This is a genomic window from Bacteroidales bacterium, from assembly GCA_023229505.1.
Lineage (GTDB): Bacteria > Bacteroidota > Bacteroidia > Bacteroidales > JAGOPY01 > JAGOPY01.
Genome location: JALNZD010000008.1, coordinates 1 through 57671 on the forward strand (window position 1 = coordinate 1; position 57671 = coordinate 57671).

Consider the following 57671-nt stretch of genomic DNA (forward strand, 5'->3'; position numbering starts at 1 on the left):
CAGAAGTAAATCGTTGAAGATTTTCATGGATTCATTATCTTTACTTCGAAGATACTGGGAACTTTCTTGATATATTCTAGCAAACCCCTGTATTTATTAACATTTTGAGGTTAAAGACAGACACTAAATAGTTCATTCCAGAGAATACTGACTTGTTCACCCTGGGTGATAGAATTAGTAGAAACAAATGCACATCTGGTCCTGAACGGGGCTTTAATATTATCGAAGTTAATTTGTAAATCATTCTCACATAGGTATTTTGCAGCCTTAATATACCAGGCTGAAACATAATCAAGCACTCCGGCTCCTTTAACATCTCTGAAAACCAAATTCATATCCGACTTCTGATCAACGTCCTGAAGATGTTTGCCTGAAAACGGCGGATTGCCAAAGATATAGTCGAACCGTTGCTCTTTTTTCTCCCATGGAATCGGGTCGATGAGGCTTTGCCAATCCAGCCGGAGGGCATTACCCTGGACAATATTGGGTCGTTTGACCAAAGGCAGGCGGATATAGTACTCGCCGAATTCTTCACTCACCCGCAGGTTCATCTGGTGGTCGGTCAGCCACATGCCTACCTGGGCAATCTGCGAAGGGAATTCTTCCAGTTCGATGCCGTAAAACCGGTCGACATTCAGCTTGAGACGCTCGGCAATGTCTGTCATCTGCTGGCCTTTCTGGAGCGTCTTGACGATTTCAAGCTCAAGCAGCCGAAGCTCACGGTAGGAGATCACCAGGAAATTGCCACAACCGCATGCCGGATCGAGAAACCGGAAAAGGGAAATCTTTTCGTGAAACTGCAGCAGTTTGTTGCGGCTGTCTTTCACCGTTTCAAATTCTTTCCACAGATCATCCAGGAACAGCGGCTTAATGACTTTGAGGATATTTTTTTCAGAAGTGTAGTGAGCGCCAAGATTACGGCGGGCTTTGGGATCCATCACGCTTTGAAACAAGGAACCGAAGATGGCCGGCGAGATTTTTCCCCAGTTCAGCGCGCAACATTCCAGTAAAATATTCCGCATATTGCTGTCGAATGCTGCCGGCGGAAGCGGTTCTTCAAAAAGTTTTCCGTTTACATAAGGAAATAAGGCAAGATCATCGTCCAGGTTTTTTAACCTGTGATCTTTCGGCTGGTTCAGAATATAAAACAATTCTCCGAGCCTTGCGCCGAGATCGCTTCCGTCCTCATTTGTCCTGTTTTTAATGAAAGTATTGAAATGATCCCGCTCGAAAATACTGGTATCATCCGCAAAAAGACAAAATAACATTCGGACCAGGTAGAGTTCCAGCGGGTGTCCTTCGTAACCGACTTCTTTCAGTTTGTCGTGCAATTTGCCCATCAGCTCGGCTGCCCGGATATTCACAGGATCTTCCTCTTTAAAAACCTGTTTCTGGTAACCCGCTATAAAACCGAATTCTTTGATGTGTTTATAAAAATCTTTCAGTTCAAAATCGACCTGGTGGTCTTCCTCCAGGTCATACAACCGGAAACGGGCAAAATCGGAAACCAGGACATATTTCGGCAGTTCATAATCTTTTAAACCCGGAAAATAATCAAGAGCCTGCCTGTAGGCTTTATCGAGGTTTTTTCCTCTCGATTTGTGTTCGACAAGAATATTTCCCTTCCAGAGCAAATCAATATAACCGGTTGATTCATCCAGTTTTCTGACCGGTTTTTCGAAAGAGGCAATTAACCTTCGCGACACGCCAAATACATTAAAGAATGCATCCCAGAAAGATTTTGCTTCAGCATCTTCACTGGCTTCATTTTCCCATTCTTTTGAAAAGGTCACTGCTCTCGATCTGATTTCATTCCATGAAAGGGCCATAGGTTGGATTATCTGGTCAAATTTATAAAAGATATGAATACAGTTGACAGTTGGCAGTCAGCAGTCAGCGGTCAGCGGTCGGCAGTTGGCGGTCAGCATCATTTATCCACTAACCACTAACCGCTGACCGCTGACTGCTGACTACCGACTGACAACTTTTTCTTATATTTGCCACTTATCATTTAAAACCACCTTTATGAGAACCAAGATCGTCGCCGGTAACTGGAAGATGAACAAGACCTTCGAAGAGGCGGATACACTGATTTATGATATCCTGGATCTGCTGGAAGAAAGGGGAAAACCTGATGAAGTGGATGTTATTATTTGTCCGCCGTTTATTTACCTTGAGCTGGCCGGGGACATTACGGAAGATTCGCCGGTCTTTGTCGGGGCGCAGAATGTCAGCGAGTATGAATCAGGCGCTTATACGGGCGAGATTTCCGCATCCATGCTCCGTTCGATGCATATCGATTTTGCTATTATCGGACATTCCGAAAGAAGAAAGTATTTCAGTGAGACTGATGATGAGCTTCTTGCTAAAGCCAAAACTGCCCTCAAACATGATATTGCCCCTATTTTCTGTTGCGGGGAACTGCTTGAAGAACGTGAGGCGGGTAAGCACTTCAAAATCGTAAAACAACAACTGGAACAAACCATATTCAAGCTTGATGCGGAAGATTTTGCCCGGGTGATCATTGCCTACGAACCAGTCTGGGCTATTGGCACCGGTGTCAACGCCACTTCTGAGCAGGCGCAGGAAATGCACTTCTACATACGGGAGTTGGTCTGGCAGAAATATGGTGCAGAAGCTGCGGCAGAGATTACCATCCTTTATGGAGGAAGCTGTAATACGAAAAATGCAAAGGAACTATTCTCCATGCCCGATGTCGATGGCGGCCTGATCGGCGGAGCTTCCCTGAAAGCAGAAGAATTTGTCCAGATCGTACTGGCGGCTGGGGAATGAGTCATTCTGAACAGTGGAACAGTGGAACAGTGAAACGGTGAAACGGTGGAACGGTGAAACGGTGGAATTTTTAATTTTCAATTTTTAATTAATGGTTTACCTCGAAATCTCTTTTTTCCCACTTAACACTGGAGAAGATAAATCCTTGCTGATGGCTGAACTTTTGGAAAAAGGATTCGAGAGCTTCCTGGAAGAGGAACATTCTCTCCTGGCTTATATTCCTTCGGAAATATATGAGGAAGATATGGTGAAAGATCTGGCTACCCTTCGTGATCATCCGGAAGTGAAAGTCGAGGTTCAGCTTTTGGAGGATAAGAATTGGAACCAGGAATGGGAATCAAACTACCATCCGGTTATCATAGCCGGGAAATGCCACGTCCGGGCGCCTTTTCATCCTCCTCTTACAAATATCGCCTATGAAATAATCATTGAACCTAAAATGGCATTCGGAACTGCCCATCACGAAACTACCCGGCTAATGGCAACCTGGCTGCTGGAACTGGATGTTGAAGGAAAAGAAGTCCTTGATATGGGTTGTGGCACAGGAATCCTGGCCATACTGGCCAATAAAATGGGAGCCCGGTACGTTATCGGCATAGATAATGACGAATGCGCATGGCGCAATGGCCTGGATAATTTCAGGATCAATGAAGTAACAGAAGGGAATGTGTACCAGGGAGATGCAGCTTTGATCGGGATGGACCGCTTTGACCTCATCCTGGCGAACATCAACCGGAATGTGCTCTTACAAGACATGAAAGCATACTGTGAAGGCCTGGTTGAAAATGGTATGTTGCTGTTAAGCGGATTTTATCAGAAAGACATGGAAACTATTGCCGTATCTGCTTCCGGATCAGGATTGCATTTAACTGGGGCACGAAACCTTAATGATTGGGCTGTAATGCTTTTTCATAAATAAAACGGATGAACATGCCTTCGGGAAAAATCGTTTTACTTATACTCGCCATCTTTTCTTCCCTGACATTAAGGTCACAGTTGGTGAAGTCCTTTACCGAAGATCCGGTACAATTTTCCGGAGAAGTTCAATTGCTCTTTTCCAATATTTCCAACCCCACAACCGGTATGAAAGTGAGGGAATTGCTGAATCCTTTCCTTGAAACATGGCTCCTGAATTTATATAATGATACGGAAAGGGCATTGATTATGAGCAATGCAAATACATTGCTTCAAAGGAAATTGTCCAACTACCCGGATATTTATAACTATTTTTCTGTAATCCATAACTTAAAGAAAAAGGGAAACAGGGAAGCGGTCCTGATTTGGTCGGAGGATCTTAAAAACCGCATCCCCGGGCTGAACCAAAGACAAATACAGGCCTTTCTGGAGCAATATGAATTAATGTTCCATGAAGGAATCCTGTTTCAGTCATCATCATTTTCCTGGTTTATTTCCGATACCAGCTTAAACCTGGAATATGACACCGCAATCAGGGTAATCTATAAAAAAGCAAACCTCACCTGCGCTTCAAAGAAAGATACTTCTATAATCCTTAAAACTGTGGGTGTTTTTTATCCTCAAACCCAGCAATGGGAAGCACAAAAGGGAAGAGTCACCTGGGAAAGGGTAGGCCTTGATCCCGATTCAGTGTACGCTGACCTGTCTTATTACCGGATTGATCTGAAATTCTCAGAGTACTATGCAGATACTGTCAAACTAGTCAATAAAAAATATTTCAAAGAACCTCTTTTCGGCGAATTGATCGAAAAAGTGCTTTCAAGTCCTCCCGGACCTGGTTCTTCCTATCCGCAGTTCAATTCATACCTTAAGAACTATGAGATCCGGAATTTATACAAGGATATTGATTACCAGGGAGGTTTCAGTGTTGAAGGTGCGCGGGTTATCGGTTCAGGAGAAATTGACAAAAATGCTTCCCTCTTTATTTTAAAGGATGGAAAAATCCAGGCACACATCAGATCCAACGCTTTTCGCATTCAGGGCGACCAGATCACGGCAAATCCTGCATCGCTGAGTATTCTGACGGATGGCGATTCTATTTATCACCCCGGATTGCAACTCAAATACTTCAATGATAAACGCCAGCTTGTGATGTTCCGCCCTGAATCTGGGATATCTCAAAGCCCGTTTTTTAACGGCTTTCATGAAATAGATATGGATTGCGGTGCCATGTACTGGAACCTCGATAGCAACTTTGTCGATTTTGAATCGGTTCCGAGCGTCAACCGGTTAAGTGTTAATGAATTTATCTCAAATAACTTCTTTTCAAAATTTGATTTTTATAAGATCCAGGGGATAGATGATAAAAACCCGCTTTATATCATCAGGGATTTCTCCAGGAGTTTTAGCACCAATGAATTGACCCCTGCCACATTAGCCCAGTTTATGAATAAATCCCCCGACCAGGTGAAGGCCATGATGCTCAAGCTCAGCATCCAGGGATTCCTTTATTATGACCTGGTCAACGACAGGGCAACAATCCAGGACAGGCTGAACCAGTATATTGAAGCCAGTGCAGGCCAGAAAGATTATGATGTTATCAGGATAAATTCGGAAACCATCAATATCAGCAACGCCTCATTGAACCTTGAGAATTATGATTTGATTATTCGCGGGGTGAAAGAAGTTTTCCTCAGCGATTCCCAGCAGGTTTATATTTACCCTGAAAAAAATGAGATCATCATCAAAAAAGGATTGGATTTTGTCTTTTCCGGGCTGGTCAAAGCCGGGCTTTTTGATTTCTATGCCCATAACTGCTCCTTTGAATACGACTCTTTCCGGCTGAATCTTCCCTTGATTGATTCACTCAGCTTCCAGGTAAAATCATTCCAGAAGGACGATAAGGGCAATCAACCACTGAAAAGAGTTGGCAGCGTGATCGAAAACCTCAGCGGGCAGCTCATGATCGATCATCCATCGAATAAATCAAGTTTGCAATCATTTCCTGAATTCCCGGTATTCATCAGCAAGCAGGAATCTTTCGTTTATTATGATCATGACACCCTTTATAACCGCAACCGGTTCGCCTATCATATTTATCCATTCGTACTTGATAGCCTTGACAATTTCTCAACAGATAACCTGCAATTCGACGGTTACCTGGTTTCTTCAGGAATCTTCCCGGATATAAAGCAACCTTTAAAAGTCCAGCCCGACTATTCCCTTGGTTTTATCAACCAGTCGCCTGATGAAGGATATGATGCATATCTTGACAAAGGAAAGTACTTTGAAGAAGTAAACCTGAGCAACCGGGGGCTCAGAGGGAAAGGGCAATTGAAATATTTAACCTCTAACACCATTTCTGACAACTTCCTTTTTTACCCTGATTCCATGATCACAGTCCTGGCAAAACATTTTACAATCGATGCGCAAATCGCCAAAGTCGAATACCCGGAAGTCACGGCCGACAGTATTTACCAGGTTTGGTATCCTTACATTGACACCATGCATTTGCAGACACTCAGCTTTCCTTTTAAAATGTACAATGAAAAAGCCTTGCTGACCGGCGACCTCTATTATTCCTCCAAAGGGTTATCAGGCAGAGGTAAGATCGGTTTCGAAAGTGTTGAACTCGCTTCTGAAAAATACAAATTCGGCCACCATACGATAGATGCCGATACCCTCGACTTCAGGCTGTTCACCAAAGGGACGGATGACCTGGCCGTTTCTGCTGAGAAATACCGAACCCATGTTGATTTTGATACCCGCGTTGTTGAGTTTAAAACCAATGAAAAAGGCTCCACTGTTTCATTTCCTTACAACAACTTTGTCTGTTTCATGGATAACATTGACTGGTATATGGACCAGCATAAAATGAAGCTTTATAATGATCTTGGGGGAAAATACGCAGGTATCGACCAGATGACCCGTGAAGAATTACTGAAACTGGACCTTTCCGGATCGGGATTAATGGCGACAAATCTTCAGGCGGATTCTTTATCATTCTTCTCGGTGACTGCCCAATATGACCTGAATAAATATATCATCGATGCGGAAGATGTCAAACTGATCAGGGTAGCCGATGCATCAGTTTTTCCAGACAGCGGCTTTGTTAAAATCCTGCAGGGAGGAAAGATCCAAAAGCTGATAAATGCAGGAATCATCACTGATACCGCTACCCGCTTCCATACGATTGAAAGGGCAGAGGTAGATATATTGTCACGGAAGAATTACCAGGCAAAGGGATATTATCAATATCTTGGAACTGACAAAGTCTTACAACAGTTTCCGTTGAGCACAATTGCCGTTGATTCTTCCGGGAGAACCTATGCCCGGGGAGATATCGCCGAAGATGTCAAATTCTCACTTAATCCTCACTTTGGATTTAAAGGCAAAGTGGATTTGGTTTCCTCCAGGAAGGAACTTTTTTTTGAAGGAGGCTTCCAGACGCGGGACGATTGTTTTAAGCCCGGTGAAAAGTACTGGGTGTATTTCAAATCCTGGATCGATCCAGCGGATGTGAGGATTCCGGTGCAACAACCTTTGGTTGATATTGATGGAAAACCACTGGACCTGGCAATACAGATTTCCGATTATGAAGAGGAAATTTATACTTCCTGGTTCAAGCCACGGGTACTTTCATGGGATACTGCTCTTGTATCGGCTTCCGGAGAAGTTTATTATGATGATGCAACCAATGGCTACCGGGTTTCTCCGCCTTCAGAAGTAACCGGGTTGAAAAATCAGGCAGGACTTTTTTTTAATACCAGGAATTGTATAATCGAAGCATCAGGCCCCTTGAGCCTGGGACTGTTTTTTAATTATGTTGATCTGAAAAGTTTTGGCGATATCAAATACCTGGTCATCCCTGATTCCAGTAACTTTAACCTGACACTTACATTTGATTTCCTCTTTTATGAATCCGCTTTGAATGCCATGGCAGATAGCCTGATCTTATCAGATTTAAAAGGGCTTGATGTCACCCGGCAGGAGTACCAGGATTTCCTCCAATACGCGATGGGTGTGCAAGAATCGAAAGATCTTAATGCTGATATCAGCATATACGGAAATATCAGGAGGCTGCCGGAAAAGCTTGTCCATACCTTTGTCCTGACCGATGTGAACCTCTATTGGAATTCATTTACTAAATCATATATTTCAAGGGGCCCGATTGGGATCATGAGTATTGGGAAAAATGCCGTAAACCGTTATGTCAGAGGCAACCTTGAACTGATCCGCCGCCGGAGCGGTGATGTGATCAGCCTTTATTTGGAAGTCAATCCTTTGCAATATTATTTCTTTGATTACCGGAACGGGGTCATGCAGACTATTTCCTCCGATATGATTTACAATAACAGATTAGAGGATTTAAAACCGGAAAAAAGGATGACGAGCAAGCCCGGTCTGGAGGAAACTTACGAATTTGTAATTTCTAGCCGCAGGAAACTAATCGATTTCCTCCGGAGGATGGAACCATTCATGAATTAAAACCGGCAGGATGATAATTCAGTTTATTCTATTAATAATGGTTGCCTACTTAATCGGGTCTATACCAACTTCGGTATGGGTGGGCAAGATTTTTTTCAAGTTGGATGTCCGTGATTACGGCAGCGGAAATGCCGGAGCAACCAATACCATACGGGTGCTCGGTTGGAAAGTAGGTTTGCCTGTATTTATTTTTGATGTTTTTAAAGGCTGGATTGCCGTTATGCTGGCCGGTTTTTTTATTTCTGACGAGGTCGGAAATGATCAATTGGTATATCTGAAAATTGCTTTGGCCACGGCAGTCGTCCTGGGCCATGTTTTTCCTTTATTGGCCGGCTTCCGGGGCGGAAAGGGTGTGGCGACATTACTGGGCGTCGGCATTGCTTTATACCCGGTAACAGTGTGGATCGTCCTGGCTATATTCATCGTAGTATTGCTGACCACAGGTTATGTCTCACTGGGTTCTATCACCGGATCAATAGTATTCCCATTTCTTGAGATATTTCTTTTCAAACAGGAAAATGCGTGGTTGATCGGTTTATCAGTTCTGATTGCCATTTTCATTCCTCTGACCCACCGGAAAAATATCAAGCGATTACTAAAAGGAGAAGAATCGAAATTCAGGCCTGATCGTCATGGTAATAAGCCCGATCAGCCGGTGTGAAAAAAATGTTAAGAAAGAAAATTATCCTTGCTGACCCTTAGTTAATTTTTACCTATTTTTACAATATTAACCCAGATGTTAAATCCTAATCAAACTGCTATATGAAATTCATTGTATCAAGTTCGGTTTTACTGAGGAACCTGTCGGCCCTGAGCGGGGTGATCAGCTCTTCCAATACATTGCCAATCCTGGATGATTTCCTGTTTGAGCTTAGGGAGGAGCAGCTTTTTGTAACAGCATCAGACCTGGAAACAACCATGACTGTTTCCATTCCGCTGACCAAGGCTGAAGAATCAGGTGCAGTGACCATACCGGCAAAAATATTGCTTGATACACTTAAAACATTTTACGATATCCCGGTAATCTTTACGATCAACCCCGAATCCCTGCTGGTTGAAATTTCTGCAGGTGAAGGTAAGTACAAGATGAGCGGTCACAGCAGCGACGAATTCCCGCAATCCCCGGCTCTTGATGGCACTTCCAAACTGACTGTAAGCGCGGGAGTGCTTGTCGATGCCATTAATAAGACAATTTTTGCCACCGGCAGCGATGAATTGCGACCTGTCATGTCCGGCGTATATTGTGAACTCTCTCCTGATTATCTCACTTTTGTGGCTACCGATGCGCATAAACTTGTGAGGTACAGGAGAAAAGACGCACACTCAGACCAGGTGACGTCCTTTATCCTGCCAAAAAAACCTTTGAACCAGCTTAAAGGTATCCTTGCGAATAAGGAATTTGATGTGAATATCGAATATTCCCAGACTAATTCTTTGTTTACATTCGAAAATTTCAGGCTGATCTGCCGCCTGATCGACGGGAAGTACCCGAATTATGATGCAGTCATTCCGACGAACAACCCAAATGTCCTTACTGTTGATCGTGGCCAGCTGCTGAATTCAATCAAGCGCGTGGCTTTGTTTGCCAATCAATCAACCCACCAGATCCGCTTCCGCCTCTCCGGCAAAGAACTGGTCCTGTCAGCAGAAGATATCGACTTCGCCAATGAAGCCAAGGAACGGCTGACTTGCAGCTATGAGGGTGATGATATGGAAATTGGCTTTAATTCCCGCTTCCTGCAGGATATGATCCTCAATGTCACTACCGAACAGGTAAAGTTTGAAATGTCAGCCCCGAACCGGGCAGGTCTGATTTTACCCATCGACAATGAGAATAAAGATGAGGAGATCCTCATGCTCGTCATGCCGGTTATGTTGAATTGAGGAAGTCAGAAGACAGAAAACAGAAGAAATGACAATGAAAAACTGTTGTAGAGCCGTTGCATGAAACGGCCCTACAAAGACGAGAGCGCGAAGTGCTGACTTTGCGCCCTTTGTGTTTTTCTTTATACCCTTTGCGTGAAAAAAATATATCATGATTCAACATTATTGAAAGTTGATTGTTAAGAATAAAAAAAACTAAAACTATGATCCAAAATAACTTCATTCCTGAATTGTACCGTGCAATAGATGCAAAGGATGCAAATAAACTGGTCAGCAATATAACCGAAGATTCAATATTCAGATTTGCCAATATTCCGGCAGTTGAAGGAAAAGAGAATATCACCGCATTTCTCACCGGATTCTTTCAATCAATAAAAGCCATCCGTCATTCAGACCTTGAATACTGGAATGCGGTGGATGTGTGGTTTGTTACAGGCTATGTCAATTACACCCGTTTCGATGATTCCGTCCTTAAAGTGCCTTTTGCTGTTTTATTAAAGATGAAAGCCGATCTTATCAGGGAATTCCTGATTTTCGTGGATAATTCGGAGTTGTATAAGTGAGAAGACAGAAGACAGAAGACAGAAGATTGTTAAATTGCTAAAGCATTGACTGTTGACCGCCAACCGCCAACCGCTCTACTATTCGTTTTCTTCTGTCTCCTGTCTTCTGTCTTCTGACTTCTTAGGCATTAATGCAATAATTTCAGATGCAATCTCCTCAATAGCTTTGCTGGTAACATTGATCCTTTGCCATTTGGGCTGGCTGGAAAAGATTTGTGAAGCATACAGGCATTCCCTCTTGACGTAATCCAGGTTGGCATACTCACTGGTTGTTCCGCCCAGTCTTTCCTGGCGGGCTTTCCGCAACTGGGTTAACCGATTCGGGTAAGTGCTCAGGCAAAAAACCTTATCGGGCGGAATCTGGTAAATGATTTCCGGCATTGGGATGCCCAGCACAATAGGCACATTGGCGACAAACCACTGCTTAAACGCAAGGAATATACTTAACGGGGTTTTAAAGGTACGGCTGACACCCAGCAGGACGATTTCCGCTTTTTTAAGTTCTTCGACCCGTTTGCCATCATCATGGTTGAAGGCAAACTGCATGGTCTCTATCCGCCTGAAATAAGACTCGTTAATTACCCTGAAAAGTCCAGGCTGTTCGCTGGGATTAACTGAAAACTGATCCGACATCCTGTCTAGCAATGGGCCCATCAGGTCGATAGTTTCCACATCGTGTAGCCTTGCAACCCGGAAAAGCTCCTCCCTGAGCTTATCACTGACGAGGGTATGAACGATGAAGGCTCTCATCCCGATGGCCTGCTGAACAAGCTGCTGGATTTGTAAATTGGTGCGGATATCGCTAAACCGGAGGATCTCAATGTCCTGATCGGGAAACTGCGTCATGGCAGCTCTGACAGCCTGTTCTGCCGTCCGCCCCGTACCATCTGATGCCACAAAAATTTGGTGCATTATCACTGTTTTACTACCAGCAATTTGGAGGTAAAAAATCCTTCCTTCGTAATTACTTTGATGATATAAATAGAACTGTTTAGGTGTGATATATCCAGGTCAATTCGTTCATCACCCACTATTTCTTCCATTACTGCACTTCCGTGGCTGTCGATCAATGAAATTGAATTAATCTTTCCTCTGGCAGATTCTATGGATACATGATCTGATGCGGGATTTGGAAAGACTTTGATTTTATTATTCTGAATAATCTCCGGAGTATTTACAAGTGAGATATGAAGCGTATCGGAAGGCATTGATTCCCCATCTTCATAAACACAGGTTACATAATAATAAAGGTAGCAGGGACCAAGATCATGAATGTAATCATGATAAATGGTATCAAATAAATGGCCTTCATGGATTCTTTCATAAGGGAGATTATCAATAGCCCTGTAAACATTAAACACGGGATAAATGATTGAGTCATTCGGTGTTTCCAGGTATGCTCCTAAATTCCATGGCCAACGAAAATCGGGGTTAATTTCAGTCAATGTTTGCCAGTATCCATAATAATAAATCTTAATCATATTTCCATACCCGTCAATAACAGGAGAATTTCCTACCGCCAGGGGGTATCCAGGCCCCAGATCGCTGACCCATAGTCCCACCCAGAGTTCTTTTGAAATGTCCAGCAGAATGGGTGCAAATTCCATTGTATCGAAAACATAGTAAACCAGGTTCTCTTCCAATGGATAATTTAATAATGTGTCAAATATTTCACCTTCCTTCTGGTATACTCTAAGTGCATGATCTAATGCAGATTCCCTTAAAACATATCTGATTTTCGAAATATAAAGGGAATCATACAGGTTGAAATGATTGGCATCCCATCTTATGGCAACTTCTACCGGACATCCGGGACACGATCCTATTGCATCTCCACCATAAATCCCCCGGTCATAATCATACCATCGGTCAACAGGTGATGGAATCCAACCAGAAGGTGGTGTCCACATCAAATCCACCTGATTGGGCAAATGATCAGAACCATTGCGCACATTGGAAGGAGATTGGTAGGTTGTATCCTGGGCGAATAATGTGAAGTTAAATAAACAAAGAGCCGATAAACTGATAATGAAACATTTCATCGCTGTGTAGTTTACCCCAAATATACTAAAATGTTAGATTATTAATAGAATATTTTTCGGATATCGGATGATTGTTTATTTGGTTGCTTAAATGAAAAATCGTCCATGACTTTCCCACCCCTGCCCCTCCCTATGATATTGACCAACAAATAGATACATTAATAAAGGGAGGGGTTATTCATGGTGATTTCTTTCTACCCTGGATTTCATCCAGGGCTACTTTCATTGCACTCCTCGGAGTGCGCTATTGATCGTCGACTGCCGATGCGCTAACCGCCGACCATCGACTGCGAACTGGGAACTGCGAACTAAACCTGCGGTCCTGCAGCCACCAGCCTCTTCCCCTGCTCGTTATCAGTATATTGATTGAAATTCTTAATAAACAAAGCACCTAATTCACGGGCTTTTTTGTACCACTCTTCAGGATCAGCGTAAGTATCTCTCGGATCAAGAATACCAGGATCGACGTCATGCAAGGCAATGGGTACTTTCAGGTTGAAGATCGGGATCGTCTTGGTTTTGGCTTTATTTATCGAACCGTCAAGAATTGCATCGATAATCCGCCGGGTATCTTTGATCGAAATACGTTTTCCTGTGCCATTCCAGCCGGTATTGACCAGGAATGCCTCTGCACCGTTGGCTTCCATCCGTTTTACAAGCTCTTCGCCATATTTAGTCGGATGTAATAACAGGAAAGCAGCCCCAAAACAGGCTGAGAAAGTTGGCTGGGGTGTTGTTACACCTCTTTCGGTACCGGCAAGCTTTGCCGTGAATCCTGAAAGGAAATGATATTGAGTCTGATCAGGTGTGAGTCTGGATACCGGTGGCATAACACCATATGCATCGGCAGTCAGGAAGATGACTTTTTTTGCCGGACCGGCTTTGGAAACCGGTTTGACGATATTATCAATATGATAGATAGGGTAGGAGACACGTGTATTCTGCGTAACTGACCCATCATTGAAATCAATTTTTCCATTCTTGTTAACAGTGACATTCTCAAGCAACGCATCTCTTTTAATGGCATGGTAAATATCAGGCTCACTCTCCTTATCAAGGTTAATGCATTTGGCATAACATCCTCCTTCAAAATTGAAGATGCCTTCATCATCCCAGCCGTGTTCATCATCACCGATTAATGCACGTTTTGGGTCGGTGGAAAGGGTAGTTTTTCCCGTTCCCGACAGGCCGAAAAATATCGCTGTATCTCCGTCTTTGCCGACGTTTGCAGAACAGTGCATGGCTGCAATTCCTTTGAGAGGCAGGTAATAATTCATGATGGAGAAGATGCCTTTTTTCATTTCCCCGCCATACCAGCTTCCGCCAATTACGGCTTTTCCCTCTGTCAGGTTGAAGATGACGAATACTTCCGAGTTAAGCGGAACACCGTCAGTCCGCTTCATGTTTTGCCATTCAAAGTTGACAGTTTTGGCAGCATTCAGTACGACAAAATCCGGTTTGAAAGATTCAAGTTCCGCATCTGAAGGACGAATGAACATATTCTTTATAAAATGTGCCTGCCATGCAACCTCCATAATAAACCGGATATTGATGCGGGTATCCTTGTTGGTACCGGCAAAACCATCTACAACATATAACTTTTTGCCGGATAATTGATTGGCGCCAAGGTCATAGCAGTGATTCCATACAGTATGGTCAACCGGTTTGTTATCAGAGCGGTTGGTCGGGGCAGCCCACCAAACCGTCTCTTTTGACTTGTCATCAAGGACTATGTATTTGTCTTTCGGTGAACGGCCGGTAAAGATGCCGGTCATGACATTAACAGCCCCGAGTTCTGTGAGAACACCTTTCTCATATCCATCCAAATCAGGGCTTAGCTCTTCTTCATACAAATAATCGAATGAAGGGTTATAAACTATTTCTATGACATCACGAATGCCGTATTTATTCAGATCTTCCCTGATCTTCTCCTGATTAGCCATAATGAAGTAATTTGAGATTTATTATCCGGATTTATGATTTGGACTTTTTGCCTTTTTTCTTTGATTTTTTCTCTGAAAGTTTTACTTCTTTCAAAGCCTTTTTACTGATTTTTTTTCGGATGACGGCCTGCGCTGCAGCTAACCTTGCGATTGGCACCCTGTATGGCGAGCAGGAAACATAGTCGAACTTCAAAGAGTTGCAAAACTCCACCGAAGAAGGTTCACCGCCATGTTCACCACAAATGCCTATCTTGATATGCGGTCTGGTCTTCCTGCCTTTTTTTACGGCTATCTTCATGAGTTTGCCAACTCCTTCCTGGTCTAAAACCTGAAAAGGATCAAACTTCAGGATGCCTTTCTTCAGATATACAGGCAGGAATTTTCCGGCATCATCCCTTGAATAGCCGAAGGTCATCTGGGTTAGGTCGTTGGTGCCAAAAGAGAAAAATTCGGCCGATTGAGCAATTTCATCGGCTGTAATGGCAGCACGGGGAACTTCGATCATAGTACCCACCAGGTAATCGATACGATCTTTACGCTCGGCAAACACCTTCTCTGCTGTATTCCTGACAATATCTTCCTGCATTTTCATCTCCTTGAGGGTCCCGGTAAGCGGGATCATGATCTCAGGCAATGCAATAACACCTCGTTTCTTCAGGTTCAGGGCAGCTTCGATGATAGCCCTGGCCTGCATCTCGGAGATCTCAGGGTATGTGTTCCCTAAACGGCAGCCACGGTGACCCAGCATCGGGTTCATTTCATGGAGTTCTTCGACTTTTTGCCTGATCTTTTTAGCAGTAACGCCCATCTGCTTTGCCATTTCCTTCTGATTCTCTTCTTCATGCGGAACGAATTCGTGCAGGGGAGGATCGAGGAGGCGGATAGTAACAGGAAGTTCGTGCATGGCTTCGAGAATACCTTCAAAATCGCTGCGCTGGATGGGTAACAGTTTGTCCAGGGCTTTGCGACGGCCTTTTTCATCATCGGCCAGGATCATCTCGCGCATGGCGAGGATGCGGTCGCCTTCAAAGAACATGTGCTCCGTGCGGCAGAGGCCAATGCCTTTAGCACCGAAATTACGGGCGACAATGGCGTCATGAGGAGTATCGGCATTTGTCCTGACATGCATTTTGGCAAAGCGGTCTGCCAGTTCCATCAGTTCGCCGAAATCGCCGCTCATTTCCGCATCACGGGTCAATAATTTGCCTTCATAAAGCTCGCCTGTCGAGCCATTGAGCGAGATCCAGTCGCCTTCCTTGAATTCCCTCCCATCGATGGTCATCGTACGGGCTTTGTAATCGATCTTGATGTTTCCTGCGCCAGAGACGCAGCATTTTCCCATTCCGCGTGCTACAACAGCAGCATGCGACGTCATTCCGCCACGGGCCGTCAGGATACCGTTGGCCACGTTCATCCCTTTCAAATCTTCCGGGGAAGTTTCAATACGGACAAGGATGGTGGATTTGCCCTGTGCAGCCCATGCCTCAGCATCATCGGCGAAGAAAACCATCTGGCCGGTAGCGGCACCGGGGGAAGCCGGTAAACCTTTAGCTAAAACGGCAGCTTTCTTCATTGCATCGGCATCGAAAACCGGATGAAGCAATTCGTCGAGCTTGTTGGGCTCCACGCGCATTACAGCGGTCCTTACATCGATCATTTTTTCCTTAAGCATGTCCATGGCGATTTTGACCATGGCGAAACCTGTGCGCTTGCCGTTACGTGTCTGCAGCAACCAGAGTTTGCCATTCTGGATGGTAAATTCAAGGTCCTGCATATCTTTATAATGATCTTCAAGTTTTTGCTGGATCTTATCCAGTTCCTTGTAAATTCCGGGCATGGATTCTTCGAGGGAAGGATATTTTTCAGCACGGATTTCTTCAGATATGTTAGCCAGTTTGGCCCAGCGCTGTGAGCCTTCTTTGGTGATTTGCTGAGGAGTCCGGATACCGGCAACCACATCTTCGCCCTGGGCATTGATCAGGTACTCACCATTGAAAATGTTCTCACCGGTGCCGGCATCACGGGTAAAAGCAACACCGGTGGCGGAATTATCGCCCATATTGCCAAATACCATGGCCTGGACACTCACGGCTGTTCCCCATTCTTCGGGGATATTATTCAGTTTGCGGTAATAAATAGCGCGTTCGTTCATCCAGCTGCTGAATACGGCAACGATAGCACCCCAGAGCTGATCCCAGGGATTTGTCGGAAAGCTGTGGCCGGTTTTCTTCTTAACTGTAGCCTTAAATCTTTTTACCAGTTCCTTCAGGTTTTCAGCGGTCAAATCGGTATCATTTTCAATACTTTTTTCAACTTTGAGTTCTTCAATAATTTCTTCAAAAGGATCAACATCTTCTTTGGATGCCGGTTTAAGCCCGAGAACCACATCACCGTACATCTGGACGAAACGCCGGTATGAATCCCATGCGAACCGTTCATTTCCGGTCTTCTTGGCTAAACCTGCCACGGCCTTTTCATTCATGCCAAGGTTCAGGATAGTGTCCATCATGCCCGGCATCGATGCCCTTGAACCGGAACGGACGGAAAGCAGCAATGGATTTTGTATATCGCCAAACTTGCTTCCCATGATCTTTTCCAGGTATTTTACGCCTGCTTCTACTTCAGTGCGGATCATTTCAAGGGCTTTTTCCTTGCCTATTTTGTAATATTGTGTACAGACCTCAGTGGTAATCGTCATCCCCGGTGGAACCGGCACGCCGATCAGGTTCATTTCAGCTAAATTGGCCCCCTTGCCGCCCAGCAGGTCTTTCATTCCGGCATTGCCTTCTGCCTGCTTATTTCCAAACGTGTAAACGTACTTGCGTTTAGCCATGATATTTTTCTTTATTATTTGTAAATGAGTGATTTAGTGTTAAATTATCGGTAATTTTAAATAAAGATGCAAAGGTAGGAAATTTCTGAAAGCTGAACGATTTTAAAACGAGGTGCTGTGAAAAAATAAACAATTCACCTCCTCCAGCTCCCCGAATTTTCATAAGTTTGTCACGCAATTTACAATTGACTGCCAAATAGAAATATGATGAAAAAAATCGGGATCCGTTACGAAGACAAATACGTCATGGAACGCCGTGTGCCGCTTGTACCCGCCCACCTTAAAAAACTTATTGAAGAAGAAGGAGTGGAGTTTTTTGTTGAAACTTCTGCCAAGAGAGTCTATTCTGATGAAGAATATGAAGCTGTCGGTGCTAATGTCACCGATGACCTGAGCGATTGCCCTGTGATCTTTGGCGTGAAGGAAATCCCCATTGAGCGCCTGGAAGCTGATAAAACCTATATCTTTTTCTCCCACGTCATCAAAGGACAACCGCACAATATGTCCATGCTGAGACGGCTGATGGAACTCAACTGCAGTTTGATCGATTATGAGCGGGTAGTAGATGAGATGGGTAAAAGACTGATCTTTTTCGGGCGATATGCAGGCCTGGCAGGGATGATCAATTCACTATGGTCGCTTGGACAACGCCTGGAAGAATCGGGTATCATTACACCATTCCTTGATATCGCCCAGACACATAACTATCACTCCCTTGGCGAAGCTCGCAAAGTTGTATCCAAAGTCGGCCAGAAGATTATCGAAAGGGGCCTTCCGCCGGAACTTAAGCCGGTCGTGATCGGGATTACGGGTTACGGGAATGTTTCCCAGGGAGTACAGGAAATCGCTTCACTGCTACCTGTAAAGGAAATCCTGCCCGATGAGTTGCTGTCATTACATAAGCATGCGCATCTTCCTGATAATATCATCTATAAAGTCGTTTTTAAGGAAGAACACCTCGTTGAACCTGTAAACCCGGAAGATAAATTCGAATTGCTTGACTATTATCAGCATCCTGAAAAATACAAGAGCCAGTTTGAAAAATATCTCCCTTACCTGACTGTACTTGTTAACTGCATTTATTGGGACCAGCGGTATCCCAGGCTTTTGACCAAAGATTTCACTGAGCAGTTATTTAAAGAAGGTGCACCAAAGCTAACTGTTGTCGGCGATATCACCTGTGACCCGGAAGGTTCGGTTGAAATTACGCACAAAGGCACGGAAATCGAGAATCCTGTTTTCGTGTATAATCCTTTTACCCGTGAGCCTTCTGACGGCTTTAAAGGGGAAGGGCTGCTTGTGATGGCGGTAGATATTCTGCCCAGTGAACTTCCCAGGGATGCTTCCCGGTTTTTCAGTGATGTGCTCTGGCGCTACGTGGCCCCCATTGCAAAAGCCGATTTCGATCTGCCATTTTCAAAGATGCGCCTTCCCGGCCCGGTCCGTAAGGCAATGATCCTGTTCAAAGGCGAGTTTACACCGGATTATGAGTATTTGAAGAAGTTTTTAATTTAATAAGTTAACAATATTTTGTAATGAAAAAAGTCCTGATCCTTGGAGCCGGCATGGTGGTGAAACCCATCGTGCGTTATTTACTGGATAAAAATATTATCGTCACGGTTGCTACCCGTACTAAGTCGAAAGCTGATGAAATGATCGCTGGTCATCCCAATGGCCGTTCTGTTGCCTGGACAGTCGAACAGGAAGCCGAACTTGATAAGATGATCGCTGAGCACGACCTGACGGTCAGCTTGCTGCCTTATCTTCATCACGTGATGGTGGCTAAAAAGTGCATCCGCCTTAAGAAAAATATGGTTACTACGTCTTATGTGAAGCCTGAGATGCAGGCACTGGATGCGGAAGCTAAACAAGCCGGAATCATCATCCTGAATGAACTGGGCCTTGATCCGGGTATCGATCACATGTCGGCCATGCGCATCATCGATCATATCCATGGCAAAGGTGGTAAGGTGGAAGAGTTCTATTCCTTCTGCGGAGCACTGGTAGCGCCCGAAGTAGAAGAAAACCCATTCCACTATAAATTCACCTGGGCGCCAAAAGGCGTGGTGATGGCCGGAAATAACGATGGTAAGTTCCTGAAGAACGGGGAAGAAAAATACATTCCGACTGAGAATTTATTCAGGAATCCCCTGAAAGTGAACTTCCCGAAAATTGGTTTACTTGATGTTTATCCCAACAGGGATTCCCTTCCTTACAAGGAGCTGTATGGAATTCCCGAAGCAAAGACCATTATGCGCGGCACATTCCGTTACGAAGGCTGGTGCGAGATCATTGATGCGCTTAAAGTGATCAAGCTGATAACTTACGATAAGATAAACCTTGAAGGACTGACCTACGCCGGTTTCATGGCAAAACAGATAGGGGAGGCCTCTGCGGCAAGCATCCGGGACAAAGTTGCAACCAAACTGGGACTTAAACCTGGCGCACGTCCGCTCATAGCCATGGAATGGCTCGGATTGTTCAGCAATGAGCCTTTAAACAGGAAGGAAGACAGCCCGTTTGAGATCGTTTCCGACCTGATGATCGCTAAAATGATGATCCAGCCGGAAGAACGCGACATGGTGGTGATGCAGCACACATTCCTGGCCGGTTATCCTGATGGGAAAAAAGAGGTGATCAAATCGCGCATGCTCGATTTCGGTACCCTGAAAACCGATACTTCCATCGCCAGAACCGTAGCTTTGCCGGCTGCCTGCGGGGTCGATATGATCCTTCACGGAAAGATCCAGGCCAAGGGCGTCCATATCCCGGTAATCCCCGCCATTTACAACCCGATCCTCAACCAACTTGAAACCATGCATATTAAGATGGTGGAAGAATATGGGCTTCCGGTGAGTGAGAGGATAAATTAGAGAATGAAATATTTCATCACTATCGCCCTGATCCTGGTAATTTTATACCTGATCGGGAACATGGATTTCGGGACGGGCGGAAAGCAAACCAAAAAACAAAAGATCAAAAAAGCAGATATGGTAAAAATGCGTTATGCCAAGTGGATCGGGGGCGGGCTCGGTTGGGCCTTCGGCGGACCGATAGGGGGTATACTCGGATTTATTTTCGGCACTATGGTCGACGGAATGCAATCTGGGAAGTTTGAATACAAACCAACCCAATCGGGCGATTTCAGCATTAGCTTGCTGGTGCTTTCCGCCGCTGTCATGCGCGCCGACGGTAAAGTGATGAAATCGGAACTGGATTATGTCAAAAACTTTTTCATCCGGCAATTTGGAGTAGAAACCGCGAACAACCGGATCCAGATGCTCCAGGAGATACTGAAGCAGGATTTCGACCTGCCTGAGGTATGCCAGCAGATCGGGCAATACATGGAATATCCGTCCCGCCTGCAGTTACTGCATTATCTCTTTGGACTTTCTTCAGCCGACGGGCAATATAACCCGAAAGAGGTTGAAATGATCGGACTTATCTCGGGTTATCTCGGTATCGAAAAGCAAGATTACGAGTCAATCCGGGCCATGTTTGTCAGGGATATTAATAGCGCATACAAAGTCCTTGAAATTTCACCGGAAGCCACGGAAGACGAAGTGAAAGCAGCTTACCGCAAAATGGCTGTAAAGTACCATCCCGATAAAGTCGCTCACATAGGCGAAGATGTCCAGCATGCAGCCAAGGAAAAATTCCAGCAGCTAAATGGGGCGTACGAGGAAATTAAGAAGCAGAGAGGGATGAAATAATTGTAGGGGTCAACGGCCGTTGACCCCTACAGCAATAATTCTTTCCCCTCCAACGGATGGGGGAGGGGATTTAGGGGTGGGGGCGGTCAATCATAAAAACTCCATGACAACCCGAACTTTATGATCCCGTCCTGCATGGGGTAATGAGGAACCATATAATAGCGGCTCTCGCTGAATAAGAAATTCAAGTGCTGGTATTTGATGAAAAACCGGAACCGCTTGACCATCAGGTTTATAAAGACATCCATGTAAACATAGTTCCCGATCTTTTTTTCATCCTGAAGATAAAACATCCGGGAAGCTGGCATATAGGCACTTGCATAATAAGCCGTATTATAGAATAGATCGATGCCAGGTTGCAGTATGCAGGCATTCTTAAATAAAGGCAGGGTAGGGAAGAACGACACCCTGGCCAGGAAATCCGGTACTCTTATAAGTTCTTTGTTGGAATTATACTGGTAAACAAGCAGGGCGTCAATGCCCCAGACTTTCCAACGGAATTCATCTGACAGCGAAGCCTTTACGATATTAATACTTCCCTTATACTGTGCGGGATGCGCTGACTGGTCGAGGTAAACATAGTCGCTGATCAGATGGTATTCAACCTTTCCCTCGATCCCCAGGAAATTTAATGATAATGCTGCCTGTTGGATTATCTGGGAGGAAAATGAAGTATCCCAGCGAAAGTAATTTGACTGGAAATTTGTGAAGAAATAACCAGCTTGCTGACTGGCTGTAATGAAGCTCAGGTTTATATCGCCTGTCTTATTATTTTTTAACTTAAAGCTCTGGTTGGCCATTCCTTTGAGTTCAAAACCACCGTTATTAAAGTCGCCCAGGGTATATTTTCCTGATAAATGGATTGCCATGGAGCGATATGGCCTTATTATTATTGCTGCTTCCGGGATCCAGTTGTTAAAGCTGCGTTTAGATATGGAATCCGAAATAAATGAATGTTTGTTAGCGATGGAAAAGATAATCAGCAGGTACTTCTGTTCGGGTTTGTCGCCCATCCGCAGGTTTGACCAGGAAAAGTGGTTGTCAAATGACTGTACCTGTAATGAATCAAAGGTTTCTGATGAATCAATAACAGGATCAAACGGTTGGTAGAAAGTCGCCAGGGGATCAGTATCGCTATATACCTGGATTTGCCTGGTATAATTAAATGTGTATGAAATCCGTCCGGCATGAAAAGTAGGAGGTTTTGTGATGGTTGAATCTTTCAGTTCCGGTTTTCCGGATAGATAGAAATAGGCATTTGCCAGCACGCCTGACTCTTTGATCAGATTTTGGGCAGTAGGAAGGTTGACATCAAACAGCCGGCTGTCGGTTTCAAGCTTTTCTTCGAAGATCGTATCATTGACGATACCGCCATTTTCACGAACGATGAATTTATTATGATGATAATTGGCAATAGCGCCGAACCGCAGGTTTTTAGTGAAATATTGCCCGGTAAAAACAACGCTTTTATCATCTGATTTTTGGTTAATATAGGTCCCGGGTGAATTGATCAGGAAAAAATCGACTCCCAGGGTAACTGTTCTTTTGATAGTATGGCTATGGATAACGCGAAAAAGTTGTTCTTTTTGAGAACCATTATCATAAACAAGATAGGTAATGGGGATCAGATGCCTGTAATACCGGGTGTTTTCATTGGTAAACGTATAAACATCAAAGGACTCCATCCCGGTAAAAAACCCATCAGACAATTTTGGCCGGAAGACGAGGTTTTTATGGGCCTGGCCGACATTAGAAAAACTGGCATAAAAGCGGCCTGACTGATCGAGGGGGTTATATCGCTGGAAGCCTGTCACGCGGTTACTTCCGACCTTATTGAAATTTCCGACTGCAAGATTGTCGGTCCGGTTATAGTAATAGATAATGGTACTGGTATCATGGATCTGGAGCAGCGAGTCGAGTTTATCGGCAAAGAGGGAAAAGGGGAGGAGGAGAAGAAGGAGCAGGTATGACATCAGTTTGGCCATGAAAATAAAATAGTCGAAAATGAAACGATGCAGGTGATGTTTTATTTTTCAAAAATAGGCATTTCTTCCATCCAATGGATCACCTGTTCTTCAAGTTGGGGGTGAGGCACGGTCATAAAAAAAACCCCGGCATCTGGCCGGGGTTTTTATAAATTCTGGCAACGACATACTCTCCCACAAATACATGCAGTACCATCTGCGCTGGCGGGCTTAACGACTCTGTTCGGAATGGGAAGAGGTGGACCCCGCCGCTATAGTCACCAAAAAATCTTTAGCCTAAGGAGGCTGCAATTTTTTAAAAATGACATGCTGTGAAAGAAAATACAGTTTAGAATGGGATATCTTGACATTTAGCAGAAAGCTACGGGTAATTAGTACTGCTCGGCTTTGCCATTACTGGCTTTACACCTGCAGCCTATCAACGTCCTCGTCTAGGACGACCCTTAAAGGAAGCCTCATCTTGGGCTGAGTTTCGCGCTTAGATGCTTTCAGCGCTTATCTCATCCGAACATAGCTACCCTGCGATGCAGCTGGCGCCACAACAGGTACACCAGAGGTTCGTCCAACCCGGTCCTCTCGTACTAGGGTCAGGTGCCCTCAAGCTTCCAACGCCCACAACAGATAGGGACCGAACTGTCTCGCGACGTTCTGAACCCAGCTCACGTGCCACTTTAATCGGCGAACAGCCGAACCCTTGGGACCTTCTCCAGCCCCAGGATGTGACGAGCCGACATCGAGGTGCCAAACCACTCCGTCGATATGAGCTCTTGGGAGTGATCAGCCTGTTATCCCCGGAGTACCTTTTATCCTTTGAGCGATGGCCCTTCCATACGGAACCACCGGATCACTATATCCTAGTTTCCTACCTGATCGACTTGTATGTCTCTCAGTCAAGCACCCTTATGCTATTGCACTCTACGCACGGTTACCAAGCGTGCTGAGGGTACCTTTGAAAGCCTCCGATACATTTTTGGAGGCGACCACCCCAGTCAAACTACCCACCAAACAATGTCTCCCGATTAAATCGGGATTAGGCATCAGGCAAGCAAAGGGTGGTATTTCAAGGACGACTCCACCACGGCTAGCGCCGCGGCTTCGCAGTCTCCCACCTATCCTACACATCGCTTACCCGATGTCAATGTTAAGTTATAGTGAAGGTTCACAGGGTCTTTCCGTCCCGTTGCGGGTACCCGGCATCTTCACCGGGACTACAATTTCACCGAGCTCATGGCTGAGACAGCGCCCAAATCGTTACACCATTCGTGCAGGTCGGAACTTACCCGACAAGGAATTTCGCTACCTTAGGACCGTTATAGTTACGGCCGCCGTTTACCGGGGCTTCAATTTAGAGCTTCTCCCGATTACTCGGGATAACCCCACCTCTTAACCTTCCGGCACCGGGCAGGTGTCAGGCTCTATACGTCATCTTAACGATTTAGCAGGGCCATGTGTTTTTGATAAACAGTCGCTTGGGCCATTTCTCTGCGCCCCCCGATCACTCGGGGGAGTCCTTTCTTCCGAAGTTACAGGACTAATTTGCCTAGTTCCTTAGCCATGATTCACTCGAGCACCTATGGATATTCACCTCGACTACCTGTGTCGGTTTACGGTACGGACAGCATACATCTGAAGCTTAGAGGTTTTTCTTGGAAGTCAGCTTACAACCACTATCCGCTTGTCCGAAGACTTACGGTACTATCGGGTTTCAGCACATCCGGCGGATTTACCTGCCAAACGTATACCTACGCCCTTCAACGTACTATTCCGTCAGTACGCGGGTCTATCACCCCTTCGTTACCCCATCGCAATGTGTGCTGGTACAGGAATATTAACCTGTTTTCCATCGGCTACCCCTTTCGGGTTGACCTTAGGGTCCGACTAACCCGGATCCGATTAGCGTTGATCCGGAATCCTTAGTCTTTCGGTGTGCGGGTTTCTCGCCCGCATTATCGTTACTTATGCCTACATTTTCTTTTCCAGTCGCTCCAGCAGGCCTTACGACCCACCTTCGATGCCACTGGAATGCTCTCCTACCGATCCGCCTTTCGACGGATCCTACAGCTTCGGTAATATACTTAATGCCCGGTTATTATTCACGCTTGATCGCTCGACTAGTGAGCTGTTACGCACTCGTTAAATGAATGGCTGCTTCCAAGCCAACATCCTAGCTGTCACTGCAATCAAACCTCGTTTGATCAACTTAGTATATATTTGGGGACCTTAGCTGATAGTCAGGGTTGTTTCCCTCTCGGCCACGGACCTTAGCACCCGCGGCCTTACTCCCGAAGAACATGTCATAGTATTCGGAGTTTGTCAGGATTTGGTAGGCGGTGAAGCCCCCTAGTCCAATCAGTAGCTCTACCTCTATGACACTACTATCGAGGCTGCTCCTAAAAGCATTTCGGAGAGTACGAGCTATCTCTCAGTTTGATTAGCCTTTCACCCCTACCCACAATTCATCCAAGCACTTTTCAACGTACACTGGTTCGGTCCTCCATCCCGTGTTACCGGAACTTCAACCTGATCATGGGTAGATCACAAAGTTTCGCGTCTACCCCCTCTAACTGAACGCCCTATTCAGACTTGCTTTCGCTCCGGCTGCCCCCGTCAACGGGGTTAACCTTGCTAGAGAGGAGTAACTCGTAGGCTCATTATGCAAAAGGCACGCCGTCAGTTAATAATCCTGGCAAGCCAGGAGGTTCACCTCCGACAGGTTGTAAGCGCACGGTTTCAGGTACTATTTCACTCTTCTGTTCGAAGTTCTTTTCACCTTTCCCTCACGGTACTAGTTCGCTATCGGTCTCTCAGGAGTATTTAGCCTTGCCAGATGGTGCTGGCAGATTCCCACAGGATTTCTCCGGTCCCGCGGTACTCAGGATACTGCTAGGTAATGGATTTGTTTCGCTTACAGGACTATCACCTCCTATGGTTCATCTTTCCAGATGTATTCTGCTACGCATCCAAATTCCAGTATTGCAGTCCTACAACCTCCTGATGGCCGTAACCACCAGGATTTGGGCTGTTTCCCGTTCGCTCGCCACTACTTGGGAAATCACTATTGTTTTCTATTCCTCCAGGTACTAAGATGTTTCAGTTCCCTGGGTTAGCTTCCCGATTACTCGGGATTCCCGGTCTTCAGCCGGGAGGGTTGCCCCATTCGGAAATCTCCGGATCGAAGGTTATTTGCACCTCCCCGAAGCTTATCGCAGCTTGTCACGTCCTTCATCGCCTCTGAGAGCCAAGGCATCCACCATGCGCTCTTAATTACTTTCTTGCTAATCTAGTAGAATGTCAGGATAACCCAGACATTCTGTATTTTCTTTCAACATGTCAAAGAACTTTTATAGGTATCAGGTTTTATCACACCCACACTTCTATCACACTCACACCCACACCCATCTCGTGGAGAATATCGGATTCGAACCGATGACCCCTAGCTTGCAAAGCTAGTGCTCTAGCCAGCTGAGCTAATCCCCCAAAACGATAACCATACGTAGTCCCGCGCAGATTTGAACTGCGGACCCCTACATTATCAGTGTAGTGCTCTAACCAACTGAGCTACGGGACTATACCTTTACCGCTGGGCAAGGCTTGCTTCCTGTGCTCTTTAGGAAGATACGTTACACTGCTCGTTTTGGAACAAGCCTAATTAAATAAAAAAAGATGAAGCAGCAGCGGAGCAAATACTTTCCGATTAATAACCGGTTGTATCAGCAAATCTCTCTAGAAAGGAGGTATTCCAGCCGCACCTTCCGGTACGGCTACCTTGTTACGACTTAGCCCCAGTCATTGGTTTTACCCTAGGCCGCCCCTTACGGTTACGGACTTTAGGTACCCCCAACTCCCATGGCTTGACGGGCGGTGTGTACAAGGCCCGGGAACGTATTCACCGCGCCATGGCTGATGCGCGATTACTAGCGAATCCAACTTCATGAAGTCGAGTTGCAGACTTCAATCCGAACTGAGACCAGCTTTCGAGATTAGCATCCTGTCACCAGGTAGCAACCCTCTGTACTGGCCATTGTAGCACGTGTGTCGCCCTGGACATAAGGGCCGTGCTGATTTGACGTCATCCCCACCTTCCTCACTACTTGCGTAGGCAGTTTCATTAGAGTTCCCAGCATTACCTGATGGCAACTAATGATAAGGGTTGCGCTCGTTATGGGACTTAACCCGACACCTCACGGCACGAGCTGACGACAACCATGCAGCACCTTGCAAGACGTCCCGAAGGAAATACGCCTTTCGGCATACGTCGTCCTGCATTTAAGCCCAGGTAAGGTTCCTCGCGTATCATCGAATTAAACCACATGCTCCTCCGCTTGTGCGGGCCCCCGTCAATTCCTTTGAGTTTCAACGTTGCCGCCGTACTCCCCAGGTGGATCACTTAATGGTTTCCCTCAGTCGCTGACAGTATATCGCCAACAACGAGTGATCATCGTTTACAGCGTGGACTACCAGGGTATCTAATCCTGTTTGATCCCCACGCTTTCGTGCATGAGCGTCAGTTACAGCTTAGTGAGCTGCCTTCGCTATCGGTGTTCTGTGTCATATCTAAGCATTTCACCGCTACATGACACATTCCGCCCACTTCAACTGTACTCAAGAACGACAGTATCAATGGCAGTTTCCCGGTTGAGCCGGGAGATTTCACCACTGACTTATCATTCCGCCTGCGCACCCTTTAAACCCAATGAATCCGGATAACGCTTGCATCCTCCGTATTACCGCGGCTGCTGGCACGGAGTTAGCCGATGCTTATTCATACAGTACCATCAGTCCCGGTACACGACCGGGATGTTTTTCCTGCATAAAAGAAGTTTACAATCCATAGGACATTCATCCTTCACGCGGCATGGCTGGGTCAGACTTGCGTCCATTGCCCAATATTCCTTACTGCTGCCTCCCGTAGGAGTCTGGTCCGTGTCTCAGTACCAGTGTGGGGGTTAACCCTCTCAGGACCCCTAGACATCGTAGCCTTGGTGGGCCGTTACCTCACCAACTAGCTAATGTCACGCATGCCCATCAATAACCGCCGGAGCTTTCATTCTAAGAATATGCATTCTCAGAATAGTATGGGACATTAATCCCGATTTCTCGGGGCTATTTCCCAGTTAAAGGTAGGTTGCATACGCGTTACGCACCCGTGCGCCACTCGTGTATCTCCGAAGAGACCTTACCGTTCGACTTGCATGTATTAAGCCTGCCGCTAGCGTTCATCCTGAGCCAGGATCAAACTCTTCATTGTAATAATGAATTATTTAATCTCTTGGACTTGCAATTTCACCATAATTGGAGTATTAATCTTGGAGCATTTGCTTCCGCTAGGCTTGCTTCAATCTTTTCAAAGAACTTTTTTTATTCCTTTTGTACTTTTTTAAAGTCAAAAGGGCTGCAAAGATATAACCTTTTTTTTATCCGGCAAACATTTCCAAAAAATAAATAATCATTTTCCGGAAAATGGGCATCTCATGTAATACATGATGTCCGGTTTGCTAATGTTTTCAGGTATTTTTTAAAGAACGAAATTCAAATGAGGGTGCAAAGGTAATAACATTTACTAATATACAATAAAATGCATGAGTAAAAATTAATTTAAGATATGAACATTGGTTAATAAACCCTTAAAATCAAATCAACCACCTCTTCTGGCGATACCGATCAATTCATATTTAAAAGAATCCTTGACGATCAGGAACAAGGCAATGATATAAAAACTATCAATAAGCAGGTCGTAAATAAATTTGATGGTTGCAGAGTTGTAATATGCTGTGAGCAGCAGAACATAAATAAGTTGAATTGTATAAAATGCTATGATATTCTCGATGGCTGACCGCGTGGCGTGTTTTACGGACATATTGAAAAAAAGCAGTATTTGCCAGGTCAGGATCATAATAAAAGGAAGCAGTATAAGATCGGCTTTTTGGGGGTAAGATCCTTTTCTGCCATCAACGATAGTATCAACAATGAACGTCGGGGCATTTTCTACCAGTTTAAGACCTACATGCGTATCATGGGAAAATAGCAATAAGATATTTGCGCCGACTCTGAGCAATTGAGCGTACAAATAAGCAAACCCATTAAACCAAAGGGCCAGCAAAAGCCCTGATGCCCCGAGAACAATTAAAATATTGATAATTTTCTTTTGTCTCATGTCTGCGGATCTTTGGGTTGAAAATCAGGATTGTTCAATTTGTCGCGCCAGGCCCAGACACCAAATATCATAAATCCAAACAGGATATTCCAGACGTAATCATGGGTCGTGTCAAAAATTTGGGGATAATACCGTCCGACATAGCCCATGGCAAAGAAACGGAGAATGTTTGTCAGGAAAATAACAAAGAAGAATATGAGCAGGTTAATGAGTTTATGCTTGAGATTCCAATTGGCAAAAACAGCTAAAGCAATGGCAAACAGGTAGAAATTATATGCGGTACATTCAACGATTATTTCCATGGAAAAACCATCGAGTGTGATGGTAGAAAAGCCCAGTTTCCGAATGGGAATGAAAAACAATTTTCCCATAGCAATAGTTGAATTCGTTGTGAAACCAACGAAAAAATTACGAAATTCTTCTTTTATACCAGGTATATGCACTATGAGTACCAGAAGGAACCATAAGGCAAAAGCCTTGATCAAAGGCAATAATTTAATCAGCAACTCTTTATTGAACAGGGGTTTTTGAGGCTTTTGCGGCTTTTGTTTCTTATCCGGCGTAGCAGTGGGCATCGGTTTTTGATGAACCTTCTTCTGGCTGGGAATCGGTCTATTGCTATTTTTCTTTTTCAAAATGAAAATAATTTTGGAATGTAAAAATAGAAAAAGATATCAAAATATTGATGGATGGAATATTTTTAGGATTTACAAGGTTTTTTAACAAGGTGGCCGTATTACCTTTCGACGATTCAATGATAAATACCGGATGGTGGTTTATATTAAGCTCCGGGCCGGCTGAATTCTTATTTCAGACCGGCCCGAGCGCTTTTTTGCTGGTAAATCAATAAAGGCTAACGATCGTCAAATGAATTCAAGGTTATTCTTATCTGTAGCCTTTTCGCAGTAGATACACTCAAGTCGAAGGTCTTCTTTGTCGATAACATTGAATTTAGTGGGTATCTTTTCGTGGTTGGTGATACAATTTGGATTAAAACAACGGACAAACCTGTTGATCTGATCAGGAATTTCAACCTTTTTCTTTTCGACAACCTGGTAATCACGGATGACGATCAGCGTTGCCGATGGGGCTACCAAAGCGATCTTATTTATCTCATCACTTTTGAAAAAAAGGTTGGCCACTTTTATAATACCTTTACGGCCGTATTTTTTGCTCTCCAGGTTTGTTCCGAAAAGAATCTGTTCCCTGCAATTTTCCAGTCCTAATATTTTAACAACCTGAAAGACACTCTTTGCCGGGATGTGATCGATTACCGTCCCGTTTTCAATGGCAGATACCTGCAATTCCTTCCGCGTCTTTTTCTCATCCATAACAACCGAATTAAGAATTAAAAATTAAAAATTCAAAATTAAACTACTCCAAGTATCGACGCAAGCAAAGCCTGCCTGACAAAGACGCCATTCTGGGCTTGCCGGAAATAATATGCCATTGAGTTGTTATCTACCTCCATTTCAATTTCATTGACCCTGGGAAGAGGATGGAGAACCCGCATATTTTGCTTCGCCCCCTGAAGCATTTCATTCCTGAGAATATATGCATTCCTTACTTTTTCATATTCAATCGGATCTGAAAATCTTTCTTTCTGAATACGGGTCATATACAATATATCCACCTGGGGGATCACATCATTAATATCTGTATATTGAAAGTAATCAAGCTGGTTTTCTTTGATCCTTCTTTTAACATAGCTTGGTAATTTAAGCTCCTCCGGCGAAACAAGGTGAAATGTTGCATTAAAATTACACATTGCAAATGTCAAAGAGTGAACAGTCCTCCCATATTTCAGGTCGCCAACAAATGCGATCTGCAGGTTTTCCAGTTTTCCTTGTGTTTTCCTGATGGAATACATGTCGAGAAGCGTTTGGGTAGGATGCTGGTTAGCACCATCACCGGCATTTATAATAGGTACCGGACTGACTTCGCTGGCAAAACGCGCACTTCCTTCCCTGGGATGGCGCATCACGATTATATCAGCATAATTACTGACTGTACGAATCGTATCATTCAAAGACTCGCCTTTAGAAACGCTGGAGGAGCCGGCTTCAGAGAACCCTATGACCTGAGCTCCCAACCTGGAAGCAGCACTTTCAAAGCTTAAACGGGTCCGGGTTGAAGGCTCAAAAAATAATGTTGCCACAACATATCCTTCCAGGATATTCTGAACGGGCTTGTCCTCAAATCCTTCAGCCAGGTCAAGAATACGGAGTTGTTCTTCTTTGGAATAATCATCAATAGAAACCAGGCTTTTATTTTTCATACACTTTGGTCAGGTAATTGGTTTGCCAAACCTAATCATTTCAATCCATGTTTAATTACGAATTCATCCAGGATATCGTTCAGGTTTGGATCACCGATTTCCTGCAGATCGTAGTAAACCCGGGTATTGGGTTTATTAATTTTGATGATGCGGTTAAGGTCGATGGGGGTGCCAATGATCACCGAATCACAATCAGTTTTGTTGATTGTTTCTTCCAGGTCTTTGAGTTGCTGTGCACCATATCCCATTGCCGGCAGCAGCGTGCCGATATTAGGATAGATCTGGAAAGTCTTTGTCAGTTTTCCAACCGTATATGGCCTGGGGTCTACCAGTTCGGCAGCGCCATATTTTTGTGCGGCAACAGTACCGGCTCCTATTTTCATTTCACCATGGGTAAGGGTTGGGCCATCTTCAATCACCAGGACCCTTTTTCCCTTTATCAATTCAGGATTATCGACTTTAATCGGTGAAGCGGCATCGACCACAATAGCTTTTGGGTTCACTTTGGCAATACTCTCCCTAACCGTTTGGATGCCTTTTGCATCAGCTGTATCCATCTTATTTATAACTACAACATCAGCCAGGCGGAGGGTGACTTCACCGGGATAATAAGTGAGTTCATGCCCGGGACGATGGGGATCAACGACGGTAAAGTTCAGGTCAGGTTTGTAAAAAGGAAAATCATTGTTTCCGCCATCCCATAAGATCACGTCGCATCCATCAGGGTCTTGTTCAGCTGCCCTGAGGATAGCCTCATAATCGACCCCGGCATAAATCACATTGCCTCTAACTACGTGGGGCTCATATTCTTCCATTTCCTCGACAGTACATTTGTGCTTGGCGAGGTCACCGATGGTAGCGAAGCGCTGGACCTTTTGTTCGACGAGATTTCCATAAGGCATGGGATGCCTGATGGCAACTACTTTCAATCCCTTAGCCATAAGGATTTCAATAACGCGGCGGGAGGTTTGGCTTTTACCACAGCCAGTCCTGACAGCACCAACAGCGATAACCGGTTTGGTCGATTTGACCATGGTATCTTTAGGTCCCAGCATCATGAAATTAGCACCGGCAGCGTTCACGATCGCGCTGACAGCCATAACTTTCTGATAAGTGACATCGCTGTAAGAAAACACACAAATGTCAGCTTTCAATTCCTTTATCAGCCGGGGAAGGTTTTCTTCGGCGAAAATGGGGATTCCTTCCGGGTAGAGGTTTCCGGCTAATTGTGCCGGGTACTTCCTGCCATCGATGTCAGGGATCTGAGCAGCAGTAAATGCTACCACATTGTAAGATTCATTGCCGCGAAAATAAGTGTTGAAGTTGTGAAAATCTCTTCCTGCAGCTCCTATAATGATCACATTTTTCTTCATTACGTAAGCTTTTAATGGTTAGTGATTGATTTATTTTGAACAAAGATAGAACTTTAACTTGAAACCGGAAGGCGGTGAAGTTGATTTTTTGATGAAGGCTTTAATTCGCTATTTTTGGGGTCTTGATTTTACCAAAAATGATAGAAACGATACTTGCAGAAAAAACGACAGAAGCCATCAGCCTGTTATTCGGACATCAAATAGACCCTTTATCGGTTACCGTGCAGAAAACCCGCCCTGAATTTGAAGGAGACCTTACTATAGTTGTTTTCCCTTTGACCCGTTATTCCGGTAAATCACCTGAAGAAACCGGAAAGGATATAGGAAACTGGCTTCAACAGAAAATTAGCCTGGTCACTTCTTTCAATGTGGTCAAAGGTTTCCTGAATTTAGTGATAAGTGATGATTTCTGGCTGGATTTCTTCTCAGCAAACTTGCTTAATCCAACATATGGTTTCACTCCTGAAGATAAAGGCCCTCCCGTGGTTATAGAGTATTCATCTCCGAATACAAATAAACCATTACACCTTGGGCACATCCGGAACAATCTCCTGGGCTGGTCGATTGCAGAAATATTAAAAGCCAATGGCAGGAAAGTCATCAAAGTGAACCTGGTCAACGACCGGGGTATTCATATTTGTAAAACGATGCTTGCATATCGCAAATGGACTGATGGCGTATTGCCGGAAAAAAAAGGACAGAAAGGCGATATATTCGTAGGAAATCTTTATGTAAAGTTTGAACAAGCCAATAAAAAGGAAATAGATAATCTAATTGCCAAAGGTCTTACTGAAGATGAAGCTTACCGGCAATCTAACCTGACGCAGCAAGCTCTGGACCTTCTGCAACGATGGGAGGGCGGTGAACAGGAGGTCAGGGAGCTCTGGAAGACCATGAATAACTGGGTTTACGAAGGATTTGACCAGACATACAAACGACTTGGAGTTGATTTTGATAAAATCTATTATGAATCGGAGACTTATCTTTTAGGGAAGGATTTGGTCAGAGAAGGACTGGAAAGAGGCGTTTTTTTCAAAAAAGATGATGGCTCTGTCTGGGTCGATCTGAATGATTACAAGCTGGATGAAAAGCTCCTGTTACGTCCTGACGGAACCTCGGTTTATATCACCCAGGATCTTGGGACTGCTCAATTGAGGGTTGACGAATATAAACCGGGACAGTTACTTTATGTTGTTGGTAATGAACAGATCTATCATTTCGATGTTCTCAAGATTGTGCTTAAGCTATTGGGAAGGGATTGGTCTGATAAGATTCTGCATGTTTCCTATGGGATGGTGGAACTTCCAAAAGGGAAGATGAAATCCCGTGAAGGCACTACTGTGGATGCTGACGAACTGATGGAAGAAATGTATGAAACGGCAAAGAAAACCACATCTGAACTGGGTAAACTCGACAATCCCGATGACCTGGAATGGATTGAACTATTCGAGATGGTGGGAATGGGTGCGCTGAAATATTTTATCCTGAGAGTTGATCCAAAAAAGAATATGTTGTTCAACCCGGAGGAATCTATCGACTTCAACGGACATACCGGGCCTTTCATCCAATATACCCATGCAAGGATCAGGTCTTTGCTTGGCAAAGCGGAAAGCAAGGGATTTCGAAAGCCCGGCCTGACGGCTGATTTGCCAGGCCCAATGCTTCCAAAAGAAAAACAGATTTTAATACTGTTGTATGAATTTCAAGCTGCAGTTTCGGAAGCGGGACAAAGCCTCAGCCCAGCGATCGTTGCCAATTATTGCTATGAACTGGCCAGGGAATATAACCAGTTTTACCAGGAAATCCCTGTGCTTCGCGAACCTGATGGGGGGAAACTCCGATTCAGACTTGCCCTTTCGGAATTTACCGGAGATGTGATAAAAAGAGGAATGGGGTTGCTTGGGATACAGGTTCCGGAGAAGATGTGATGGCAGTTCCCAGTTCCCAGTTCGTGGTCAGCGGTCGGCGGTCGGCGGTCGGCAGTCAGCAGCTAAAAACTAATGACTAATGACTGACGACTGACGACTGTATCTCTGGTTCCCAGATCTTCTTGAACAAACCGCCATCTTTACCGTTGAAAAACGATTCGGGATTGGCAGATGAGGTGATGATATAAGCCACATTTGTATCTGCAACCGGGTAAGCCTGGATCTGAACAGGTATGAAATTATTGCCTTCGATCTTCAGCGAGTGACTTGGATTAGAAGGAAGTACTCCCTTATCCACAAATTTGTTCGCAGTAAGCCGGGCTAAAGTGGAACGGAACCTGACCACCTTGGTTGAGTCGATTGGAGCCCCATTTAAAAGCCACTTTCCATCCAGGTTTTCGAGAACTTTCCGGCTACCAGGTTCATCAAAAGTAATACGGTTAATATCGGCCGGGTTTACACTTACGAGGTTACGGATCCGATACGAATTGACATTGCCGCTGAAACTCATCTTTAAAAATCCATCCACCGCGTAGACATCTTTTTCATCAGCCAAACGAACATAAGTGGTCATATCACCGCGCTGCTGACGGGATTGCACCTGTTGCTGCTGTTCCTTTGGCATATTATAGGCGAATTTGCCGATATAAATCTCTGCCACCGTTTTTTCTGAAGCCTTAAGGGTAACCAGTGATGCCGCACTATCGGTTACTTCATATTTAATCCAGGCTTCCTTTCCTTTCCCGGCATATCGCTTGGTTGGCAGATCGCTTAATAGCTTTAGAATATTTTTAACAACATTGGAGTCAGCCGTATAATCCTGACCGCCATTGTTTACGATCCATTTATCTTCAGATATTCTAAGGTCGACAACACCTTCCTTGCTTTTAGGGTCATTGATCAGGATTTCCGTGATGGTAGCCGCATCAAACGACAATACCTTATCCCTGAAAGTCCTCTCATCTGATCCTGCATATCTGACAATCAAATAGATGATCATTAAGATGGCCAGGATGATTATCAGGATCCCGGAACTGAATTTTTTAAACATAACCTTCCTCCATTCTTTTGACTCTTAAAATCCTGTTCCTTTGATTTCTAATGATGCCATAAACAATGATAAGCATTATAGGAAGCAGGAAGTTGAGCCACTTTAAAAACAGTTTTCTTCCTTCTTCAACATCTTCGAGCGGTCTTGCCGTAATAGCTTTCGTGCGCAGGTCGATAAGCCCGGTTTGATCGGAAAGCCAGTCGACAGAATTTACCATAAGATTAACATTGTCCGGCTGCAGTTGTTGTGGGCGCTGACTTTCACCATTGACTGGGAAGTCACCGTCGCCAACCAGGATAATGTTGGATTCTGCATTTCCGGAAATTCTTCCTGAAAGCACAGCGGCCACGGTAAGCCCTGCGAGCGGGAAGTCGCGATCTGTCCATTTCTTGCTGACATCAAAAGAAACAGGGGGATTCAGGGTCCCGGATTTTTGTGATGAAAATGCAATGGGTGTAAATGTCAGGCTGGTATCACCGGTGAACTGGATTGTGCTGGCAAAAGGCAGGAGAACCTGCTCAAGTCCCTTGGTAACCGGGTGATCGGCAAATTTCTGGATTACCGGCAGATAAGGGAAGCTTATATTGGTGGTGTAGTTCATGAAACCAGTTTGCTGCTGCACGCCGACTGATCCGCATGTCGCATCGACCAGGAAATTATTATCGATAAACAAACCTTTCCCGCTCAACCAATCCTCAAGGCCGGTGTGAATTGAAGTGCCCCTGACCGTTGTGAAATCTCCCTGCACCCTATTATAGGCAATAAAAAGATTTCCTCCCCTTGTAAGATATTCGTTCAGGGCATTCAGGTGTGAAGGTGGAATCGTATCTGCAGGAGCGATAATTGCGATAGTAACATATTTGCTAAGATCAGCGCCAGGATTGTCCAGGTTTATTTCCTGCACCGAATAAAGGATTCCCAGGGATGCCATAACCTGCTGCAGGGCTGCCAGGGGAGGTTCTCCATGACCCCGGACATACCCGATGAGCGGTTTTTCAGTCACCGAAAGTTTTTTTATTGAGGATGATAGTGCGTATTCCATTGCAGTACCGCCCTGAATTACAGGAATGATCTCTTTATCGTTACCCATTTTCAGGACAGCGCCAAGGAATACCCTTTTCTGGGTCATCTGGTCTCTTTCCCTGACGTTTATAATATTGGGCATGATTCCTTCCTGCATGGCTTTTTTTTCTGACTCCTGATCCTTATTCGGATCGATGAATTCATATACAAGGTTTCCTTTAGCAATATTTGCATACTCCACCAGTATGTCTTTAAAGTCGGTCCTTGCCTGAAGCAATTGCGGAGGCACATCTTCCGTAAAGTAAGCCGTAACGGTGACAGGTTCTTCCAATGAGCGAAGGATGTTTTTAGTTGCCTTACTCAAAGTGTAGCTCTTGTCTGCGGTCAGATCGAGCCGTAAATAAAACTGCTCTGAAAGAATATTAACGACTATGACTATCCCGATCGTCAGCAGGACCTGGGTTGTAATCGATTTTCCACCTTTCTTTTTCATATCCTATGATTTCTCAGATTTCAGACTAAGGTTGGTTAAGCAATTCTTCTTCTTAAAAGGTTCATTTCCGTAAGGATCAATCCAATGAAAATAATGGATAAGAAGAAAATCAAATCCCTGGTATCAATGACACCCCGGGAAACAGATTCAAAATGTCGGGAAATACTCAGGAAATTGATGATTTCCCCCAGGATACCGGACAGGCTGCTTGCAAGCAGGTCGAAAATTATATGGAAGAAGATCCCGATAATCAGCGCCAGCAGGTATGCCACGATCTGGTTATTGGAAAAACTGCTGGCAAAAAGGCCTATGCTGATATAAGCGCAGCTAATCAGGATCAGGCCAAAGTACCCGGTAATGACACTGCCGTGATCCACCGGGCCCAGGGTAGCAACTGTGATGTAATAAGGTAAGGTCAGCCCGAGAGCGATAAGGATCAGGATCAAAGTAGCCATGAATTTTCCGGCGATTACCTGCCAGTCGGTCACGGGGCGGGTCAGAAGCAATTCAATCGTCCCCGATTTGTTCTCTTCAGCAAAAAGCCTCATGGTGATTGCTGGGATAAAAAAGAAAAGCGTCCAGTAAGCTATGCCAAAGAAAGATTGAAGGCTTGCTTGTTTGATAAAAAAGATGTCCGTCCCGAAGATCCAGGTAAAAAATCCGCTAAACCCCAGGAATGCAACCATCATGATATAAGCCATCAGGGAATCGAAAAATGAACCCAGTTCTCGTTTTGCAATGGTCCAGATTTGTTTCATAAGTGAATATCTTTTAATCTTTTAATTCATTGTTAATTCACGGAAGATATCCTCAAGCTTGGTTTCGACAGAGGACATGCCGGTAAGCACCCAGCCTTTGCTGACGCAGAGGTTAAAGACGGCCCTGCGGGATGATTGACCCTGCTTGCTCTGGATTTCAAAGGTATGGTCTTCATGTTTGAAAAAATCAACAGTTTCAACATGTTCAAGTGTTTGAAGGGCATTAAAAACAGTATTAGTGTCGCCGTCTTCGATCTTAACTTTGAGGATTTCCTTTCCATGGGCCCTTTTTCTTAGCTCTTCAGCCGTCCCGTCTGCCACGATTTTTCCTTTGTTGATGATGAGGATGCGGTCGCATGTTGCTTCGACTTCCGCCAGGATATGAGAGCTGAGGATAACGGTTTTCTCCTTACCGATTTTTTTGATCAGTTCACGGATCTCGACGATCTGGTTAGGATCAAGCCCTGCTGTCGGCTCATCAAGGATCAGCACATCAGGATCATGGATCAGTGCCTGCGCCAGGCCGACACGTTGTTTATAGCCTTTCGATAATTCGCCGATTTTTTTATGTTTTTCACCTTCAAGCGCGCACAAACGGACCATCTCAAGAATCCTTTTCCGGATTTTGATTTTTTCGATACCCTGAAGCCCGGCAACATATTTCAGGTAGTCGATAACCGGCATCTCCTCGTATAAAGGATTGTTTTCGGGAAGATAGCCGATGTGTTTTCTTATCTCTTCCGGTTGCTCCCGCAAAGTAAACTGCCCGACAGAAATATTGCCTTCATTGGGTAAGAGGTAAGTGGTGATAGCTTTCATTGTTGTCGTTTTTCCGGCACCGTTCGGGCCGAGAAACCCCAGGACTTCGCCTGTATTTACCCTGAAAGAGATATCATCTACGGCACGCTGGGTGCCATATAACTTGGTGAGATTTTCAACTATTATATCCATATGCACCAAAAATTTGATGCAAATGAAAGGAATTTTGAAATAGCCAAAGAGGGGGAGGAGGTGGTTTTAACAAAATTTAACAGACACATTATCAATAGCATTCCACTTACGTGGAATACTATTCAACGGCTGTTCCTTTGAATGATCCGCTAAATTCTTCCCATTTCTGTGTTTTATAGGCATTTTCGCCGATATAATGCAGGATGGATTCAAATTCAGGCGATTTACGATAACCAGGAACAGTTGTGACTTTGTTTAAATTTTCATCCAGGAAAACAAAAGACGGATAGGACATTCTGCCGCTTAGCAATTCCTGGGCTAACTTGTGAGAGGAGCGGCTGCCTGCCGGGTTTGGATTCACGAATTTTGTGCCGTTAAAGATTACAGTGTCTTTCCTTTCAGCATTGAATTTCACGGCATAGAAATTCCGGTTCATGTAATCGACTATAACCGGGTTGATAAATGTGGCCGCGTCCATTTTCTTGCACCAGCCGCACCAGTCGGTATACATATCGATAAACATTTTCTTAGGTTTTTTCTTATTGAGCGCAACAGCTTCTTCGAAATCAAGCCATTTAATCTTAGCCGTTGGTGCGGGGTTGGCCTGTGGCTGCTGGGTTTGTGCGTTGGCCGGGAATACAATTAATATGCTGGCAATTATCGTAAGGCAGATAAAAAGGATTCTCTTCATGGAATTAAATTTTTGCGAAATTAAAACGAATATCTCATTTAATATATTGAAAGATGTTAATTTGTGTTAATTAATAATCTTTCGAGCGCTCAATTTCCCGTTCAACATCTTTTTTCTTAATGGTTTCCCGCTTGTCATAGCTGTGTTTTCCCTTGGCAAGGGCAATTTTGAGCTTAGCAAAACCTTTGTCATTAATAAAAAGTAACACAGGGATTATGGTAAAACCTTTTTCGCGCGTTTTTGTTTCAAACTTCCTTAATTCCCTGGCGTTTAAAAGTAATTTGCGGTCACGTTTTGGATCGTGGTTATAATGTGTCCCAAGCCTGTATTCCGAGATATGAAGGTTTCTGACAAACAATTCATTGTTGATGAAAGTACAGAATGAGTCAACGAAACTTGCTTTGCCTTCCCGTATCGATTTTATCTCCGTGCCGGTGAGTTGAATGCCTGCCACGAATTCTTCAAGGAGGAAATACTCGAAGTACGCCTTTTTATTTTTAATGCTGATGGTTTTGGCGAAGGTGCTCATGATTTTGTGAAACGGGCTGCAAAGATCGTTAAAAATCTTTTAATGTTTAATAGAACACGGATGACACGGATGTTACGGATTTTCACGGATTACATTCAAAATTTTGAGTATTTTTTAATATCCACCGGGTATATTTTCTTCTTTTTCCTGATAAACAGAAAAATAATAATTATGATTCATCTGGAAACAACCTCAGAAATTATCCGATGTTTCTATAAAGTTTATAATACCTTGGGTTTTGGATTTCTTGAAAAGGTGTATGAAAATGCAATGTACCTGGAAATGAAAAACCATGGACTAACATGCAGCAAACAGGTTCCCATAACCGTATTCTATGAAGGAATTGCGGTGGGAGAATACTTTGCAGATTTTATTGTTGAAGATAAAATTATTCTTGAACTAAAAGCAGCAGAAACTTTAGTTGAAGAACATGAACTCCAATTAATAAATTATTTGAAGGCGACGAGAATTGAAATTGGTCTTTTATTGAATTTTGGAAAAGAACCACAAGTCAGAAGAAAGATTTTCACTAATGATAGGAAGACCTGATTAAGAATTAGTTATCAGTATGCATTATAGTTAAAAATCCGTGAAAATCCGTCACATCCGTGTCATCCGTGTGCTATTTTTAAATTTTTTTTAGAATTTCAAATCAATTCCCGCTAAAAAATTGATCCCGGTTTGGGGGAAATATCCATCATAAACACCATAAACACCTTCAGAATAATACCGGTAAACCCACGCGTTGGATTCGTATTTTGTATTGGTGAGATTGTTGATTTTCAAGCTGAATCCGAGTTGTTTCATTGCTTTGACTTTCAAGCTATACCTGATCAGCAGATCGTTAATAAAGTAAGGATCAAGCTTTCTGTCTTTGCTTGAAGTATTGTCAATATACTGCTTTCCGACAAATTTACTGAACAGCGAAATATCAAGCTTCCTGAGAAGTTCCCATGAAAGTATGCTGCCAGCGATCAGGGATGGTGAGAAGGCGATGTCGGTGGTGCCAAGCTCATTTGTAATCTGGGTGGGGGGCCATTCATCCCAGTTGTCGATATATTCGGTAAAATTGAAGATTTTGCTGGAACTTAGTGTCCCGTTGATGTCCCAGCGGAGATTTTTCAAAATGCGGATGCCCAGCGACAGCTCAAGTCCGGTGCGATAGCTCCGGTCTACATTTTCCATGACCGGATCGCCGACATCATTGATACGGCCTGTTAGGACAAGTTGGTCACGATAATACATAAAGTAAAGATTAGCATCGGCGGAGAAAATCCTGTTCCGGAATTTATACCCGGCTTCAGCATTGTAAAGGCTTTCGGCAGTGGGGTAGGGGCGGGCAGGGTTAGCATCGATCAGGGCGCTGCGGTTGGGCTCCCGGTTGCCGATAGCAAACGACAAATAAGCCTGGTTCTGGTCGTCAATATTAAAGAAGGCGCCAAATTTCGGATTAAAAAAATTGTATAGATGTTTTTGGCTGATATCCCTGAGGTCATTATCAATCCCGTCAATATGGTAGTAAATCCTCCTGTATTGAAGGTCGCCGTAAAGGTTAAGCTTTTCACTCGCCTGGTAATCCATCCTGGCATAAAGGTTTACGTCGGTTTTCCCAGCCTTGCTTTCATACCAGCGGTAGTTTTTATCGAACAGGACAGCGATCCTTGCCCAGATGATCTCACCATAGTGATTCCCGTCGTAATAATTGATGGCTCCCCCGATAGTAGCCCGAACCCTGTTTTTATTGTCGAAATTCAAACCGAAAGTGAAACCATAAAAATGATTATCCAGGAAGCGGCGCCTGATTAGATCAGTCGAAGTGATGGTGTCCGTTCCGATGACTGCATTTTCGAGCTGGTAATCGCTGAATTCCTGATTTGTTTTATATTCTTCATAATAACCTATTCCGCGCGTGTAATGAAATGCCGTACTGAGGTTCCAGTTTTTGTTTATGTTTTGCAGCCAATTCACATGATAATGTGTCTGGCGATAATTATCAGTCTGGTTTTCGTAGTATTTCAGTTTGCCATCAGCATCATAATAAGCGCCCAGGCCATTATAAGTCCGGTTCGAATCGAGGAGGTAAGAAGGGACTCCATCCCATGCCTGGTAAGTTTCTTCCGTTCCCGAGATCATCATAACTTTTACTATTGAATTTTCACCGTAATATCCTCCGGATAAAGCGTAGGAAAAAAGGTCGGCAAAAGCCCGGTCTATATATCCATTTGAGTATATCCGTGAAAACCTTCCGTCGATAACCCATTTATTTTTAATAAGGCCAGTTCCGGCTTTGAAAGTCATTTTATAGGTATCGAAAGAGCCGGCTGAAGTATTGATCTCGCCATAAGAAGAAGCTTCCGGGTCATCACTACGAATATTGATGCTGGCGCCAAAAGCAGCGGCCCCGTTGGTTGAAGTTCCGACACCCCGTTGGATCTGAATACTTTCAGCAGAGGAGGCGAAATCAGGAAGATCAACCCACCAGACCCCATGCGATTCTGAATCGTTCAACGGGATGCCGTCGATGGTCACATTGATCCTGGTAAGGTCCGTTCCTCTTATTCGGAGGCTGCTATAGCCGATGCCGGTGCCGGCATCCGAGGTGGTCACAACAGACGGGCTGGTTTGAAGAAGAAAGGGCATATCCTGCCCGAGGTTCACCTGTGCGATTTCCTTGCGGGTTACGGTAGAATAAGTTGTCGGGGAGTTTTCGGCAGCCCTCGTAGCCGTGACGATCACTTCGGAAGCCATGATGGCGGAAGGTTTCAACGGAATCTGTAGAGCAGTATCTTTGGTTATTTTTATTTCAGAAGAATAGGTTTCATAGCCCATATAACTGATCTTCAATTGATAAGAATCTTCTTTCAATCCAGAAAGACAGAATTTTCCGCCTGTAGATGATATGGCAGTTTTGAATGTATTTTCAAGAAGGACATGTGCGCCGGCAAGGATTTCACCTGTTTCGCTGTCAGTGACTTTACCGCTGATGGAATACTGGCCGAAAATAAATGCCGGCCAAAAGCCGCACAATGCCAGGATCAGAATTAATCGTTTCATAATCAAAGAATTTGACTGGCAGGGGAGACCAAAAGAAAGGAGTTTTTCATTTTCCTACGCCGGCATTACCCGGATCAGGTTCAATGGGTATGATCTCAGCCCGTTCTTATAAGGCACCCCTGATGTTTAGTGCAAAGTTAATAGTTAAAAGGGAAAAGTGAATTTTTAATTTTTAATTTTGAATTTTTAATTTATCTAACCTAATGAGCTTAGGATCAAAATGAGATTCCAGCACTGCCCTGGGCAGATCAAAAACTAGCAGCGTTGATTTATCGATTATTGTCGAATCGGATGTGGCGATGATACCAATCTTTGCCTTTCTGATCAGGTGGTCAGGAGATTGATCAGCGATGATTTCAATTTCCGGTTTTGAGTGCTTCGCTTTTTCAGTTAATTTCTCTGAAATTTCCCGGCCATTTTCCAAAGGATTATCGATATAAATAACAGCTTTCTGTATTTTCAGACCATCCAGGTCTTTTAAGAGCAAGTCCAGCCCTTTGTCAAGATGTACTTCCCATTCTCCGCTGCCATGGCTTTCCGAGGCATCGCGCACAAGGTTGTCACTGGAAATGAAGACGGGAAAGCCTCTCAGATAAGCTGCAAGGGTATATAGCACATTGAACAGGTCGATATGAAGAACCTGCTTACCGAGTTTCTTTGAGGTTACGATCCGGCACTTTCGCTTTTCAGCCTTTTCATCCGTGGTTATGCCCCTGTATAACATCGAACGCTCGAAATGGCTCAGGGCATAACGTGTGGAGATCAGCTCGTGGAGGGATTTTTCCGGGTATTTCTTATTCAGCAGAAGGATGTAATCTTCAATTGCCTGCCTGAAATTCTCAGTGAATTGCATGAGATATATTTTGATTCGAATATAAAGAATTTCTCGCAGATTTTCGCAGATTTTTCCGCAGACCCCGCAAATAAATTAAAATGGTACTTTTGGAATTTGGAATTTGGAATTTCTCATCATCAACGGCCCCAACCTTAACCTGCTCGGCAAGCGGGAACAGGACATCTATGGCAAAGAGTCGTTTGAAGACTATCTTCGGAAATTAAGGTCTGAATTCCATGATACTTCCATCGATTATTTCCAGTCGAATGTTGAAGGAGAGATAATAAACAAGATACAGGAGGCAGGATTTGTGAAGGGTGCAATCATTATTAATCCCGGTGGCTACAGCCATACCTCTGTGGCTATTGCCGATGCCATGAAGGCTGTGCCGGCCAAAGTGATAGAAGTTCACATCAGTAATGTTTTTGCACGGGAAGAATTCCGGAAGACTTTGATCACAGCACCTTGTGCGGATGGATTCATTAGCGGCTTCGGGCTGGAGGCCTACCGGCTGGCTATTTTGAGCCTTCTCCGGGATTAGGCGTGAACCGGCTCGCATCAAGCTGCAGGAAAGATTTTTTTCTTTGCAGATAATGCTGTAGTACGACGTTTCCCCAATAGATCTGTGAAACCTTCAGATGCGGTATCTTTTCCCGCTTTTTCCTCAGCCTCGACAGGTTTTTCCAGAAATAGAAATGTGCCCGGATTACAGCCGCCATGTCTTTAAACCCGCCATCAACCAGGAATTTTAAAGCCGCGACATAATCGAGTAAAAGACGGGCTGCAAGCACCCTGACCAGGCGTTCCTGCTCAAGGTTTTTGTATAGCATTGTAATGTTGTTCCGGATGTTCAGGTAGGTCTTGCGGGAATTATTCTTAGGAAGTGTCCCTCCGCCGATGTGAAAAATCGTTGAATCAGGACAGAACATAATCTTATATCCCTGGTTCTTGGCCCTCCAGCAAAAATCAATCTCTTCCATGTGGGCGAAAAAGTCATCATCAAACCCACCCAGTTTATGGAAAATATCTGCTTTGACGAACATGCATGCGCCGGTGGCCCAAAAAATTTCCGTTGCCTGATCATATTGCCCTTCATCTTTTTCAACCGACTGGAATAACCTGCCACGGCAAAAAGGATAACCGTATTTATCAATATGTCCGCCGGCCGCACCGGCATATTCAAACTTTTCAGGATCATAGTATGACCTGATCTTCGGCTGACAAGCTGCAATTAGAGGGTCTGACTGCATCAACTGCAGCACAGGCGCGATCCAGTCTTCAGTAACTTCAATATCAGAATTCAATAGGATATAATTATCAGCTTCAATCTGCTTAAGAGCAAGGTTGTAACCTCCGGCGAAGCCGAAATTCTGAGTTAAGCGAATAATTCTGATTTCAGGATGATTTTTTTCAAGATAAGCCAATGAATCGTCTGATGAAGCGTTGTCGGCAATAATGATTTCAGCCAGGGGACAACTATGCTGGATTACTCCCGGAAGGAATTTTTCCAGAATTTTTTTTCCATTCCAGTTAAGTATAACAACGACTGTTTTCAATGCAAGAGATTAGTGCTCCAAAAGTAAATCAAAAAAACTCAATTGCAATATCCTATCCTTCAGGCACACTCCTTTTATTTTTCCACCTTCTATGCGACCATAGCCAATTATCAGGATCCCGATTAATAGAGCTTTCCAGCATCCGGATATATTTTTCCATGATCTCAAACTCAGCTGTATTTCTGGGGTCGTTGGTGAGCAGGTGAAATTCACCTGTATATCTTCCTCTTTCAGTGCGGTGAATATCTAAAAAAACCACAGAAAAATCGAGGGATATGGCCATTTTCTCAATCCCCAGATAAAAAGGTGTATCCTGGTTTAGAAAATTGCTCCAGTAATTGATTTCGTCATAGTGTGGGGTCTGGTCCGCAGCTAATATATTGAAGGATGTAATGCCATGTTGTTTGTGACGGATCAAGGTGCGGAAAGTATGACGGAAGGAAATGGTGAATTTAGGATTTAACCGGTTTCGAAGTGATTCCATGTATTTATTAAAGTATTCATTGTTAAGGGGTTTAATAATTCCATACCCTTTAACCTGGGAAACCAATCCCAGTTCTTGCGCAATCCACTCCCAATTACCACAATGGCCGATGGCAACGATTACGCTGCGGCCACCAACTAAGGCATCGTTCAAATGTTCAAATCCCATGAAATCAATACGTTTTTTCAGGATTTCCGGACTTATACTTCGTAATTTGATGACTTCCAAAGTAATATCTGCGAGGTTCCTGTAATACTTGCCCATTATTTTCCTGATTGCAGCCTGTTTTTTTTCAGGAAATGAATTTTGAAGGTTTTCGAGAATAACTGATCTCCTGTAACGGAATATATACTGTAAGAAAAACCTTAAAAGATCAGAGAGCAGGTATAGAAGAGGGAAAGGTAACCAGGACACTATCCGGATGAGAGCCTTAAAAAAGGCGAATAAAACAGCCATTCTATCAAATTAAGTCAGGAATGGTGCAAAGATAATAACTCTGCCTGAATGATCAGACGATCATGTTCAACGCGGATTTCTGTAATAATCCTCTGCCTGTCCACCGTAAGTAGTATGGGGTTTCTCAGCATCGACATTATAGGGGTCATACCATCGATTGTTGAGGAATATCTGCCACTTAAAATTTGAAATCTCACCGATAGCATCTGAGTGCAACAGTTTGAAATTATTGGTGACCATGTCATGGGTATAAAAAACAAATTTTTTATTTCGCTGGTTATTGCCCAATACATAATAGTGCCAGATTTCATAGGGGTAGCTGCTTGGTTCGTTGTAACTTTCACTGATAATGTTCGGCGGGCCGTATTTCAGGTAAACCCTGCCCCGGTCGGTTTCATATCCTTTACTTATCTGTGTTTTATAAGCATTATTGACTACAAGGACCATTTTAAAATATTCCCGCCAGGCTTTTTCCGGGTTAGCTGCATCACGTGAAGCCCAAAAATTATAAAAGAACTGCTGTTTGGTCTTTAAATCGGCTGTTTTAGATTGCTTGTAAATAAATGTTTTTTCCAGCTCTGTTGCAATGGGATCCAGGCAGTTGATGAATTCCTGGAGTGTATCGTTGCTCCTGATCTGGTTGGCGAAGGTGGAATTCACATCAATTGCTGCCAGGTCTTCGAGACTAAACTGTATATTAGGATTACTACGCTGGAAGAAGATATCGTTGTAGGCGACCACATCATTTTGCTTATTCCTGGCCTCAATGATCATTCTGTAATTCCCGCTGGGTAACCCTGAAATATCGTATTCGTTCAATACCGGAACAATTGCACGGGTATCCAATTTTTTATAAGAAACAAAATCCTTCAGGGTATTACCTGTTTCGAATGATTTGATCATGCATACCACGAGGAATTTCTCACCGGCGCCCAGGATTTTTTCCGTATTGTATATCTCCGCATAGTAGGTTAATTTATTGACAGATTCCGGGTAGAAGTTATAAACCATCGGGATAAGGTCGAATCCACCTTTAGTAAGAATATTTTGTTTATCAGACGGAGAAAATGACTCGACCAGCTGAATTCCTGAAAAACTAATATTTTCATCATCAAACTGAATACTGACCGGCTGGATCGCGTTAAAGGGTTTTTTACCTGCATTCAGGTCAGAAATAATAATCTCCATTTCATAATCTCCTTCCGGGATAAAATACCGCTGCTGGTCGATAAAGCTGAAATCGATGGAGCTGGTATCCTGGACTTCCGGGCTGAAAAGCTGGTATTTGTCATATTCTTTGATTGCGCTTTGCTGGCGGAAAATAAAAATGACTTCGATATTGCCCTGAAAGAGTCCTTTGTCATTTTTTTTGTAGATAACTGTTTCCCCGGCAACCGACAGGTAAGTTTCAATAAATGGGATCTGATCCGGGACATTAAAAACGGTATAATTAAGGTAGGCCTGAAGGTTTTTAGCCTGAATGGGGACAAAGCCGCAAAACAATAAGGATGCCAGGATGGGGATAACTATTTTTTTCATTGCGGAAGCATTTTAGATTAAATAAATCCTATTCTGGACAAAGATATTATAATCATATCTGAAAAGGTATATTAATCAGTTATAGGTAAGGATAAGTCAGAATCAGGCAAATTTTGAATTTGGGACTGGTTTGGTGCAGAAATGTTTGTAAATTTGCGCGCCAAAGGAGAAATGGCAGAGCGGTCGAATGCGGCGGTCTTGAAAACCGTTGTTCCGGTGACGGAACCGGGGGTTCGAATCCCTCTTTCTCCGCGAAGCGGGTGTGCTCGGAGAGATGGCAGAGTGGTCGAATGCGGCGGTCTCGAAAACCGTTGATCTCTTATGAGGTCCGGGGGTTCGAATCCCCCTCTCTCCGCGAAAAGAGTGTGGGTGTGGGTGGGCAAGTGAAGTGTGGGTGTGGGATTTTATACCGAATTCGGCAATCGACAATTGGAAATTACTAATTGCATCCTAATAACCTATCACCACTAACTAATAACCGAAAACATTTCCTTCTTATCTCATCCGATCATTATTATTTCGTTAATATTTTTTAAGAAAGCCTATCAGTCTGCAGGAAATCCGGAAATTTTCCCTACTTTTGCAATCCCTGAATTTGCCTTGATCCAATCACTAAAAACATTGATTTATAAAGCCATATGAGTTATATTAAGTTTGATAAAAAGCAACTCGTAAACCTGGAATATTCATTGAGCAGGGAACTGATCCGCTCGAACCGGGCAGGTGCTTATGCCAGCATTACCATCACCGGATGCCATACCCGCAAATATCATGGCCTGGTTGTGGTGCCTCAACCTGCAATCGACGATGACAATCACGTATTACTGTCCAATTTCGATGAAACAGTCATCCAGCATGAGGCGGAATTTAACCTGGGAATCCATAAGTACCCCGGTGGGATTTATTATCCCCGCGGCCACAAATATATTCATGACTTTTCAACTGACCCAATCCCGTATAACATTTATCATGTCGGGGGGGTAGTCCTCAAACGGGAGATGTTATTTACACAGGCAACTGACCGGTTTCTTATCCGTTATACATTATTGGAAGCACATTCTCCGACAAGGCTCCGCTTTAAACCATTTCTTGCTTTTAGAAATGTTCACCGGTTGAGTAAGGCTAATATCAATGTTAATAACAAGTATGAGAAAGTACCGAACGGCATACGCATGAAGCTTTATACCGGCTATTCCCACCTGTATATGCAGTTTTCCAAAGCTCCTGAGTACACCCATGTCCCCGACTGGAATTATAATATAGAATACCAGATGGAGATGGAAAGAGGGTATGAATACCAGGAGGATCTTTTCGTTCCGGGCTTTTTTGAGGTCGATATCAAGAAAGGGGAGTCCGTTGTTTTTTGCGCCGGGACAACTGAAATCGAACCTTCAGCTATAAAACGTGCTTTCAACAGCGAGATCAACATTAGGATACCGCGTGACAGCTTCGAAAATTGCCTGATAAACTCTGCCCAGCAATTCATCGTGAAGAAAGGAAAGAGGACTGACGTCATTGCCGGTTTCCCATGGTTTGGCCGCTGGGGAAGGGATACCTTCATTGCTCTTCCCGGCCTTACGCTCATGCTGGGTGAAGAAAAGCTCTTCAGGGCCGTTATCGACACCATGATACGGGATATGAAAGGGCCTTTATTCCCGAATTTCGGCATAAAAAATAAAAAAGCCTATAATTCAGCCGATGCTTCCCTATGGTTTATATGGGCTTTGCAGCAGTATTCCAACCTTTATCATAACCGGCAGGAAGTCTGGAAAGTTTATGGCAGCAAGATAAGAAATGTCCTCCAAGGTTACCGGTCCGGGACACCGGGCTATATCCACATGCAGGAAAATGGACTTATCTGGGCAGGTCAGCAAGGATTAGCCCTTACCTGGATGGATGCCATCGTGAATGGTAAGCCGGTTACACCGCGATATGGATTGCCGGTTGAGATCAATGCGCTTTGGTACAATGCCATTCGTTTTGCTATAGAACTGGCTGAACATAATGGAGATAAGAAGTTTGTAAAAGAATGGGAGCTTATCGCTGATAAAATACCTGATGCATTTACGCAAACCTTTTGGATTGAAAAGGAAGGTTACCTGGCCGATTATGTTGACGGAGATTTCAGGAATGTCTCAGTAAGACCTAACCAGATTATTGCAACTTCACTCTCTTATTCACCACTCGATGAAGAAAAGCGCCGGAATGTGCTTGATGTTGTTCAACAGGAGTTGCTAACCCCCCGGGGAATAAGGTCATTAGGGCCCAAAAATCCGCTGTATAAAGGGGTTTGTTTTGGCGATCAGAAAAGCCGTGACGAAGCATACCACCAGGGAACAGCCTGGCCATGGCTTTTAGGCCATTTTGTGGAAGGATATTTAAAAATTTATGGTAAACCGGGCGTTCCATTCGTTAAATCGCTTTACCAGGGATTCGAAGCGGTTATGACGGAACACGGGATTGGAACGATTTCAGAAATTTATGACGGCGACCCGCCACACATTGCCCGGGGAGCTGTTTCCCAGGCATGGAGCGTGGCTGAATTGCTACGGATTCATGATATGATTGGGAAGTATGAAAAAATGAAATGAACGCAGAGAGCATGGATGCATGGAAGCATGGAAGCGGGGAATTTTTAATTTGGAACAAGCAATAAAGCATGAAAATATTAATGTTCGGGTGGGAATTCCCGCCACATATTTCGGGAGGATTGGGAACGGCATGTTTCGGCCTGACAAAAGGGCTGGCCAAGCATGATGTCGAGATCATTTTTGTGGTTCCCAAAGCTTATGGCGATGAAAGCCAGGAGGCGGTCAGGCTGGTCAATGCCAGTGATATCAACGTAAATATGAAGGAATCCCTTTATAAGGAATACTGGAAAAGGATAGAATATATGGAGATCGGCTCCAGTATTATTCCTTATGTCAGCCCGGAAGAATTTGAGCGGATCCATTCACAGAAGGAACTTGAGAAGATTTCTCAGGATAGCAATGTTTTTGCCGACCGCTTTGAGTTCACAGGTACTTATGGCAAGAATCTGCTGGAAGAGGTTTCCCGGTATGCCCTTGTTGCATCGGCCCTGGCCATGTCAAAAGATTTTGACATCATCCATGCCCATGACTGGCTTACTTACCCGGCTGGTATTGCCGCTAAGTACGTCAGCGGAAAACCGCTTGTCATCCATGTTCATGCCACAGAATTTGATCGTTCAGGAGAAAATGTCAACCCACAGGTTTTCGATATCGAGAAAAAAGGCATGGAAGAGGCCGACAAGATCATTGCAGTGAGCAATTTCACGCGCAACATCATCATTGAAAAATACGGGATACCTGAAGATAAGGTTGTTACGGTGCATAACGCGGTCGAGCCTACTGAAAGAAAAGATGTGAATGGCAGTAAATATGTGCCGGAAAAGATCGTTACTTTCCTGGGAAGGATTACTTTCCAGAAAGGACCTGATTATTTTATAGAGGCCGCCCGGTTAGTGCTTGAAAGAGATGATAATATCCGGTTTGTTATGGCAGGTTCTGGTGACCTGATGGAAAAAATGATCCATCGCGTAGCTCAGCTGCGGATCGGGCATAAATTCCATTTCACCGGATTCCTGCAAGGGACCAACGTCGACCGCATGCTGGCCATGTCCGATGTGTTTGTGATGCCATCGGTTTCCGAACCTTTTGGGATTGTCCCGCTTGAAGCCATGCGCTCCAATGTGCCGGTCGTCATTTCCAAGCAATCCGGCGTTTCAGAAGTGCTGAAACATGCCCTGAAAGTCGATTTCTGGGATGTTCATGGTATGGCCGATGCCATCTATGGATTGACCCATTACGAAGGTCTTCCGAAGATGTTTTCAAAATACGGCAAAGATGAAGTGGAAAGCCTGAAATGGGAACATTCCGGTCTGAAAGTCAAGGAAGTTTATGTAGAAATGATTAAATGATAAACCAATCAAATTATCGTCAAATGCGTTCAATTTGCTTTTATTTCCAGGTTCACCAGCCAATGCGGTTAAGAACATACCGGTTCTTTGATATAGGGGCCTACCATAATTATTATGATGATTACCAGAACAGGTTCATCATGCGCAGGATTGCCGACAAGTCGTATATCCCGATGAACAAGCTGTTGATGGAGCTGATCAAAGAGTATGGCCCCGCATTTAAAGTGAGTTTCTCCATCTCAGGCGTAGCCCTCGACCAGATCAGGATGTATGCTCCCGATGTGTTAAAGAGCTTTCAGAGACTTGCGGCAACCGGTAACGTCGAATTCATTGCAGAAACATATTCGCACTCTCTAAGCTCACTCAGAAGTAAAACTGAGTTTTTTGATCAGGTCAGCAAGCATAAAGCCATGATCCGGCATTATTTTAAGCAGGACCCAACTACTTTCAGGAATACCGAGTTGATCTATTCTGACGGAATAGGGGCGATGGTGGCTGAAATGGGCTTCAAGACCCAGCTGACCGAAGGTGCAAAACATATTCTGGGTTGGAAAAGCCCAAATTTCATTTATTGTAATACCATCAACCCGAAATTAAAAGTTCTGCTGAAAAATTACCAGTTATCAGATGATATCGCATTCCGGTTTTCCGAAAGGGGATGGTCGGAATGGCCCTTGACAGCTGAAAAATTTGTTGATTGGCTGAATGCGTTCGAATCGAAACAGGAAGTTGTCAACCTGTTTATGGACTACGAAACTTTCGGGGAACACCAATGGCGAGAAACCGGGATTTTTGACTTCATGCGTGCTCTGCCGGCAAGGGTATTCTCTCATTCCGATTTTTCCTTCAACACGCCGTCGCAGCTTTCGGAGAAACTTCAACCTGTCTCGGCTATCCATGTGGAAGATCCGATTTCCTGGGCCGATGAGGAAAGGGACCTTACGGCCTGGCTTGGCAATGATCTGCAGGATGATGCATTTGATAATCTCTATGCGTTGGAAGAAATGGTCAGAAACTCAGATGACCCGGAGATTCATAAAGACTGGGGTTTCCTGCAAGCCTCCGACCATTTCTATTATATGTGCACCAAATGGTTCTCCGATGGAGATGTCCATAAATATTTCAATCCATACGGGTCGCCATATGAAGCCTATATCAATTACATGAATGTACTTTCTGATCTCCGGCAGCGCCTTGAACAAGGGTTAAAGCCCGGAGAGCATCCTAAAAAAAAACTTCGCGATCCTGACCTCTTCTAAAATAAATCAAATAAGTCCGTTTATTTTATTAATTACTCATGGAAAAACCCGTTAGCCTCAAGCCCGACTTTGTATTCGAAGTGAGTTGGGAAGTCTGCAATAAAGTTGGTGGAATTCATACAGTTATAAGCACAAAGGCGCCATTTATGTGCAAGGAATATGGCGAAAACTATATTTTACTGGGGCCGGACGTCTGGAAGGAAACCCGGGAAAATCCCGAGTTCACTGAAGATGTCAACCTTTTCAAAATCTGGAAAGAAAAGGCACTCACCGATGGCCTGAATATCCGGATCGGGCGTTGGAATATTCCTGGACGCCCTGTAATTATCCTGGTTGATTTCACGACCTTTTTTCCCCGAAAAAATGAAATTTTCGCTGAATTCTGGGAAGAATACCAGTTAGACTCTATTTCGGGGGAGTGGGATTATATTGAGCCCGTGATGTTTGGATATGGCGCTGCAAAGGTAATTGAGAATTTTTACGAATATCATTTTACGGCACGGGAAAGGATCATCGCTCATTTTCATGAGTGGCTGACAGGTGCCGGGATCCTTTACCTGGAAAAGTATATGCCTCAGGCAGGCACAGTGTTTACGACACATGCAACGATACTGGGCCGGTCAATTGCCAGCAACGGTAAAATGCTTTACGATCATATGGAAAAGCTGGACGCCGCAGCGCTTGCCCGGTCCTATAATATAACTTCCAAATATTCTCTTGAGAAATGCTCGGCAGAGGTTTCAGACTGCTTTGCAACAGTTTCTGAAATCACGGCCAGGGAATGTAAATATTTACTCCAAAAAGAACCTGACCAGATTACCCTTAACGGGTTTGATCCATCCATTGTTGCAGTGCCTGAACAAATGCAGGAAAAAAGAACCAAGGCACGCAATCTTTTATTTCAGGTCACCGGATCATTACTGGGATACGCTGTCCCGGACGATTCAATATTGCTCCTGAACAGTGGCAGATATGAATTCAGGAATAAAGGTATCGACTTGTTCATTGACAGCCTGGGGGAACTCAATAAGATAGCTGGGAAACCAATCCTGGCCTTCATTATGGTTCCCGGAAACATTGCCGGTTCAAACAAGGAATTACTTGACCGCTTGCAGGGCTATTCAGGGAATGAACCACTATCTCATAAATACCTTACACATTCTATATACCATGAGGAATATGACCCGGTGCTCATACGGATCAAGGAAGCCGGTCTGAAAAACGAACCCGGTGACAGGGTCAGGATCGTTTTCACTCCTGCATACCTGAATGGTCATGATGGTATTTTCAACCTGCCTTATTATGAACTTCTTCCCGGATTTGATCTGACAGTTTTCCCTTCTTATTATGAACCCTGGGGTTATACACCCCTGGAAAGTGCTGCTTTTGGGATCCCGACCATTACAACAAGTCTTGCAGGTTTTGGATTATGGGTACAGTCTCTTCGTAAAAAAAATGACGGAGCTATCAAGGTTATCGATAGGAATGATAACAATGTTGCGGAAGTTTTATCCGAGATGACCGGTTTTATCCAGGCTTTCACCCTTAAGAACGTCAAGGAAATAAAACAACTGCGCCTGTTAGCCGCTGAACTGACGAGAACTGCCTCATGGCAGGAGTTTTTCGGGTATTACAGGAAAGCATATTCCTTTGCACTTAATAAATCGGATGAAAGATTTGAATTATTTCGTGACAAAAGGCAGCATCAGGCATATTTCCTAAAAGACATTCCAGTCGAGCAAAAGCCCATCTGGAACAGGGTTGTCGTTGAACCTTCCATTCCCCAGAAACTTGAAAAGCTTGCCATCCTTGCCCAAAATTTATGGTGGACCTGGAACTATGAGGCTGAAGAGCTATATGAGCAAATTGACCCGGAGCTATGGCGGCAATCGGGAAGGAATCCCCGTATCCTGGCTGAATTGTTGAATATCAATAGGCTGAAAACGCTTGAAAAGGACGCTGACTTCATTCTTAAGATTGATGCGGTTTACAAAAAGTTCGAAAATTACATGGCTGAAGCTAAAAATAAGCCCCAGGAAAAGATTGCCTACTTCAGCATGGAGTTTGGGCTGTATGATAATATAAAGACATATTCCGGCGGATTAGGGATCCTTGCGGGAGATTACCTTAAAGAAGCCAGCGATTCGAACAAAAATCTGATCGGGGTTGGGCTACTATACCGCTATGGCTATTTCCAGCAAAGCATTTCCCTTTTTGGCGACCAAATTGCCGAATACAACCGGCAAAAGTTTTCACACCTGCCGCTGACCCGTATTATAAATAGCAAAGGTGAACTGATGAAGGTCAGTATGGCCTTGCCGGGAAGGAACCTTTATGCCCAGGTATGGGAGGCCAATGTGGGAAGGATCAAGCTGTACCTGCTCGATACCGATATTTCAGACAATTCCCTTACCGACAGGGCCGTCACCCATCATCTCTATGGGGGCGACCAGGAAAACCGGTTTAAGCAGGAGTTACTCCTGGGCGTTGGGGGTATCCGGTTAATGAAGGAGCTTGGCATAGAAGCAGATGTTTATCACTGTAACGAAGGTCATGCTGCTTTTCTAAGCCTTGAAAGGTTAAGGATACTGGTCCAGGAACATGGACTAACCTTTCACCAGGCCATTGAGGTCGTCAGATCCTCTTCGCTTTTTACCACGCATACACCGGTACCGGCAGGCCATGACTCGTTTGACGAGGACCTGATGAGAACTTATATTTCACATTATCCTGAACGGCTGAACATTACCTGGCAGGAATTCATGAACCTGGGAAAATTCCGGGAAAACGATCCCACAGAAAAATTTTCCATGAGCGTGCTGGCCGTAAAAATGTCGCAGGAGGTCAATGGCGTGAGTAAAATTCATGGACGTGTATCGAATGAAATGTTCCAGGGGCTTTTCGAAGGGTATTATCCTTATGAATTGCATATCGGGTATGTAACCAACGGGGTTCACCACCCTACCTGGACCGGCAGCCATTGGATCGACCTTTATAAAAAACATTTCGGAGAGGAGTACCTTACCCATCAGTCTGACGTCAAATATTGGGAAAAGATAAGGAATGTGCCCGACAAGGAGATATGGACTCTGCGCAACTATTACCGGAAAGACCTGATCAATTATCTCCGTGAAAAGCTGACTGATGAACTTACCCGCCGGCAGGAGAACCCGAAAGTCAAGCTGAAAATGATTGACTCGCTCGATGAGAATGCCCTGACCATTTGTTTTGCACGTCGTTTTGCTACTTACAAGAGGGCTCATCTACTTTTCAGTAATCTTGAAAGATTATCTGCTATCCTTAAGAACAAAAACCTGCCGGTACAGATTATTTATGCAGGTAAAGCACACCCGGCCGATAAGTCAGGACAAGATCTGATCAAGAAGATCATTGAGATTTCTAAAAGTCCGGATTTTCTTGGTAAAATATTTTTTATTGAAAATTATGATATTGAACTGGCTAAGAGACTGGTACGTGGTGTAGATGTCTGGTTGAACACGCCTACCCGGCTTCAGGAAGCTTCAGGGACAAGTGGCGAGAAAGCAGTAATGAACGGTGTGCTGAATCTCAGTGTGCTCGATGGCTGGTGGGCGGAGGGTTACAGGCCCAATGCCGGCTGGGCACTGCGTGAAGCAATGACGTATGCCAATCAGCAATTCCAGGATGAACTGGATTCTGAGACCATTTACGGCCTGCTGGAAGAAGAGATCATTCCTTTGTTTTATAACCGCAGTAAAGGTCTTCCCGTGAAATGGATCGCCTTTATCAAGAATTGTATTGCTGAAGTGGCTCCTCATTATACTATGAAAAGGATGCTGGATGATTACCAGGACAGATTTTACAATAAACTGATCGAACGTTCCCGGCTCGTAATGAAAGATGATTTTCAGGTTGCCCGTGAGATTGAAGCCTGGAAATCAAAGATCCGTGCCGGATGGCACCATCTGGAAGTTAAAAGGATTGCCGTCCCCGATCCGGCACGCAGAGCCATGGCCCTTGGAGATGATTTTGTGGCTGAAATCGAACTAAAACTGAACGGGATCAAAGCTGAAGATCTTGGGATAGATATCCTTTTCGGACACAAAGAGAAGGATACCGTTAAAAAGATCATGCATAAGGAAGAAATGAAATTGGTTGAATCGGCGCCAGGAATGGCGAAG

At 44.3% G+C, this 57671-nt stretch carries 37 protein-coding genes, 4 tRNA genes, 3 rRNA genes, 1 pseudogene and 1 riboswitch (1 of these 46 running past the window's edge); of the genes and pseudogenes, 18 read left to right on the forward strand and 27 right to left on the reverse strand.

What is annotated here, in order from left to right:
• Nucleotides 1–110: 110 nt before the first annotated feature.
• Nucleotides 111–1829, reverse strand: coding sequence for an N-6 DNA methylase (locus M0Q51_04395; GenBank protein MCK9399222.1), 1719 nt, complete (start codon nt 1827–1829; stop codon nt 111–113).
• 196 nt (nt 1830–2025) lie between these two features.
• Here M0Q51_04395 and tpiA point away from each other — a divergent pair, with 196 nt between their 5' ends.
• The 6 genes from tpiA to M0Q51_04425 all read left to right on the forward strand — a co-directional run bounded on the left by tpiA (nt 2026) and on the right by M0Q51_04425 (nt 10643).
• The gene (gene tpiA / locus M0Q51_04400; protein ID MCK9399223.1) at nt 2026–2793 is read left to right on the forward strand and encodes a triose-phosphate isomerase; all 768 of its coding nucleotides are present in this window, start codon (nt 2026–2028) and stop codon (nt 2791–2793) included.
• A gap of 91 nt (nt 2794–2884) precedes the next feature.
• Nucleotides 2885–3712, forward strand: coding sequence for a 50S ribosomal protein L11 methyltransferase (gene prmA, locus M0Q51_04405; protein ID MCK9399224.1), 828 nt, complete (start codon nt 2885–2887; stop codon nt 3710–3712).
• An 11-nt stretch (nt 3713–3723) separates the two neighbouring features.
• The gene (locus tag M0Q51_04410; protein MCK9399225.1) at nt 3724–8196 is read left to right on the forward strand and encodes a hypothetical protein; all 4473 of its coding nucleotides are present in this window, start codon (nt 3724–3726) and stop codon (nt 8194–8196) included.
• Nucleotides 8197–8233: 37 nt separating this feature from the next.
• Nucleotides 8234–8857, forward strand: coding sequence for a glycerol-3-phosphate 1-O-acyltransferase PlsY (plsY, locus tag M0Q51_04415; GenBank protein ID MCK9399226.1), 624 nt, complete (start codon nt 8234–8236; stop codon nt 8855–8857).
• 101 nt (nt 8858–8958) lie between these two features.
• Nucleotides 8959–10080, forward strand: a complete 1122-nt coding sequence (gene dnaN, locus M0Q51_04420) for a DNA polymerase III subunit beta (GenBank protein ID MCK9399227.1) — start codon at nt 8959–8961, stop codon at nt 10078–10080.
• Nucleotides 10081–10283: 203 nt separating this feature from the next.
• Nucleotides 10284–10643 (forward strand): nuclear transport factor 2 family protein, encoded by a 360-nt coding sequence (locus tag M0Q51_04425; GenBank protein MCK9399228.1) that lies wholly within the window; start codon nt 10284–10286, stop codon nt 10641–10643.
• 78 nt (nt 10644–10721) lie between these two features.
• Here the strand turns inward: M0Q51_04425 and M0Q51_04430 are convergent, their stop codons facing one another.
• The 4 genes and pseudogenes from M0Q51_04430 to ppdK all read right to left on the reverse strand — a co-directional run bounded on the left by M0Q51_04430 (nt 10722) and on the right by ppdK (nt 17461).
• Complete coding sequence (locus tag M0Q51_04430; GenBank protein MCK9399229.1) at nt 10722–11555, reverse strand: kinase/pyrophosphorylase; 834 nt, start codon at nt 11553–11555, stop codon at nt 10722–10724.
• 2 nt (nt 11556–11557) lie between these two features.
• On the reverse strand, nt 11558–12685 hold the full coding sequence (locus M0Q51_04435) for a T9SS type A sorting domain-containing protein (GenBank protein MCK9399230.1): 1128 nt from the start codon (nt 12683–12685) through the stop codon (nt 11558–11560).
• 308 nt (nt 12686–12993) lie between these two features.
• On the reverse strand, nt 12994–14628 hold the full coding sequence (gene pckA, locus M0Q51_04440; protein ID MCK9399231.1) for a phosphoenolpyruvate carboxykinase (ATP): 1635 nt from the start codon (nt 14626–14628) through the stop codon (nt 12994–12996).
• 118 nt (nt 14629–14746) lie between these two features.
• Nucleotides 14747–17461: pseudogene (gene ppdK, locus M0Q51_04445) on the reverse strand (pyruvate, phosphate dikinase).
• 204 nt (nt 17462–17665) lie between these two features.
• On the opposite strand from ppdK, the gene M0Q51_04450 reads away from it, so the two are divergent.
• From M0Q51_04450 to M0Q51_04460, 3 genes are read left to right on the forward strand one after another with little or no spacing between them, the layout of a single operon-like run.
• The gene (locus M0Q51_04450; protein ID MCK9399232.1) at nt 17666–18976 is read left to right on the forward strand and encodes a bifunctional lysine ketoglutarate reductase /saccharopine dehydrogenase family protein; all 1311 of its coding nucleotides are present in this window, start codon (nt 17666–17668) and stop codon (nt 18974–18976) included.
• A 20-nt stretch (nt 18977–18996) separates the two neighbouring features.
• Nucleotides 18997–20334, forward strand: coding sequence for a saccharopine dehydrogenase NADP-binding domain-containing protein (locus M0Q51_04455; GenBank protein MCK9399233.1), 1338 nt, complete (start codon nt 18997–18999; stop codon nt 20332–20334).
• Between the two features lie 3 nt (nt 20335–20337).
• Nucleotides 20338–21174, forward strand: coding sequence for a TerB family tellurite resistance protein (locus tag M0Q51_04460; protein MCK9399234.1), 837 nt, complete (start codon nt 20338–20340; stop codon nt 21172–21174).
• Nucleotides 21175–21260: 86 nt separating this feature from the next.
• On the opposite strand, the gene M0Q51_04465 is transcribed toward M0Q51_04460, so the two are convergent.
• From M0Q51_04465 to M0Q51_04515, 11 genes are all read right to left on the reverse strand, one after another.
• The gene (locus tag M0Q51_04465; GenBank protein MCK9399235.1) at nt 21261–23159 is read right to left on the reverse strand and encodes a putative porin; all 1899 of its coding nucleotides are present in this window, start codon (nt 23157–23159) and stop codon (nt 21261–21263) included.
• Between the two features lie 153 nt (nt 23160–23312).
• Nucleotides 23313–23424 (reverse strand): 5S ribosomal RNA (rrf, locus tag M0Q51_04470).
• 87 nt (nt 23425–23511) lie between these two features.
• Nucleotides 23512–26433: ribosomal RNA gene (locus M0Q51_04475) — 23S ribosomal RNA — on the reverse strand.
• A gap of 129 nt (nt 26434–26562) precedes the next feature.
• Nucleotides 26563–26636, reverse strand: a tRNA-Ala gene (locus M0Q51_04480).
• Between the two features lie 17 nt (nt 26637–26653).
• Nucleotides 26654–26727: transfer RNA gene (locus M0Q51_04485), tRNA-Ile, on the reverse strand.
• 159 nt (nt 26728–26886) lie between these two features.
• Nucleotides 26887–28407: ribosomal RNA gene (locus M0Q51_04490) — 16S ribosomal RNA — on the reverse strand.
• The 16S, 23S and 5S rRNA genes sit together here with 2 tRNA genes alongside, the layout of an rRNA operon.
• 387 nt (nt 28408–28794) lie before the next feature.
• On the reverse strand, nt 28795–29313 hold the full coding sequence (locus tag M0Q51_04495; protein ID MCK9399236.1) for a hypothetical protein: 519 nt from the start codon (nt 29311–29313) through the stop codon (nt 28795–28797).
• Nucleotides 29310–29948 (reverse strand): exosortase/archaeosortase family protein, encoded by a 639-nt coding sequence (locus M0Q51_04500; GenBank protein MCK9399237.1) that lies wholly within the window; start codon nt 29946–29948, stop codon nt 29310–29312. The genes M0Q51_04495 and M0Q51_04500 overlap by 4 nt, the downstream gene beginning before the upstream one ends.
• 228 nt (nt 29949–30176) lie before the next feature.
• Nucleotides 30177–30644 carry an aspartate carbamoyltransferase regulatory subunit gene (gene pyrI / locus M0Q51_04505; GenBank protein MCK9399238.1) on the reverse strand — a complete coding sequence of 156 codons (468 nt, stop codon included), beginning with the start codon at nt 30642–30644 and terminating at the stop codon, nt 30177–30179.
• Nucleotides 30645–30682: 38 nt separating this feature from the next.
• A complete protein-coding gene (gene pyrB, locus M0Q51_04510; GenBank protein MCK9399239.1) occupies nt 30683–31591 on the reverse strand; it encodes an aspartate carbamoyltransferase in 909 nt (302 codons plus the stop codon).
• A 35-nt stretch (nt 31592–31626) separates the two neighbouring features.
• Nucleotides 31627–32964, reverse strand: coding sequence for a cyclic 2,3-diphosphoglycerate synthase (locus M0Q51_04515; GenBank protein MCK9399240.1), 1338 nt, complete (start codon nt 32962–32964; stop codon nt 31627–31629).
• A 137-nt stretch (nt 32965–33101) separates the two neighbouring features.
• On the opposite strand from M0Q51_04515, the gene argS reads away from it, so the two are divergent.
• Nucleotides 33102–34892, forward strand: coding sequence for an arginine--tRNA ligase (gene argS, locus M0Q51_04520; GenBank protein ID MCK9399241.1), 1791 nt, complete (start codon nt 33102–33104; stop codon nt 34890–34892).
• 76 nt (nt 34893–34968) lie between these two features.
• Here argS and M0Q51_04525 read toward each other — a convergent pair whose 3' ends face one another.
• The 6 genes from M0Q51_04525 to smpB form a co-directional block, all read right to left on the reverse strand.
• Complete coding sequence (locus tag M0Q51_04525; GenBank protein MCK9399242.1) at nt 34969–35943, reverse strand: DUF4340 domain-containing protein; 975 nt, start codon at nt 35941–35943, stop codon at nt 34969–34971.
• A complete protein-coding gene (locus M0Q51_04530) occupies nt 35936–37459 on the reverse strand; it encodes a Gldg family protein (GenBank protein ID MCK9399243.1) in 1524 nt (507 codons plus the stop codon). The genes M0Q51_04525 and M0Q51_04530 overlap by 8 nt, the downstream gene beginning before the upstream one ends.
• A 35-nt stretch (nt 37460–37494) precedes the next feature.
• Nucleotides 37495–38217, reverse strand: coding sequence for an ABC transporter permease subunit (locus M0Q51_04535; GenBank protein ID MCK9399244.1), 723 nt, complete (start codon nt 38215–38217; stop codon nt 37495–37497).
• 21 nt (nt 38218–38238) lie between these two features.
• On the reverse strand, nt 38239–39168 hold the full coding sequence (locus M0Q51_04540; GenBank protein MCK9399245.1) for an ATP-binding cassette domain-containing protein: 930 nt from the start codon (nt 39166–39168) through the stop codon (nt 38239–38241).
• Between the two features lie 118 nt (nt 39169–39286).
• A complete protein-coding gene (locus M0Q51_04545) occupies nt 39287–39859 on the reverse strand; it encodes a DUF255 domain-containing protein (protein MCK9399246.1) in 573 nt (190 codons plus the stop codon).
• A gap of 70 nt (nt 39860–39929) precedes the next feature.
• A complete protein-coding gene (smpB, locus tag M0Q51_04550) occupies nt 39930–40388 on the reverse strand; it encodes an SsrA-binding protein SmpB (GenBank protein MCK9399247.1) in 459 nt (152 codons plus the stop codon).
• A gap of 171 nt (nt 40389–40559) precedes the next feature.
• Between smpB and M0Q51_04555 the strand changes: the two genes are divergently transcribed.
• A complete protein-coding gene (locus tag M0Q51_04555; protein MCK9399248.1) occupies nt 40560–40937 on the forward strand; it encodes a GxxExxY protein in 378 nt (125 codons plus the stop codon).
• 90 nt (nt 40938–41027) lie between these two features.
• Here M0Q51_04555 and M0Q51_04560 read toward each other — a convergent pair whose 3' ends face one another.
• Nucleotides 41028–43442, reverse strand: a complete 2415-nt coding sequence (locus M0Q51_04560) for a TonB-dependent receptor (protein ID MCK9399249.1) — start codon at nt 43440–43442, stop codon at nt 41028–41030.
• 34 nt (nt 43443–43476) lie between these two features.
• Nucleotides 43477–43573, reverse strand: a riboswitch (TPP riboswitch).
• A 41-nt stretch (nt 43574–43614) separates the two neighbouring features.
• Nucleotides 43615–44295 carry a DUF434 domain-containing protein gene (locus tag M0Q51_04565; protein ID MCK9399250.1) on the reverse strand — a complete coding sequence of 227 codons (681 nt, stop codon included), beginning with the start codon at nt 44293–44295 and terminating at the stop codon, nt 43615–43617.
• Nucleotides 44296–44398: 103 nt separating this feature from the next.
• On the opposite strand from M0Q51_04565, the gene M0Q51_04570 reads away from it, so the two are divergent.
• Nucleotides 44399–44818, forward strand: a complete 420-nt coding sequence (locus tag M0Q51_04570) for a 3-dehydroquinate dehydratase (protein ID MCK9399251.1) — start codon at nt 44399–44401, stop codon at nt 44816–44818.
• Here M0Q51_04570 and M0Q51_04575 read toward each other — a convergent pair.
• The 3 genes from M0Q51_04575 to M0Q51_04585 all read right to left on the reverse strand — a co-directional run bounded on the left by M0Q51_04575 (nt 44793) and on the right by M0Q51_04585 (nt 48312).
• The gene (locus M0Q51_04575) at nt 44793–45833 is read right to left on the reverse strand and encodes a glycosyltransferase family 2 protein (GenBank protein ID MCK9399252.1); all 1041 of its coding nucleotides are present in this window, start codon (nt 45831–45833) and stop codon (nt 44793–44795) included. The genes M0Q51_04570 and M0Q51_04575 overlap by 26 nt on opposite strands.
• Nucleotides 45834–45885: 52 nt before the next feature.
• Nucleotides 45886–46773 carry a lysophospholipid acyltransferase family protein gene (locus M0Q51_04580; GenBank protein MCK9399253.1) on the reverse strand — a complete coding sequence of 296 codons (888 nt, stop codon included), beginning with the start codon at nt 46771–46773 and terminating at the stop codon, nt 45886–45888.
• Between the two features lie 66 nt (nt 46774–46839).
• A complete protein-coding gene (locus tag M0Q51_04585) occupies nt 46840–48312 on the reverse strand; it encodes a GWxTD domain-containing protein (GenBank protein ID MCK9399254.1) in 1473 nt (490 codons plus the stop codon).
• 165 nt (nt 48313–48477) lie between these two features.
• On the opposite strand from M0Q51_04585, the gene M0Q51_04590 reads away from it, so the two are divergent.
• The 6 genes from M0Q51_04590 to glgP all read left to right on the forward strand — a co-directional run.
• Nucleotides 48478–48564: transfer RNA gene (locus M0Q51_04590), tRNA-Ser, on the forward strand.
• A 16-nt stretch (nt 48565–48580) separates the two neighbouring features.
• Nucleotides 48581–48667, forward strand: a tRNA-Ser gene (locus M0Q51_04595).
• A 283-nt stretch (nt 48668–48950) separates the two neighbouring features.
• Nucleotides 48951–50903: an amylo-alpha-1,6-glucosidase gene (locus M0Q51_04600; GenBank protein ID MCK9399255.1), complete on the forward strand. Its 1953-nt coding sequence runs from the start codon at nt 48951–48953 to the stop codon at nt 50901–50903.
• 68 nt (nt 50904–50971) lie between these two features.
• Nucleotides 50972–52252 carry a glycosyltransferase family 4 protein gene (locus tag M0Q51_04605; GenBank protein ID MCK9399256.1) on the forward strand — a complete coding sequence of 427 codons (1281 nt, stop codon included), beginning with the start codon at nt 50972–50974 and terminating at the stop codon, nt 52250–52252.
• 23 nt (nt 52253–52275) lie between these two features.
• The gene (locus M0Q51_04610) at nt 52276–53511 is read left to right on the forward strand and encodes a glycoside hydrolase family 57 protein (protein ID MCK9399257.1); all 1236 of its coding nucleotides are present in this window, start codon (nt 52276–52278) and stop codon (nt 53509–53511) included.
• A 38-nt stretch (nt 53512–53549) separates the two neighbouring features.
• Nucleotides 53550–57671: the 5' portion of an alpha-glucan family phosphorylase gene (glgP, locus tag M0Q51_04615; protein ID MCK9399258.1), read on the forward strand. It continues 117 nt past the right edge of the window; 4122 of the gene's 4239 nt are visible here — the first part of the coding sequence; its start codon is at nt 53550–53552; its stop codon lies off the right edge, out of view.

Coding starts and splice junctions, on each gene's coding strand:
- M0Q51_04395 (MCK9399222.1), bottom strand. CDS start 1,829: ATGGCCCTTTCATGGAATGAAATCAGATCGAGAGCAGTGACCTTTTCA.
- tpiA (MCK9399223.1), top strand. CDS start 2,026: ATGAGAACCAAGATCGTCGCCGGTAACTGGAAGATGAACAAGACCTTC.
- prmA (MCK9399224.1), top strand. CDS start 2,885: ATGGTTTACCTCGAAATCTCTTTTTTCCCACTTAACACTGGAGAAGAT.
- M0Q51_04410 (MCK9399225.1), top strand. CDS start 3,724: ATGCCTTCGGGAAAAATCGTTTTACTTATACTCGCCATCTTTTCTTCC.
- plsY (MCK9399226.1), top strand. CDS start 8,234: ATGGTTGCCTACTTAATCGGGTCTATACCAACTTCGGTATGGGTGGGC.
- dnaN (MCK9399227.1), top strand. CDS start 8,959: ATGAAATTCATTGTATCAAGTTCGGTTTTACTGAGGAACCTGTCGGCC.
- M0Q51_04425 (MCK9399228.1), top strand. CDS start 10,284: ATGATCCAAAATAACTTCATTCCTGAATTGTACCGTGCAATAGATGCA.
- M0Q51_04430 (MCK9399229.1), bottom strand. CDS start 11,555: ATGCACCAAATTTTTGTGGCATCAGATGGTACGGGGCGGACGGCAGAA.
- M0Q51_04435 (MCK9399230.1), bottom strand. CDS start 12,685: ATGAAATGTTTCATTATCAGTTTATCGGCTCTTTGTTTATTTAACTTC.
- pckA (MCK9399231.1), bottom strand. CDS start 14,628: ATGGCTAATCAGGAGAAGATCAGGGAAGATCTGAATAAATACGGCATT.
- M0Q51_04450 (MCK9399232.1), top strand. CDS start 17,666: ATGATGAAAAAAATCGGGATCCGTTACGAAGACAAATACGTCATGGAA.
- M0Q51_04455 (MCK9399233.1), top strand. CDS start 18,997: ATGAAAAAAGTCCTGATCCTTGGAGCCGGCATGGTGGTGAAACCCATC.
- M0Q51_04460 (MCK9399234.1), top strand. CDS start 20,338: ATGAAATATTTCATCACTATCGCCCTGATCCTGGTAATTTTATACCTG.
- M0Q51_04465 (MCK9399235.1), bottom strand. CDS start 23,159: ATGGCCAAACTGATGTCATACCTGCTCCTTCTTCTCCTCCTCCCCTTT.
- M0Q51_04495 (MCK9399236.1), bottom strand. CDS start 29,313: ATGAGACAAAAGAAAATTATCAATATTTTAATTGTTCTCGGGGCATCA.
- pyrI (MCK9399238.1), bottom strand. CDS start 30,644: ATGGATGAGAAAAAGACGCGGAAGGAATTGCAGGTATCTGCCATTGAA.
- pyrB (MCK9399239.1), bottom strand. CDS start 31,591: ATGAAAAATAAAAGCCTGGTTTCTATTGATGATTATTCCAAAGAAGAA.
- M0Q51_04515 (MCK9399240.1), bottom strand. CDS start 32,964: ATGAAGAAAAATGTGATCATTATAGGAGCTGCAGGAAGAGATTTTCAC.
- argS (MCK9399241.1), top strand. CDS start 33,102: ATGATAGAAACGATACTTGCAGAAAAAACGACAGAAGCCATCAGCCTG.
- M0Q51_04525 (MCK9399242.1), bottom strand. CDS start 35,943: ATGTTTAAAAAATTCAGTTCCGGGATCCTGATAATCATCCTGGCCATC.
- M0Q51_04530 (MCK9399243.1), bottom strand. CDS start 37,459: ATGAAAAAGAAAGGTGGAAAATCGATTACAACCCAGGTCCTGCTGACG.
- M0Q51_04535 (MCK9399244.1), bottom strand. CDS start 38,217: ATGAAACAAATCTGGACCATTGCAAAACGAGAACTGGGTTCATTTTTC.
- M0Q51_04540 (MCK9399245.1), bottom strand. CDS start 39,168: ATGGATATAATAGTTGAAAATCTCACCAAGTTATATGGCACCCAGCGT.
- M0Q51_04545 (MCK9399246.1), bottom strand. CDS start 39,859: ATGAAGAGAATCCTTTTTATCTGCCTTACGATAATTGCCAGCATATTA.
- smpB (MCK9399247.1), bottom strand. CDS start 40,388: ATGAGCACCTTCGCCAAAACCATCAGCATTAAAAATAAAAAGGCGTAC.
- M0Q51_04555 (MCK9399248.1), top strand. CDS start 40,560: ATGATTCATCTGGAAACAACCTCAGAAATTATCCGATGTTTCTATAAA.
- M0Q51_04560 (MCK9399249.1), bottom strand. CDS start 43,442: ATGAAACGATTAATTCTGATCCTGGCATTGTGCGGCTTTTGGCCGGCA.
- M0Q51_04565 (MCK9399250.1), bottom strand. CDS start 44,295: ATGCAATTCACTGAGAATTTCAGGCAGGCAATTGAAGATTACATCCTT.
- M0Q51_04580 (MCK9399253.1), bottom strand. CDS start 46,773: ATGGCTGTTTTATTCGCCTTTTTTAAGGCTCTCATCCGGATAGTGTCC.
- M0Q51_04585 (MCK9399254.1), bottom strand. CDS start 48,312: ATGAAAAAAATAGTTATCCCCATCCTGGCATCCTTATTGTTTTGCGGC.
- M0Q51_04600 (MCK9399255.1), top strand. CDS start 48,951: ATGAGTTATATTAAGTTTGATAAAAAGCAACTCGTAAACCTGGAATAT.
- M0Q51_04605 (MCK9399256.1), top strand. CDS start 50,972: ATGAAAATATTAATGTTCGGGTGGGAATTCCCGCCACATATTTCGGGA.
- M0Q51_04610 (MCK9399257.1), top strand. CDS start 52,276: ATGCGTTCAATTTGCTTTTATTTCCAGGTTCACCAGCCAATGCGGTTA.